At 68.0% G+C, this 57,671-nt stretch carries 44 protein-coding genes (2 of these 44 cut by a window edge); 33 read left to right on the plus strand and 11 right to left on the minus strand.

What is annotated here, in order from left to right; translation table 11 throughout:
• A protein-coding gene (locus EV647_RS34565; protein ID WP_134010628.1) for a BTAD domain-containing putative transcriptional regulator crosses the window boundary here: on the minus strand, positions 1–50 show its 5' portion. It extends 2,758 nt beyond the left edge of the window; 50 of the gene's 2,808 nt are visible here — the first part of the coding sequence; the start codon lies at positions 48–50; the stop codon falls past the left edge of the window.
• A 17-nt stretch (positions 51–67) separates the two neighbouring features.
• Complete coding sequence (locus EV647_RS34570; RefSeq protein ID WP_134010630.1) at positions 68–1,090, minus strand: adenosine deaminase; 1,023 nt, start codon at positions 1,088–1,090, stop codon at positions 68–70.
• Positions 1,091–1,199: 109 nt separating this feature from the next.
• Here EV647_RS34570 and EV647_RS34575 point away from each other — a divergent pair, with 109 nt between their 5' ends.
• The 15 genes from EV647_RS34575 to EV647_RS34645 all read left to right on the plus strand — a co-directional run bounded on the left by EV647_RS34575 (position 1,200) and on the right by EV647_RS34645 (position 13,786).
• On the plus strand, positions 1,200–2,141 hold the full coding sequence (locus EV647_RS34575; protein ID WP_238177552.1) for an L-threonylcarbamoyladenylate synthase: 942 nt from the start codon (positions 1,200–1,202) through the stop codon (positions 2,139–2,141).
• Complete coding sequence (locus EV647_RS34580; RefSeq protein WP_133788037.1) at positions 2,141–3,259, plus strand: glycosyltransferase family 4 protein; 1,119 nt, start codon at positions 2,141–2,143, stop codon at positions 3,257–3,259. The genes EV647_RS34575 and EV647_RS34580 overlap by 1 nt, the downstream gene beginning before the upstream one ends.
• A 204-nt stretch (positions 3,260–3,463) precedes the next feature.
• Entirely contained in the window at positions 3,464–3,928 is a 465-nt protein-coding gene (locus EV647_RS34585; protein ID WP_134010632.1) for a hypothetical protein, read from the plus strand.
• Positions 3,929–4,018: 90 nt separating this feature from the next.
• Positions 4,019–4,234 carry a hypothetical protein gene (locus EV647_RS34590; protein ID WP_134010634.1) on the plus strand — a complete coding sequence of 72 codons (216 nt, stop codon included), beginning with the start codon at positions 4,019–4,021 and terminating at the stop codon, positions 4,232–4,234.
• Between the two features lie 130 nt (positions 4,235–4,364).
• Positions 4,365–5,147, plus strand: coding sequence for a F0F1 ATP synthase subunit A (gene atpB / locus EV647_RS34595; RefSeq protein ID WP_134010636.1), 783 nt, complete (start codon positions 4,365–4,367; stop codon positions 5,145–5,147).
• A 71-nt stretch (positions 5,148–5,218) separates the two neighbouring features.
• Complete coding sequence (gene atpE / locus EV647_RS34600) at positions 5,219–5,443, plus strand: ATP synthase F0 subunit C (protein WP_134010638.1); 225 nt, start codon at positions 5,219–5,221, stop codon at positions 5,441–5,443.
• 30 nt (positions 5,444–5,473) lie between these two features.
• A complete protein-coding gene (locus tag EV647_RS34605; protein WP_134010641.1) occupies positions 5,474–6,046 on the plus strand; it encodes a F0F1 ATP synthase subunit B in 573 nt (190 codons plus the stop codon).
• Entirely contained in the window at positions 6,046–6,843 is a 798-nt protein-coding gene (locus tag EV647_RS34610) for a F0F1 ATP synthase subunit delta (RefSeq protein WP_134010643.1), read from the plus strand. Before EV647_RS34605 ends, EV647_RS34610 begins: the two co-directional genes overlap by 1 nt.
• Positions 6,844–6,934: 91 nt before the next feature.
• Positions 6,935–8,572, plus strand: coding sequence for a F0F1 ATP synthase subunit alpha (atpA, locus tag EV647_RS34615; protein WP_134010645.1), 1,638 nt, complete (start codon positions 6,935–6,937; stop codon positions 8,570–8,572).
• A gap of 6 nt (positions 8,573–8,578) precedes the next feature.
• The gene (locus EV647_RS34620) at positions 8,579–9,490 is read left to right on the plus strand and encodes a F0F1 ATP synthase subunit gamma (protein WP_134010647.1); all 912 of its coding nucleotides are present in this window, start codon (positions 8,579–8,581) and stop codon (positions 9,488–9,490) included.
• Between the two features lie 5 nt (positions 9,491–9,495).
• Positions 9,496–10,950 (plus strand): F0F1 ATP synthase subunit beta, encoded by a 1,455-nt coding sequence (gene atpD, locus EV647_RS34625; protein ID WP_134010649.1) that lies wholly within the window; start codon positions 9,496–9,498, stop codon positions 10,948–10,950.
• 1 nt (position 10,951) lies between these two features.
• Positions 10,952–11,353, plus strand: coding sequence for a F0F1 ATP synthase subunit epsilon (locus EV647_RS34630; protein ID WP_133788046.1), 402 nt, complete (start codon positions 10,952–10,954; stop codon positions 11,351–11,353).
• Positions 11,354–11,454: 101 nt separating this feature from the next.
• A complete protein-coding gene (locus tag EV647_RS34635) occupies positions 11,455–11,886 on the plus strand; it encodes a DUF2550 domain-containing protein (protein ID WP_134010651.1) in 432 nt (143 codons plus the stop codon).
• Between the two features lie 62 nt (positions 11,887–11,948).
• Positions 11,949–12,794, plus strand: coding sequence for a helix-turn-helix transcriptional regulator (locus EV647_RS34640; RefSeq protein WP_134010653.1), 846 nt, complete (start codon positions 11,949–11,951; stop codon positions 12,792–12,794).
• A gap of 77 nt (positions 12,795–12,871) precedes the next feature.
• A complete protein-coding gene (locus EV647_RS34645) occupies positions 12,872–13,786 on the plus strand; it encodes an SDR family NAD(P)-dependent oxidoreductase (RefSeq protein WP_134010655.1) in 915 nt (304 codons plus the stop codon).
• A 20-nt stretch (positions 13,787–13,806) separates the two neighbouring features.
• Here EV647_RS34645 and EV647_RS34650 read toward each other — a convergent pair whose 3' ends face one another.
• The gene (locus tag EV647_RS34650; RefSeq protein ID WP_134010657.1) at positions 13,807–14,814 is read right to left on the minus strand and encodes an alpha/beta hydrolase family protein; all 1,008 of its coding nucleotides are present in this window, start codon (positions 14,812–14,814) and stop codon (positions 13,807–13,809) included.
• A 470-nt stretch (positions 14,815–15,284) separates the two neighbouring features.
• On the opposite strand from EV647_RS34650, the gene EV647_RS34655 reads away from it, so the two are divergent.
• Entirely contained in the window at positions 15,285–16,283 is a 999-nt protein-coding gene (locus EV647_RS34655) for a methyltransferase domain-containing protein (RefSeq protein ID WP_134010659.1), read from the plus strand.
• 99 nt (positions 16,284–16,382) lie between these two features.
• The gene (locus tag EV647_RS34660) at positions 16,383–18,482 is read left to right on the plus strand and encodes a DUF6351 family protein (protein ID WP_202876417.1); all 2,100 of its coding nucleotides are present in this window, start codon (positions 16,383–16,385) and stop codon (positions 18,480–18,482) included.
• On the opposite strand, the gene EV647_RS34665 is transcribed toward EV647_RS34660, so the two are convergent.
• Both EV647_RS34665 and EV647_RS34670 read right to left on the minus strand, forming a co-directional pair.
• On the minus strand, positions 18,466–21,324 hold the full coding sequence (locus EV647_RS34665; protein ID WP_134010661.1) for a glycoside hydrolase family 2 TIM barrel-domain containing protein: 2,859 nt from the start codon (positions 21,322–21,324) through the stop codon (positions 18,466–18,468). The two genes, EV647_RS34660 and EV647_RS34665, sit on opposite strands and share 17 nt — an antisense overlap.
• Positions 21,321–23,078: a glycoside hydrolase family 127 protein gene (locus EV647_RS34670; RefSeq protein WP_134010663.1), complete on the minus strand. Its 1,758-nt coding sequence runs from the start codon at positions 23,076–23,078 to the stop codon at positions 21,321–21,323. Before EV647_RS34670 ends, EV647_RS34665 begins: the two co-directional genes overlap by 4 nt.
• 228 nt (positions 23,079–23,306) lie before the next feature.
• Here EV647_RS34670 and EV647_RS34675 point away from each other — a divergent pair, with 228 nt between their 5' ends.
• From EV647_RS34675 to EV647_RS34725, 12 genes are read left to right on the plus strand one after another with little or no spacing between them, the layout of a single operon-like run.
• Positions 23,307–25,682, plus strand: coding sequence for an Ig-like domain-containing protein (locus EV647_RS34675; RefSeq protein ID WP_134010665.1), 2,376 nt, complete (start codon positions 23,307–23,309; stop codon positions 25,680–25,682).
• Positions 25,683–25,692: 10 nt separating this feature from the next.
• Positions 25,693–27,675 carry an ABC transporter substrate-binding protein gene (locus tag EV647_RS34680; RefSeq protein WP_134010667.1) on the plus strand — a complete coding sequence of 661 codons (1,983 nt, stop codon included), beginning with the start codon at positions 25,693–25,695 and terminating at the stop codon, positions 27,673–27,675.
• Positions 27,675–28,673: an ABC transporter permease gene (locus EV647_RS34685; RefSeq protein ID WP_134010668.1), complete on the plus strand. Its 999-nt coding sequence runs from the start codon at positions 27,675–27,677 to the stop codon at positions 28,671–28,673. The genes EV647_RS34680 and EV647_RS34685 overlap by 1 nt, the downstream gene beginning before the upstream one ends.
• A 6-nt stretch (positions 28,674–28,679) precedes the next feature.
• Entirely contained in the window at positions 28,680–29,822 is a 1,143-nt protein-coding gene (locus EV647_RS34690) for an ABC transporter permease (protein WP_134010670.1), read from the plus strand.
• A 13-nt stretch (positions 29,823–29,835) separates the two neighbouring features.
• Positions 29,836–30,834 (plus strand): ABC transporter ATP-binding protein, encoded by a 999-nt coding sequence (locus EV647_RS42260; protein ID WP_166680493.1) that lies wholly within the window; start codon positions 29,836–29,838, stop codon positions 30,832–30,834.
• Positions 30,831–31,847, plus strand: a complete 1,017-nt coding sequence (locus EV647_RS42265; protein WP_134133163.1) for an ABC transporter ATP-binding protein — start codon at positions 30,831–30,833, stop codon at positions 31,845–31,847. The genes EV647_RS42260 and EV647_RS42265 overlap by 4 nt, the downstream gene beginning before the upstream one ends.
• Positions 31,848–31,859: 12 nt before the next feature.
• Positions 31,860–33,419 carry an ABC transporter substrate-binding protein gene (locus EV647_RS34700; protein ID WP_134010672.1) on the plus strand — a complete coding sequence of 520 codons (1,560 nt, stop codon included), beginning with the start codon at positions 31,860–31,862 and terminating at the stop codon, positions 33,417–33,419.
• Entirely contained in the window at positions 33,416–34,480 is a 1,065-nt protein-coding gene (locus EV647_RS34705; RefSeq protein WP_238177553.1) for an exo-alpha-sialidase, read from the plus strand. Before EV647_RS34700 ends, EV647_RS34705 begins: the two co-directional genes overlap by 4 nt.
• Complete coding sequence (locus EV647_RS34710) at positions 34,477–35,874, plus strand: DUF5060 domain-containing protein (RefSeq protein WP_134010676.1); 1,398 nt, start codon at positions 34,477–34,479, stop codon at positions 35,872–35,874. Before EV647_RS34705 ends, EV647_RS34710 begins: the two co-directional genes overlap by 4 nt.
• Positions 35,871–37,046: a DUF5605 domain-containing protein gene (locus EV647_RS34715; RefSeq protein ID WP_134010678.1), complete on the plus strand. Its 1,176-nt coding sequence runs from the start codon at positions 35,871–35,873 to the stop codon at positions 37,044–37,046. Before EV647_RS34710 ends, EV647_RS34715 begins: the two co-directional genes overlap by 4 nt.
• Entirely contained in the window at positions 37,046–39,106 is a 2,061-nt protein-coding gene (locus EV647_RS34720) for a hypothetical protein (protein ID WP_134010680.1), read from the plus strand. Before EV647_RS34715 ends, EV647_RS34720 begins: the two co-directional genes overlap by 1 nt.
• Positions 39,103–40,284, plus strand: coding sequence for a glycoside hydrolase family 28 protein (locus EV647_RS34725; protein ID WP_134010682.1), 1,182 nt, complete (start codon positions 39,103–39,105; stop codon positions 40,282–40,284). Before EV647_RS34720 ends, EV647_RS34725 begins: the two co-directional genes overlap by 4 nt.
• 548 nt (positions 40,285–40,832) lie before the next feature.
• Here the strand turns inward: EV647_RS34725 and EV647_RS34730 are convergent.
• The 4 genes from EV647_RS34730 to EV647_RS34745 all read right to left on the minus strand — a co-directional run bounded on the left by EV647_RS34730 (position 40,833) and on the right by EV647_RS34745 (position 46,038).
• Positions 40,833–41,981, minus strand: a complete 1,149-nt coding sequence (locus EV647_RS34730) for a lipase family protein (RefSeq protein WP_134010684.1) — start codon at positions 41,979–41,981, stop codon at positions 40,833–40,835.
• 149 nt (positions 41,982–42,130) lie between these two features.
• A complete protein-coding gene (locus EV647_RS34735; protein ID WP_134010686.1) occupies positions 42,131–43,474 on the minus strand; it encodes a four-carbon acid sugar kinase family protein in 1,344 nt (447 codons plus the stop codon).
• A 180-nt stretch (positions 43,475–43,654) separates the two neighbouring features.
• The gene (locus tag EV647_RS34740; RefSeq protein ID WP_134010688.1) at positions 43,655–45,034 is read right to left on the minus strand and encodes a RuBisCO large subunit C-terminal-like domain-containing protein; all 1,380 of its coding nucleotides are present in this window, start codon (positions 45,032–45,034) and stop codon (positions 43,655–43,657) included.
• The gene (locus EV647_RS34745) at positions 45,031–46,038 is read right to left on the minus strand and encodes a zinc-binding dehydrogenase (RefSeq protein WP_134010690.1); all 1,008 of its coding nucleotides are present in this window, start codon (positions 46,036–46,038) and stop codon (positions 45,031–45,033) included. Before EV647_RS34745 ends, EV647_RS34740 begins: the two co-directional genes overlap by 4 nt.
• 123 nt (positions 46,039–46,161) lie before the next feature.
• On the opposite strand from EV647_RS34745, the gene EV647_RS34750 reads away from it, so the two are divergent.
• A complete protein-coding gene (locus tag EV647_RS34750; RefSeq protein WP_134010692.1) occupies positions 46,162–47,874 on the plus strand; it encodes a beta-L-arabinofuranosidase domain-containing protein in 1,713 nt (570 codons plus the stop codon).
• Positions 47,871–50,594, plus strand: coding sequence for an alpha-L-rhamnosidase (locus tag EV647_RS34755; protein WP_166680494.1), 2,724 nt, complete (start codon positions 47,871–47,873; stop codon positions 50,592–50,594). The genes EV647_RS34750 and EV647_RS34755 overlap by 4 nt, the downstream gene beginning before the upstream one ends.
• Positions 50,595–51,608: 1,014 nt before the next feature.
• Here EV647_RS34755 and EV647_RS34760 read toward each other — a convergent pair.
• Positions 51,609–52,604, minus strand: a complete 996-nt coding sequence (locus EV647_RS34760; protein ID WP_134010696.1) for a LacI family DNA-binding transcriptional regulator — start codon at positions 52,602–52,604, stop codon at positions 51,609–51,611.
• A gap of 209 nt (positions 52,605–52,813) precedes the next feature.
• Between EV647_RS34760 and EV647_RS34765 the strand changes: the two genes are divergently transcribed.
• Positions 52,814–55,264, plus strand: coding sequence for a pectinesterase family protein (locus EV647_RS34765; protein ID WP_134010698.1), 2,451 nt, complete (start codon positions 52,814–52,816; stop codon positions 55,262–55,264).
• Between the two features lie 6 nt (positions 55,265–55,270).
• Positions 55,271–56,512 carry a hypothetical protein gene (locus tag EV647_RS34770; RefSeq protein WP_134010700.1) on the plus strand — a complete coding sequence of 414 codons (1,242 nt, stop codon included), beginning with the start codon at positions 55,271–55,273 and terminating at the stop codon, positions 56,510–56,512.
• A gap of 38 nt (positions 56,513–56,550) precedes the next feature.
• Here EV647_RS34770 and EV647_RS34775 read toward each other — a convergent pair whose 3' ends face one another.
• A protein-coding gene (locus tag EV647_RS34775; RefSeq protein WP_134010702.1) for a glycoside hydrolase family 28 protein crosses the window boundary here: on the minus strand, positions 56,551–57,671 show its 3' portion. It continues 154 nt past the right edge of the window; the window shows 1,121 of its 1,275 coding nt (coding positions 155–1,275); its start codon lies off the right edge, out of view; it ends in the stop codon at positions 56,551–56,553.

Genomic DNA, 57,671 nt, shown 5'->3' on the forward strand with positions numbered 1-57,671 from the left:
GACCAGCCGCGCAGAGGACCCAGCAGGTCGAGCCTCAGGTCCTCTGTCACGGACAACAGTCTGTCAGCTACACCGCGTTCGCACCTAGATAGGTGTCGATCTCGGACAGCAGGGCCGACTTCACCGAGTCCTCGGCGAAGGACACCCGGACAGCGGTCTTGGCCAGCTCGCCGACCCCGGCCTCGTCCAGGTCGAGCAGCCGCGCCGCGACGGCGTACTCGTTCGTGAGGTCGGTGCTGAACATCGGCGGGTCGTCGGAGTTGATCGTGACGACCAGTCCGGCGTCGACCATCGCGCGCAGTGGGTGCACGTCGTACGACGCGACCGCGCGGGTGGCGATGTTGGACGTCGGGCTGACCTCCAGCGGGATCCGGTGCTCGCCGAGGTGGTCGACCAGCGCCGGGTCCTGCATCGTCGACGTACCGTGGCCGATCCGCTCGGCCTTCAGCAGCCGCACCGCGTCCCAGATCGTCTCCGGACCGGTCGTCTCACCCGCGTGCGGGACGCTGCGCAGCCCGGCTGCGACCGCCGCCTCGAAATGCGGCTGGAACTGCGGCCGCGGTACGCCGATCTCCGGCCCGCCGAGCCCGAACCCGACTAGCCCCTCCGGCCGGATCTTGGTCGCGATCCGCAACGTCTCGTCGGCAGCCGGGATCCCTGCCTCACCGGAGATGTCGAAGATCCACCGCAGCACCAGGCCGAACTCCTTCTCGGCCGCGACCCGCGCGTCCTCGATCGCCTCGCAGAAGGCCTCGGCGGCGATCCCGCGGATCACCGAGGTGTACGGCGTGACGGTCAGCTCGGCGTACCGCAGGTTCTGCCCGGCCATCTCGCGGGCGATCTCGTAGGTCAGCAGCCGGACGTCCTCGGGCGTCTTGATCAGCTCGACGACCGACAGGTAGATGTCGATGAAATGGGCGAAGTCGCTGAACTTGAAGTACTCCGCCAGCAACGCCGGATCGGCCGGCACCGGCGACTCGGGGTGCCGGGCGGCGAGCTCGGCGACGATCCGCGGCGACGCGGACCCGACGTGGTGGACATGCAGCTCGGCCTTCGGCAACCCGGCAAGGAACTCGTGCGACACAGTCATGGTCGGGATCCTAAGGATTGCGGCGGGCGATCGGCGCGGAAGCTGACAATCGTTTGTCAGTAACGACCCGGTTAGGGCCGGGGCGTGCGTGAGTGGCACGATTCACTCCGTGAGTGAGCGCTTCGACTTCACCGGGGACGAACTGGCACCGGCGTACCGCGCAGCGGTGGACGCCATCGAGGCCGGGGACCTGGTCGTGCTGCCGACCGACACCGTGTACGGAATTGCCGCCGACGCCTTCAAGGCCGACGCGGTCCAGCGGCTGCTGGACGCCAAGGGACGCGGCCGGGACATGCCGCCGCCGGTGCTGATCTCGGTGGTGGAGTCGCTCGACGCGCTCGCCACCGATGTGCCGGACAACGGCCGCAAGCTCTGCGAGGAGTTCTGGCCGGGGCCGCTGACCGTGATCTGCCACGCGCAGACGTCGCTGATGTGGGACCTGGGGGAGACCCAGGGCACGGTCGCGCTCCGCGTACCGGACCACGAGAACACCCGCGAGCTGCTGTCGCGGACCGGGCCGCTCGCGGTCAGCTCCGCGAACAAGTCCGGACAGCCGGCGGCGCTGGACGTGTACGACGCCGAGGAGCAACTGGGTGAGTCGGTCGCCGTGTACCTCGACGGCGGCGAGGCGACCGGCGGACAGCCGTCAACCATCGTCGACCTCACCGGCGACACCCCCCGCGTGGTCCGCGTAGGCGCCCTCACCGTCGAACAACTCCGCGCCGTAGTCCCCGAGGTAACCGGCGAATCCGCCGACCCTTCCGCCGAACCGGACGAGAAGCCGGACGAAACGCCCACCGAAACGCTCGACGAGAAGTCGGACGAGACGCTCGAGGAGAAGTCGGACGAGCAGCTCGACGAGAAGTCGGACGAGACGCTCGACGAGAAGGCGGACGAGACGCTCGACGAGAAGGCGGACGAGAAGGCCGAGGACAAGGTTGACAAGGTCGAGGACAAGGTCGAGGAGACAGCGGGGCCAACTGAGGAGTCGGTTGTGGCGTCCAAGGAGGACGAGGTCAAGACCGATCCCGATGTGAGGCCTGCCGACTAGTGCGCGAGTACCTGCTGGTCCTGTTCGTGGCGATGGCCACGACCTTCCTGCTGACCGGCGTCGCCCGGCAGATCGCGTTGCGGTACGGCGCGGTCGCCAAGGTCCGGGCCCGGGACGTGCACAAGGTCCCGATCCCGTACTTCGGCGGCCTGTCCATCCTCGGCGGCCTGATCGCCGGCTTCGCGGTCGCCTCGAGCCTGCCGTTCCTCGGCAACAGCCTGCAGGTCGCGCACGACGCCCGGGCGATCCTGGTCGGCGGCGTGGTGATCTGCGCGGTCGGCGTGGTCGACGACCTGTACGAGCTGGACGCGATCACCAAGCTGGCCGGCGAGGTGCTCGCGGTCGGCGTACTCGTTGTCCAAGGCATCCAGTTGTACTGGCTCCCGCTGCCCGGCGGCGTGATCTCGCCGTCGCCCGCGCAGCTCGCCGTCCTGACCGCGGGCATCCTGCTGGTGTCCTGCAACGCGGTGAACTTCGTCGACGGCCTGGACGGTCTCGCGGCCGGCGTCACCGCGATCGGCGCGACCGCGTTCTTCGTCTACTCGTACCTGCTGAACGTCCACGAGAACCTCGACCGCGCCACCACGTCGACCCTCATCACGGTCGCGCTGGCCGGCGCCTGCCTTGGCTTCCTGCCGCACAACTTCTTCCCCGCAAGGGTTTTCATGGGCGACTCCGGCGCCCTGCTGATCGGCCTGATGCTGGCCGCCTCGACGATCAGCCTGACCGGCCAGATGGACCCGAACGCGGTCCCGTACGAGGTCGGCGGCTCCAGTCTGCTGCCCGCGCTGCTGCCGCTGGTGCTGCCGATCGCCATCCTCGCGATCCCCGCGCTGGACCTGACGATGGCCTATGTACGCCGTACCAAGGCCGGCCGCTCGCCGTTCGCCGCGGACAAGCAGCACCTGCACCACCGCCTGATGCAACGCGGCCACTCGCACCGCCGGGCCGTCCTGCTGATGTACCTGTGGACCGCCTTGATCGCGTACGGCGTGGTGGTTCTGGGCCTCGTCCTCACCTGGTGGACGGCCCTCCTCGTCCTGGCTGTCGCGGTCACGGCGGTCCTGCTCACGACCGGTCTGCCGAGACGATCCGGGAAACCGCTCGCCAAAGTCTGAGTCCCCGCTGAGAGGGACCAGACCACTCGTCGGTGTGGCCTACCGATAGGGTGTGGCTGTACAGCGGCAGGGACCTCGTTTTGCTGACCATGCAGACTTTGTGCTAGTTTTCACAAGCACCAGCAAAGAACAGCGACACCCCTGACCCCGCCCACCCGACGAGCTGGCCGCGAGACCAGCACGCCAGCAGGACGGAACCACCAGATGGCTCCTACGGCCCACAGCCCGAAAATCGCCGGACAAGCGACCAAGCACCCGGCGTTGGCGATGCTGCGTGGCGCTCTGGTCGCCGCGTTGGTGGTCGGTGTGAACGCCGCCGCCGTGTCCACCGTCGCCGCCGGAGTTCCCGGCCTCCTGGGTGCGGTGCTGGGACTGCTGACGGTCGTCGTGTTCTCCGGCGCCGGCCTGGTCGCGCTGCACCTTTCCCGCAAGACGTCTCCGACCATGCAGCTCGCCGTCGCGATGGCGTCGTACACCGGCCGGATCGCGATCTTCGGCGGTCTGCTCGCGCTCGCGCTGAACTCGGACGGCCTGGCCAGGCACGTGAATCTGACCGTGCTCGGCCTGGTTGCCATGGTCGTCGTGATGGGCTGGATGGCCGGCGAGATCTGGGCCTGGTCCCGGCTCCGCGTGCCGATCTACGACCTCGACAAGGAGGTGACGGCGTGAGCACGTTGGGTAGCGCTATCCCTGCTGTGGTGGAGATTACCGGGGCCGATGTGACCGTCGATGTCACCAACTGGTACGTTTCGGGTGCCAATGAGCGAGCATCAGGATCCGAAGCCATCACCCCCGAATTCGGGCGACGGCTGGCGGGTCCTGTCCTACTTGATCGGCGGTGTCCTGGTCTACGGGGGCATCGGCTTCGGGCTGGATCGCCTCTTCGGCACCGAATTCTTGCTTCCGGTGGGCATCGTCCTCGGTGCCGGGCTCACCATCTTGTTGTTGCACTTCCGGTACGGGTCGCGGTCCTGACCTCGGATGTGATCCCTATGATCTCGACCGGGTCTGACGTTGTTGACCGCCCCCTGAGCTGCACTGCCCTGAGCCGCCCTGCCCCTGAATTCCAGGCGTCCGACTTGAGCACGACGCGAGAGGAGACCCGGTGACCGCCGGCGTTCCGACCGAGTTCATCCCACCCGGTCCACAGAACTTCGAGACCCCCCCGATCATCCACGGTGTCGACTGGTTCACCAAGCCCGTGCTGGTGGCCGCGCTGTCCGTCGTGGTGATCCTCTGGTTCTTCTGGGGTGCGTCCCGCAAGGCCGCCATCGTGCCGAGCAAGCTGCAGTTCGCCGGCGAGCTCGGCTACAACTTCGTCCGGAACTCGATCGCCCGGGACGCGATCGGCAGCGCGGACTACATGAAGTTCGTGCCGTACCTGACCGGCCTGTTCTTCTTCATCCTGCTGAACAACGTCGCCGCGACGATCCCGCTGATCCAGTTCCCGACGTTCAGCCACATCGGCTGGGCGTACGTGGCCGCGATCATGAGCTGGGTCATCTACAACGCGGTCGGGATCAAGAAGAAGGGCCTGTGGGGCTACTTCAAGCACCAGACCATGCCGGCCGGTGTGCCCGTGTGGCTGATGCCGCTGATGATCCCGATCGAGTTCATCTCGAACATCCTGGTCCGGCCGATCTCGCTGAGCCTGCGGTTGTTCGCGAACATGTTCGCCGGTCACATCCTGCTGCTGGTGTTCGTGCTCGGCGGCGAGTACATGGTCTTCGAGTCCGGCAGCATCGCGATCGGCGGTGTCGGCATCATCACCTTCCTGATGGCGCTGGCGATCGCCGGGCTGGAGCTGTTCGTCCAGGCCATCCAGGCCTACATCTTCGTCGTCCTCACCGCGCAGTACATCGGCAGCGCGATCGCCGACGAGCACTGACCCGCACCACCCAGACCCGTAGTAACGGAAACCCGGATAGTCCTTATCCGTACCGAAAGGAACACACTGCAATGACTGCTCTCGAGATCTCCGGCGACATCGCAGTCCTGGGCTACGGCCTCGCCGCGATCGGCCCGGGCGTGGGCGTCGGTCTGATCTTCGCTGCCGTCATCAACGGCACCGCGCGTCAGCCCGAGGCTCAGAGCAAGCTGCAGTCGATCGCGTGGATCGGCTTCGGCGTCACCGAGGTGCTCGCGATCATCGGTATCGCCCTCGCCTTCGTGTTCAAGGGCTGACCCCTTCCCCCTGACTGACAGGACCCAGACATGCTGACGTTACTTCTGCCGCTGACAGAGGCCGCGGACGAGGCGCCGAGCCCGCTGCTGCCGCACACGGCTGAGATCATCTTCGGTTTCGTCTTCCTGGTCCTCTTGGCCATCGCCTTCGCCAAGGTCGTGGTACCGAAGTTCGAGAAGGCGTACGCCGATCGGACCGCGGCGATCGAAGGCGGGATGAACGAGGCCAAGGCGGCCCAGGCCGAGGCGAAGGCGGCTTTGGACAAGTACAACGCGCAGCTGGCCGAGGCCCGGCAGGAAGCTGCGAAGATCCGCGAGGACGCCCGCGAGCAGGGCGCCCAGATCATCGCGGAGATGCGCGAGCAGGCGAACGCCGAGGCCGAGCGGATCGTCACCCACGCCCGCGCGCAGATCGACGCCGAGCGGACGCAGGCGGTGGCCTCGCTGCGCGGTGAGGTCGGCACGATGGCGACCACGCTGGCCGGCCGGATCGTCGGCGAGTCGCTCGAGGACGAGGCCCGGCAGCGCCGGACCGTCGAGCGGTTCCTGGCCGAGCTGGAATCCTCGGAGTCCGCCCGTCAGGCTGTCGGAACGGACGGCTGATGCGCGGCGCGTCGAACGATTCACTCGCCCGGGCCGAGCAGGCCCTGGCGAGTGCGACCCCGGCCGAAGGCCTGGGTGGCGAGCTGTTCTCGATCGCCAAGCTGCTGGACGGCAGCGGCGCGCTCCGGCGCGCCCTGACCGACCCGGCGCGGCCGGCCCGGACCAAGTCCGCACTGGCCGAGCAGTTGTTCGGCGGCAAGATCTCCCCCCAGGCGTTGGAGATCCTGTCCGTCGCGGTGTCCGGTCGCTGGGTCAGCGGCCGGGACCTGGGTAACGCCCTGGACCAGCTGAGTGTCGAGGCCGAGGTGGCCTACGCCGACACCCGGCGGAAGCTGGACGAGGTCGAGGACGAGCTGTTCCGGCTCGACCGGGTGGTCTCCGCCGAGCGTGCCCTGGCCGAGAAGCTGGGCGACCGGGGCATCCCGGCCGAGCACCGGCAGGAGCTGATCCGCGGACTGCTGCAGGGCAAGGCCGACGCCACCACGATGCGGCTCGCCGAGCGGGCCGTGGACGGCCGCGGCCGCTCCTTCGCGGCGTCGATGCGGTCCTACCAGGTCGCCGCGGCGGCCCGGCGGAACGCCAGCATCGCGACCGTGCGGGTGGCCACCGACCTGACCGAGGCGGAGCGCACCCGGCTCGCGGCGGCGCTCGGCCGGCAGTACGGCCGGGACATCCAGCTGAACGTGATCGTCGACAGAGGTGTGGTCGGCGGCGTCCGGGTGGACATCGGCGACGAAGTGATCGACGGAACCATCGCGGCCAAGCTCGACGACGCGCAACGGCGCATCGCGGGCTGAACCCCCTTAACGACATACAGCGGCGCTAAGGGTCGGGAAAGCCTCTTAGAGCCACAACAGGCCAGCAAGGGTCAAGGAAGCAGGAAACACAATGGCTGAGCTCACGATCAGGCCGGAGGAGATCCGGGACGCCCTGGATCGGTTCGTCACCGAGTACCAACCGGCCGACACCGCCGCCGAAGAGGTCGGCACCGTGGTCGACGCGGGTGACGGTATCGCGCACGTCGAGGGCCTGCCCTCGGTGATGACCAACGAGCTGCTCGAGTTCGAGGACGGCACCCGGGGTATCGCGCTGAACCTCGACGTCCGCGACATCGGTGTCGTCGTCCTCGGTGAGTTCGACGGGATCGAGGAGGGCCAGCAGGTCCGCCGTACCGGTCAGGTGCTGTCGGTGCCGGTCGGTGAGGGCTATCTCGGCCGGGTCGTCGACCCGCTGGGCAAGCCGATCGACGGCCTCGGCGAGATCCAGGGCATCGAGGGCGACCGCGCGCTCGAGCTCCAGGCCGCCGGCGTGATGCAGCGCCAGGAGGTCCGCGAGCCGCTGCAGACCGGTATCAAGGCGATCGACGGCATGATCCCGATCGGCCGTGGCCAGCGCGAGCTGATCATCGGCGACCGCAAGACCGGTAAGACGGCGATCGCGGTCGACACGATCATCAACCAGAAGGCGAACTGGGAGTCCGGCGACCCGAAGAAGCAGGTCCGCTGCATCTACGTCGCCATCGGCCAGAAGGGCTCGACGATCGCGTCGGTCCGCGGTGCGCTCGAAGAGGCCGGCGCGATGGAGTACACCACCATCATCGCCTCCCCGGCGTCCGACCCGGCCGGCTTCAAGTACGTCGCGCCGTACACCGGCTCGGCGATCGGCCAGCACTGGATGTACCAGGGCAAGCACGTGCTGATCGTCTTCGACGACCTGACCAAGCAGGCCGAGGCCTACCGCTCGATGTCGCTGCTGCTGCGCCGCCCGCCGGGCCGCGAGGCGTACCCCGGTGACGTGTTCTACCTGCACAGCCGCCTGCTCGAGCGCTGCGCGAAGCTGTCCGACGAGCTCGGCGCCGGCTCGATGACCGGTCTGCCGATCATCGAGACCAAGGCCAACGACGTGTCGGCGTTCATCCCGACCAACGTCATCTCGATCACCGACGGCCAGATCTTCCTGCAGTCCGACCTGTTCAACGCCAACATCCGGCCGGCCATCGACGTCGGTATCTCGGTCTCCCGGGTCGGCGGCGCCGCGCAGGTCAAGGGCATGAAGAACGTGTCCGGCTCGCTGAAGATCGACCTGGCGCAGTTCCGCGCGATGGAGGCCTTCGCGATGTTCGCGTCCGACCTGGACGCCACTTCGCGGCGCCAGCTCGACCGCGGTCAGCGCCTGGTGCAGCTGCTCCGTCAGCCGCAGTACTCGCCGTACCCGGTCGAGGACCAGATCGTCTCCATCTGGGCCGGCACCAAGGGCCACTTCGACGAGGTACCGGTGGACGACGTGCTCCGCTTCGAGCGGGACTTCCTGGACTACCTGCGCCGCGAGAGCAAGGTGCTCGACGCGATCCGTGAGTCCGGGCTGTTCGGCGACGACGAGGCACAGGCCGTCACCGAGGCGCTGGCGGCGTTCAAGCCGACGTTCCAGACCTCCGAGGGCACGCTGCTCGGCACCGAGGCGGAAGCCGAGGCGATGGACGAGGGCGACGTGGAGCAGGAGCAGATCGTCAAGCAGAAGCGGGGCTGATCGACCGTGCCAGCCAATCTGCGGGAGCTTCGCGATCGCAAGGCCTCGGTCTCGACGATCAAGAAGCTCACCCGGGCGATGGAGCTCATCGCGGCGTCCCGGATCGTCAAGGCGCAGCAACGCGCCCAGGCGGCCGGTCCGTACGCGCGTGAGCTCACCCGCGCCGTGTCGGCGGTGGCGACGTTCTCGAACGTCGACCACCCGCTGACCACCGAGAAGGAGAACCCGCGCCGTGCCGCGGTGCTGCTGATCACCTCCGACCGCGGTCAGGCCGGTGCGTACTCGGCCAACGTGATCCGCGAAGGGGAGCGGCTGAACCAGCTGCTCCGCGAGGAAGAGAAGCAGATCGTCCCGTACGTCAGCGGCCGCAAGGGCATCGCGTACTACACGTTCCGGCAGCGCGAGATCGCGCAGTCGTGGTCCGGTGACTCCGACAACCCGAGCTTCGCCCGGGCCAGGGAGATCGCCGACGCGCTGATCGAGGCCTTCCTGACCCCGACCGAGGAGGGCGGCGTGGACGAGATCCACATCGTCTTCACCCGGTTCGTGTCGATGCTCACCCAGCGCGCGGACGTGATCCGCCTGCTGCCGCTGGAGGTCGTCGAGGGCGAGGAAGCACCGGCGGCCGACGACGTACTGCCGCTGTACGAGTTCGAGCCGTCGGCCGAAGAGGTGCTCGACGGACTGCTGCCGAAGTACGTCGCCAGCCGCATCCACTACTGCATGCTGCAGGCGGCGGCGTCCGAGCTGGCCAACCGCCAGCGGGCGATGAAGTCGGCGACGGACAACGCGCAGGACCTGATCGAGCAGCTCACGCGGGACCTGAACCAGGCCCGCCAGGCCCAAATTACCCAGGAAATCAGCGAGATCGTCGGCGGCGCGAGCGCGCTGGCCGACGCGAACGCCGGGAGCGAGTGAGAGAGATGACTGCCACGGTTACCGAGAAGAACAACGAGGCGGGTGCCACCGGCATCGGTCGCGTCGCCCGGGTGATCGGCCCGGTCGTCGACGTCGAGTTCCCAGCGGACGCGATGCCGGACATGTACAACGCGCTCGAGGTGGACATCACCCTGGGCGACCTCACCCAGACGATCACCCTCGAGGTGGCGCTGCACGTCGGCGACAACATCGTCCGGGCGATCTCCATGAAGCCGACCGACGGCCTGGTCCGCGGCACCGAGGTGCGTGACACCGGCGCGGCGATCTCCGTGCCGGTCGGTGACGTCACCAAGGGCCGCGTGTGGTCCGTGACCGGCAAGTGCCTGAACCAGGACGAGTCCGAGTTCGAGATCGCCGAGCGCTGGCCGATCCACCGCAAGGCGCCGGCCTTCGACCAGCTCGAGTCCAAGACCGAGATGCTCGAGACCGGTATCAAGGTGCTCGACCTGCTCACGCCGTACGTGCAGGGTGGAAAGATCGGTCTGTTCGGCGGTGCGGGTGTCGGCAAGACCGTTCTGATCCAGGAGATGATCTACCGGATCGCCCACAACTTCGGTGGTACGTCGGTGTTCGCCGGCGTCGGTGAGCGGACCCGTGAGGGCAACGACCTCATCACCGAGATGGAAGAGGCCGGCGTCTTCAAGGACACCGCGCTGGTCTTCGGTCAGATGGACGAGCCGCCGGGCACCCGGCTGCGCGTCGCCCTGTCGGCCCTCACGATGGCGGAGTACTTCCGCGACGTGAAGGAGCAGGACGTGCTGCTCTTCATCGACAACATCTTCCGGTTCACCCAGGCCGGTTCCGAGGTCTCCACGCTGCTCGGCCGGATGCCGAGCGCGGTCGGTTACCAGCCGAACCTGGCCGACGAGATGGGCGTGCTGCAGGAGCGGATCACGTCGACCCGGGGTCACTCGATCACCTCGATGCAGGCGATCTACGTGCCCGCGGACGACTACACCGACCCGGCGCCGGCGACCACGTTCGCGCACCTCGACGCGACCACCGAGCTCTCCCGTGACATCGCGTCGCGTGGTCTGTACCCGGCCGTCGACCCGCTGACCTCGACGTCGCGGATCCTCGACCCGCAGTACATCGGCCAGGAGCACTACGACGTGGCCGTCCGGGTGAAGCAGATCCTGCAGAAGAACAAGGAACTGCAGGACATCATCGCCATCCTCGGTGTCGACGAGCTCTCCGAAGAGGACAAGATCACCGTCGCGCGGGCGCGCCGGATCGAGCAGTTCCTCTCCCAGAACACCTACATGGCGGAGAAGTTCACCAACATCCCGGGCTCCACGGTGCCGCTGAAGGACACCATCGAGTCCTTCAAGAAGATCACCGAAGGCGAGTGCGACCACATCGCCGAGCAGGCGTTCTTCAACGTCGGTTCGCTCGACGACGTCGAGCGCAAGTGGGCCGAGCTGCAGAAGGAAAACTGAGATGGCCGACGATTCCGCGAAGCACCTCGAGGTAGCCCTCGTCGCGGCGGAGCGGACGGTCTGGCAGGGGCAGGCGAAGATCGTCATCGCCCGCACCACCGACGGTGACGTCGGTATCCTGCCCGGCCACGCGCCGTTGCTGGGCCTGCTGCAGGGCGGCACCGTCCAGGTGCGGACCGTCGACGACGAGTACTTCGTCGCGGCCGCGCCGGACGGGTTCATCTCGGTGGCGAACGACCGGGTCTCGATCCTGGCCGAGAACGCCGAGATGGGTCACGACATCGACCTCGAAGAGGCGCGTCGCGAGCTCGATCAGGCGCTGGCAGCCGGCCTGGCCGACGCCGACGCCGACGAGGTGCGACTCGCCGAGGCCAGGGTCCGGGCCGCCGAGCAGACGTCGTAACCCGACCTGCCATAATCGAATATCGTCATTGACAGCACGGTTTCTCCGGGGTGCCCGGGGCAAGTACCGAACACGGGCACCGGAAATGGGGTCGGCAAGGTATGAGGACAGTCCTCGACGTCATCGGGGTCTGTCTGCTTGCCGCCGTACTGTTCATCGTTCTTGTCGCGTTCCGCCGTCGCTGGTTGTCCAGGGACGGCGGAACTTTTGATTGCAGCCTGCAACTCGCGGAGAAGGAACACGGCCGCGGCTGGGCGCTCGGGCTGGCCCGCTACGTCGGCGACGACCTGCAGTGGTTTCGCGTCTTCAGCCTCGCCTGGTGGCCGAAACTCGTCGTCAACCGCCGCCAGCTCGAAGGCGTCACCACCCGCCGCCCGATGGGCAACGAGCCTCTGGTCACGTACGCCGGCCACGTCATCGTAGACGCCGACCTCCGCGACCGCACCGTCCATTTCGCCATGACCGAAGAAGCCCTCACCGGCGTCCTGGCCTGGATGGAATCCGCCCCACCGAGCACCCAGACCTACCTGTAACCCGCTCGTCGTAGGAGTGTCAGGGCCACGATAACGAGCTCGTGGACGAGCACACTGGAGTGGTGGAAGCGTGGGAGTTCGGTCGTGCGGTACGTCGGTGGCGCGACCGGGTCACGCCCGGCGCGGTGGGTCTGCCGCCGGGCAGCCGTCGCCGCGCGACCGGGCTGCGGCGAGAAGAGCTCGCCGGGTTGGCGGGTATTTCGACCGACTACCTGACCCGGTTGGAGCAAGGCCGGGCGACGTCTCCGTCGCCGCAAGTGGTCGAGGCGCTGGCTCGGGCGCTGCGGGTCTCCGATCCGGAGCGTGACCTGCTCTTCGAGCTGGCCGGGCTCTCCGCGCCGGGCCCGGACGTCGTGCCATCGCGGATCAGTGCCAGCGTCCAGCGACTGCTCGATCGGGTGGCGGACACACCGGTGGCCGTGTACGACGCGACGTGGACGCTCCTCGCCGCGAATTCGCCGTACGACGCGTTGATGGGCGAGACGACCGCGTGGCACGGACTCGAGCGGAACGCGCTGTGGCGAAACTTCGTCGGTGCTGGTACTCGGGTCGCCCATTCGCCGGAGGAGAAGGCGGAGCTGCTGGCCGGGCAGGTGGCCGACCTGCGCCGGACCGCGGCGCGCTACCCGGCGGACCGCCAGTTGCGCACGCTGGTCCGCGAGCTCGCCGCGAACAGTCCACATTTCGCCGACCTCTGGGCGCGGGACGAGCCGGAGCCACACTCCGAGCCGTCGAAGCGGAAAGTGGTCGACCATCCGGCCGTGGGGGCGATCGCTCTCGACTGCGACGTGCTGTTCGTCGCCACCGACGATGTGCGGCTCATGATGTACACCGCCGAGCCGGGTACCGAGGACGCGGAGCGCCTGGCCCTTGCCGTCGTCCTCGGCACCCAGCAGTTGGTGGAGTGAGCGCCGGTCCTGGCCCTGGCAGTCCTACGAAAACCGGACGACTGTTCGAGCGCTGACCACCGACCGAGACTCGTCGTATGACAGCGCAGAACGCATCGTGGATCATCACCGGGCCGACGTCCGGGATCGGCCGACGTACCGCCCTCGAGCTCGCCGCGCACGGCACCGTCGTCCTCGTCGGACGCGATCCTGCGAAGCTCACCGTGGTCGAGCAACAGATCGAGGCGAGCGGCGGCCAGGCGGTTCAGGTGGTCGCCGACTTCTCCGACATCGAGAGCGTACGGCGTGCCGCCGGGGAGATCGTTGCCCTCGACCTGCCGATCGCCGGCGTGCTCAACAACGCCGGTGTCTTTCCACTCGAGAGCCGCACGTCGCCGCAGGGCTGGGACCTCGCCTACGCGACCAATCACCTCGGTCCGTTCGCCTTCACCGAGGCGCTGGCGCCGCACCTGCCGGATGGCGCCAACGTCGTGTTCGTCTGCTCCGGCGTCGAGGACCCTGAGCGCCGTCCTGCCGTCATGGCCGGCTTTCGTGGCGCACGTTATCTCTCGGCGGAGGCGAGTGCCCGAGGCGAGTGGAAACCGGGCGGCGCCTCGCGACCGGGTCTTGACGCCTACGCGACCTCCAAGCAGGGCAACCTCGCCACGGTGCTGGCATTCGCACGGGAGATGCCGCGACTGCGCTTCAACGCGGTCGAGCCCGGCTTCAGCCCCGGCAGCGGCCTCGGTCGCGACGCCGGTCGTGTGCTGGTGTTCGTGTCGAGGTACGTCCTCTCACCGCTTGCGCCGATGATCAAGTACTGGAGCACGCCCAAGCGTGCTGCTCGAGTGATCACCGACGTACTGACCGCGGACTCCGACGCGTCGGGCGTCTACTACGACGAGCGCGGCAAGCCCATGCTCGGCTCAACGCAGGTCCGCGATCCCGCGTTCAGCGATCGCGTCGTAGCCGAGACCCGCGCACTACTCGCCACCATCCCGTCCACTCGGTAGTTGCGGTCGAGGTGTTCCTGCTAGCTGACGTCGAGGGCTTTCAGGAGCATCGGCAGGGAGGCGTGCAGTTCGCGTTGCCAATAGGCCCACGCGTGCGTGCCCGGTCCGTAGAAGTTGGTCGTCAGGTGTTTCGCGCCGAGCTGCTCCAGTTGGGCAGCCAGGGCGTGGTTCTGGCGGTTGAAGTCGGCCTCCAGTGCGTCCGTCTTCCCGGGCGGGTCGAACGGTCCGGCGGTGCCGTCGCCGCAGGAGAGGTAGACCGGCAGCGACTTGAGCCGGTGCGCCAGGTAGTACGGGTCGTGCGCTTCCCAGATCCGGCGCTGCGCGACCGGGTCTCCCCAGACCCGGAGCGGGTCGTTGCCCTGCCCGGCGAAGAATCCCATGATCCGGTTGATCGACTCGTCGTTCAGCAGCGGATGGGCCGAGCCGGAGTACGCCGCGGCCGCGCGGAACATGCCAGGGTGGCGCGCGGCGTACAGCAGGGCTCCCTGGCCGCCCATCGAGAGGCCGGCCACGACGCGGTTCGAGCTTGCGCCCCAGTCGTGTTCCAGCAGGTGCGCCAGCTCGACGGTGTGGAACGTCTCCCACGCCGGGTCTCCGCCGGCGCCGTAGTTCCACCAGTTGCTGTACCAGCCGTTCCAGCCGGCCTCAGGCATGACGACGAGGACCTTGCGCAGGCTCGGGATCTTCGCGATGTCCGTGCCGGACCACGACGTGTAGTCCCCGCAGCAGCCGTGCAGCAGCCAGAACGTCGGCCAGTGCTGACGGCGGTCGGCCGGATTCCAGCCGTCCGGCGTGAGCAGGCGGACGTTGACGGTGCGGTTGCCGAGAGCCTGGGACCGCACGGTCAGGTCGGTCATCCGGTCGGCGACCTGCCGGACCGCGACGACCTCGGCGCCGTGTGGCGCGCTTTGGACAGTCGCTGTGATCTGTTGGGGTGTGGCCTGCGCGGGTGCGAGGGGAGAGACGCCGAGGAACACGGCTGCGACGAGTAGCGCGCGCCGACCGATCCAGGACAGCTTGGTGTGCACGAGAAACCTCCGGGGCGGGGACGGATTTCTGCTCACAGCAGGCCGCCGAGCGACCACCTGAAGTTGAAACCATTCACGGGTGCTTACTCAAGACTGCGTCCGGTCCCATCGATCGGTGGTCCGTGATCTGCGGCGAACGGTAATTCGGTGGGCCGTGGCGTCCGCTGCGTGCCATCATCTCCGCCCATGGAGACATACTTCTTCCGCGTGGGCGTAGGTCCTGTCTGGTAATCCAGGGCCTACTGCGGGGCACTCGGCACGGCACCTCGCCGCACGGGTGCAAAGGCCACGATGCTCCGCATCGAGACCTTCGCCCCCGCACGCCGATGCACCGCACCGAGCACCTCCTCGCTACGGCGCTGGATCACCAGACAGGACCTAGCTTCCGCTGGCCTGTTCGAGGTTTCCCGCGGTCAGCGATGCGGGAGTGACCGGTTGGTTGTTCCCGGGTGCTATCCGGGAGATTCTCCATGCAGTTGGTGCTGGTGCGGACCGTCACGGGGTTGGAGCGGTTGGCGGCCGAGGAACTGGCCGTCGCCGGGCATCGGGTGATCGAGGTCGGCAGGCGACAGGTTGTCGTCGAGCCGGCCCCCAAATCGATCACGGGGTCGATCACCGGGTCGCCGCCACGGTTGGCGGACGACTTGTTCGTCGTGTACGCCGCGATTGCGGATCCTGGACACACGAAGACCGCGCTTGCTGGGGCGGCCGACACCCTTCGCCGGGCAGTGGAGCCGCCGCGTGATCGCAGCAACTTCGCGGTGTCGGCGTCGTTCCAGGGTGTGCGGAACTTCAATCGCTACGACGTCGAAGACCTGGTAGGGGAGCAGCTGTCGCACCTGACAGGCGGCCGTTACCACTCGCGACGACACGGCATGGCCCTACCGGACGAGCGCACCGAGTGGCGCGTCGTACTGGACGGGAAGACGATGTGGGTCGGTCTGCGCCCGTACGCCGTACCGCTCCATCGGCGGCCGTGGCGGGGACGGACCGTGCGGGGGAGCCTGCATCCGCCGGTGGCCGCCGCGATGGCCCGGCTTGCGCAGCTCGAACCCGGGCAGAACGTACTCGATCCGTTCTGTGGAGCCGGGACGTTGCTGCTTGAGGCGCAGCTGCTCGAGCCGCAGGCGGAGTACGTCGGCCTGGACCATGACCCGGCCGCGATCGCCGCAGCCAGGGCGAACGCTGCCGGCAGGCGGATGGAGTGGAGGTGCGCAGACAGCCGCAGGCTCACGACCGGTGCGGACCGCATCATCACGAACCCGCCGTGGAACAGGCGGGTCCGGATCGGCGACCTCGCGCCGTACCTCCGCGCGTGGCGACACGTGCTCGACGGACGGCTGGTCGCGATCCTCACCCCGGAGCAGGCAGCGCGACTGGGCCGTGGCTGGCGCGTTCAGGCGTGGTACGACGTCACAGTTGCGGGCCGGCACCCTGTCATCGTCGTCGCGGAGGTGTCGGGTGGTTGATATCGGGTTGTATGAAACACATTCACCGAATGTGGGTATAAACAAGCACATGCTTGCCGGTGTCTGCGAGGTTGTTGCCGCCTGAGCCTTGGAGGACCTGTGATTCGTTCGCGGTCGGTTCGTCTGGTTGTCGGTCTGCTTGTCGGTGCACTGGTGCTTCCCGCGGTTCCGGCGCTGGCGTCGCGGGAGGTGACGCTGGAGATCCTGTCGAGCCGGCCGGACAAGGTGACCGGTGGGGATGCGCTCGTCCATGTCGATGCGCCGGATGACCGCGTTCGAGTGACTCTCAACGGCGTCGATGTGTCGTCGGTGTTCACCGCGGACGGGGACGGGCTGACCGGACTGGTCGGGAACCTGCGGCTCGGCTCGAACCTCCTCCGCGCCGAGTCGGACGGACGCAGTACGACGCTGGAGGTGCGGAACTACCCGCGGCAGGGGCCGGTGTTCTCGGGGCCGCACGAGCAGCCGTTCGTGTGTGAGACGGCGAAGTTCACGATTCCGGTGATCGGCGGCACGCTCGGCGCTCCGCTGGACGCGGACTGCTCGGTCGCGCCGCGGGTCGACTACTTCTACCGGACCACCGCGGGCCGGTTCGTGAAGTTGCCGGCAGGCGCCACGTCGTACCCGGCGGATCTCGCGAAGACGGACTCTGGTGATCCGTTCATCGTGCGCATGGAGACCGGGAGCGCGAACCGGGCGGTCGTCCAGACGAGCATGCTGCACGACCCGTTGCGTTCGGCCGCGCCGACCCCGACGCGGCGATCGCAGAGCTGGAACGGCCGGGCGATCTTCACGCTCGGCGGTGGATGCGCCGGCGGCTGGTACCGGTCGGGTACGACGACCGGCGGGGTGACGGACGCGTTCCTGCTCGGTCGCGGGTACGCGCTGATGTCGTCGTCCCTGAACGTGTTCGGGCAGAACTGCAACGACCTGACCGCGGCCGAGTCCGCGATGACGACGAAGGAACTGTTCGTCGAGCACTACGGACGGCCGGACTTCACGGTCGGCTTCGGGTGCTCCGGCGGCTCGTACCAGGCGCATCAGATCACCGACAACTACCCGGGCATCTTCGACGGCATCATCGTCGGCTGCTCGTTCCCGGAGGTCGGGTTCGGCACGGTCTCGTTCATCAGCGACTCGTGGCTGCTGGACTCGTACTTCACCAAGTCCAACCTCCAGTGGACGCAGGAGCAGAAGCGTCAGGTGGCCGGTTTCCAGACGTACGCGACGCTGCCGAGTATGGCGGTGAGCGCGAACCGGATCGATCCGCGGCTCAATTGCTCCCATCTCCCGCCTGCGCAACGCTACGACCCCGCGACGAACCCACGCGGCGCCCGCTGCGACGTCTTCGACCACACGATCAACGCGTACGGCGCGGATCCGTCGACCGGGTTCGCCCGCCGGCCGCTCGACAACGTCGGCGTCCAGTACGGGCTGAAGGTGCTGAGGTCCGGGGTGATCACACCGGCCCAGTTCCTCGACCTGAACGAGCGGGTCGGTGGGTTCGACGCGGACGCGAACCTGGTGCCGTCCCGGACCGTGGCGGATCCGCAGGCTGTGCGTGCGGCGTACCGGACCGGGCGGCTGACGTACGGCGGGGGCGGGCTGAAGGACGTGCCGATCATCGACTACCGGGCGTACTCCGACACCCAGTCGTACGGCGACATCCACGTCCGGTACCACACGTTCTCGATGCGCGCCCGGCTGCAGAAGGCGAACGGTACGGCGGCCAACCAGGTGAGTCTGCTCGAGGACGCGACGTACGGACTGTTCAGCACGTCGAGCCCGCTGCTGCAGCACGCGATCGACGAGATGGATCGTTGGCTGACGCAACTGACCGCGGACACCACGTCCCGTCCCCGGATCGACAAGATCGTGGCGGCGCGGCCGTCCGGTCTGGTCGAAGGGTGCCGTGCTCCCGAGGGCTTCGTCGCGCAACCGTTGAACCGGGACCCGGAGTCGCGCTGCGAGAAGCTGTTCCCGTCCGCCTCCTTCCCGCGCGAGGTGGCCGGAGCAGGTGTAGCGGCAGACGTGATCAAGTGCAAGCTCCGCACACCGGCACGAGCGGACTACCCGGGCTTCACCGACGCACAGTGGCACAAACTGCTGGCGATCTTCCCGAGCGGGGTCTGCGACTGGTCGAAGCCGGGGATCGGGCAGCAGCCGTTGGCCGGGACGTGGATCAGCTTCCCAAACTGAACCTGAAGGTGTGCTTCTGCGGTTGCAGGTCGTGCGGCGGCAGGATCGGTGCGCCGCTGGTGGGGCTGCCGAGGCCGTGGTGGAGGGCGTCGAGGGTGATCCAGACGCGGTCGCCTGGGTGCAGGTCGGCTGGGTGGTCGGCGGCGGCCAGCTCGGCGATCGTCCAGCGGCGTACGGTCAGGCTGAAGTGTGGGTCGCCGGTCAGGCGGAGTTTGCCGGCTGGGCCGGAGAGCTCGGCCCAGCGGACGTCGCCGCGGGCGCCGTTCTCCTGCGGGTACAGGTACGGCACCTGGAAGTCGTCGATCGTGCTTGTGTAGCGGCCGATCCGCGCTGCCGAGCGGGAGTCCGGGTAGGCCTGTCCCGGCCCCAGCCCGAACCACGTCAGGCCGTGAAAGCCCGCCGGCACACCGAACGTCACTCCGAGACGAGCCCAAGGCACCATCCATTCACCCAACGGCTCCACGTCGACCTCCGCCGTCAACCGCCCGCCGTCGGTCCTCCACGTGTACGTCGTCAGCACTCGAGCATCCGTCGCCGCAGCCCCCACCATCGTTGCCACGACCAACTCATCACCTGAGGCCTCGACGGATACGGTCCGGTACCGCAAACGATCCAGCCCGGCATTCGCCCACCGGGTCTTGCGGTCGAGTGTCGTCGCATCCCAGGTCCGAGCATCATGCTGCGTAGGCGCCCGCCACAGCTCCAGCGGAACATGCTCGACCGCCCACCCGCCAAGCCCCACCAACCGCCCGGTCCGCCCGTCGAACCGCCCCGGGCCAAGGGCGACCTCCCCACCCCTGAGAATGGGCGTGAGAGTCGGGTGTCCCGCGGCGGCGGTGGGCAAGGTGGTGAGGTCGGGCGGTGCGAGGCGGGTCTGTGTGAAGGCGACCTCGTGGCCGGCGGGTGCCCAGGGGCTGTCGTTCGTGAGTACGGCGCGGATTGTCAGCCAGCGTTCGCGGTTCTGGAGGGCCGGGAGCTCCGGAAGTTGTGCGGTCGCGGACCGGCCGGCCGGGATCACCGGGAAGGGGAGGGGGCCGCGGGCAACTACCTCGCCCTCGTCGGCAGCCTCCCAGTGGAGTGAGAGGTGGGAAGTGTCCAGTACGTCGTACCGGTTGGTGATCGTGAGGACGTCGCCGGCGACGGACAAGCGCACCGGCTCGTAGACCTTGTGGACCTCCGCGAGCACCGGCTGCGGGGTCAGATCGGGGAAGACCAGCCCGTCGAGGACGTACGTACCGTCGTGCAGTTCCTCGCCGAAGTCACCGCCGTACCCGTAGGAACCGTCCGCTCGCAGGATGCCGTGTTCCATCCACTCCCACAGGAACCCGCCCTGGCAGCGTTCGTAGGTGTCGAAGAGCGCTTCGTACTCGGGCAACCCGCCAGGACCGTTGCCTCCGGCATGCGAGTACTCACACAGCACGAAGGGCATCGAACGCCGCCGCGCATCCAGCACCGGATCGTCCAGGGGCTTCTCGGCGCGCTTCCCGATCGCCTCGACCTCGGCGTGCGACGCGTACATCCGGCTGTACACATCCACATCGGCACACGACAGATCGCCTTCGTAGTGCAACGGCCGCGACGGATCCCGATCCCGCGTCCACGCTGCCATCGCGGTCAGGTTCGACCCGACGCCCGCCTCGTTGCCCAGCGACCACATCACCACGCACGGGTGGTTCTTGTCCCGCTCGACGGTCCGCCGCATCCGGTCCAGGGACGCGTCGAGGAACCGCGGATCGTCGGCCGGGTTCCCCTGCCAGTCGAGCAGCATGAACCCGTGCGACTCGTAGTCGCACTCGTCCATCACCCAGAACCCGAGCTCGTCGCACAACTCCAGCAGCCGTGTGTCCGGCGGGTAGTGACTGGTCCGGATCGCGTTGATGTTGTGCCGCTTCATCACCAGCAGCTCCGCACGCAACCGTTCCTCGGGTACGGCGCGACCGAACACGGGATCGTGCTCGTGCCGGTTCACCCCGTGGAACAGGATCCGCCGCCCGTTGACCCGCAGTACGCCGTCGACGATCTCCACCGTCCGGAACCCGATCCGCAGCGCGACCCGCTCACCCGGCAACTCCACGACCGCGTCGTACAACCGCGGTACCTCGGCCGACCACGGCTCGACGCCCGGGATCGTCACCGTCTCGCCGCAGGGCACCACGACGTCCAGCGATGGGATCCGCACCACCGCACCCGGCGCCGACTCGACCATCAACACCCCGGCGCCGTCCCGATAGTCCGCGTGCACGAACACGTCCGCGTCCATGCTGTCGATGGGCCGGGCGATCAGTGTGACGTCCCGGAAGATCCCCGGCAGCCACCACATGTCCTGGTCCTCGAGGTACGAACCGGACGACCACTGATGCACTCGCACCGCCAGGACGTTCCGCCCCGGCCGCAGTACGCCGCCGACCGCGAACTCGGCCGGCAGGCGCGAACCTCGCGTCACCCCGAGCTCGACCCCGTTCAGCCAGACCCGCGCGCACGAGTCCACGCCGTCGAACCGCAGGACCGTCGAACCACTCCACGACTCCGGCAGCTCGAAGACCAGCCGATGATCGCCGGTCGGGTTCTCGTCCGGCACGTACGGCGGATCGACCGGAAACGGATACTTCTGATTCGTGTACGCCGGACTCCCGTGCCCGTGCATCGGCCACGACGAAGGCACCGGCAGCACGTCCCAGTCCGAGTCGTCGAAGTCCACCTCCTCGAAGCCGGCGTCGCCCACGGAGGGAGACAGGCGGAACCGCCACTGCCCGTTCAGACTCAACCGAGGCGCATCCGACCGCACAGCCGCTCGCGGAGGAAGCACGCCGTAGCCAGGACCCGGGTCTTCCCAGTAGTTCACGCGTCCTCCCGGATCCATACGGTCATCGGGCCGACTTCCCGGTTCCCCCAGGCGTAGTAGGGGATCGCGGTCAGCGTGCCGTCCCGTGTCGGTACGTCGACCGTGGTCACGCCGCCGAGCAGGTCCGGCCGCTCGTGCTCGATCAGCTCGCCCGCGACCACGGCCGCCGAGTCGAGTACGACGTCTGCGTCCTGCTGCTCGAAGCAGTACACCAACGGGCCGCGCTCGATCGCGATGCAGCCGCGCACCGAGTCGATCCGCTCGTCAGGCGTCGTACGGCGGGCCGCCACCGGCAACTCCAGCACGACCTCGTCGCCCACCGCCCACACCCGCCGCAGCGGTCCCTCGAACCCGTTGACCGTCAGCCGATGAGTCTCCGCCCACGCCGGGATCCGCAGACCGAGAGTCCAAGGCGTGTCCGGCGTCGACGTGATCCGCACCCGGACCGTCCCGTGCCACGGATACTCGGTCTCAACCTCGAAGCCGATCGGACCGACCCTCACCGACGCCGGCGCGTAGAGCTGTACCTGCACTCCGTCGTCGTCCGAGGTCGCGATCAGCTGATCCAGCGACGACAGCGTGCGCATCACGTTCGGCGGGCAGCACGCCGTACCGAACCACGGCTGCCGCCCACCCACCGCGGACCGCTGATCGTCGGCGAAGGCGTTGTTCCGCACCTTCAACGTGTTCACGTAGAAGAACCGGTCACCGTCGAGCGACACCCCGGAGATCACCGCGTTGTACAGCGTCCGCTCGATCAGGTCGGCGTACTTGCCCTCACCTGTCGCGAGCAGCAGCCGCCAACTCCACTGCACGCTCGCGATCGCGGCACAGGTCTCGCAGTACGCCGCATCCGGCGGCAGCTCGAACGGGTCGCCGAACGCCTCGCCGTACCACCTCGCCCCGACGCCACCGGTCAGGTACGTCTGGCTCTCGACCATCGTCGACCACGTCGCCTGCAACGCGTCGAGCAGTTCGGCGTCGCCGGTCTCCCCCGCGACGTCGGTCGCACCGGACGCGAGATAGAGCGCCCGGACCGCGTGCCCCGCGATCGTGCGAACGTCCCGCACCGGCAGGTGATCCTGGAAGTACGCCGGACCGTGGTGACCCGGGGGAGTGAGCAGCCCGCGCCCACGCGCCTCGACGAAGTACGACGCCAGCTCGAGGTACGCCGCCGTACCGGTCTCGCGGTAGAGGTCGACGAGCGCCATCTCGATCAGCGGATGCCCGTCGACTCCTTCCAGCCGCCCGGGGCCGAACGTCTTGCACAGGTGATCGGCGAACCGGCACGCCACGTCGAGCAAGGTGCGATCCCCGGTCGCCCGGACCTGTGCCACGGCCGCCTGCAGCAGGTGTCCCGCGCAGTACAGCTCGTGCCCCTTCTCCAGGTCGCCGTACCGCTGCCCGTCGAGTGCGAGCCGCGTGTAGGTGTTGAGGTACCCGTCAGGGTCTTGCGCTGCGGCGACCAGCGCGCTCGTTGTGGACTGCCGGTCAGCGAGGTCAGTGGACGGCTCCCGGGCCTGCTCCCAGGCGACCGCCTCAAGCCACTTGTAGACATCGGTGTCGGCGAACAACTTCCCGGCGAAGCCACCAGTCTGCTCGTCCGCGGCCCGGCGGAAGTTGCGGAGCGTGCCGACCTCCTCGAGGCGCTGAGCCGCGGCCGGGATGGTCGTCTCCCGGTTGATTCGCTGCCGGTTCAACCAGAACCCGCCGGTGAGTTTCGTGCTGCCGAGGGGGAGGGGGCGCAAAGGCATGGTGGCAAGGTAACCATCGTCGCGGACGTCCAGGCAAGAGTTCGTGCAAACGATTGCGGCCACGAGAATCACCGAGTGCAAACGATTGCGGTTTTTGCGCGTCATGCTCTTGACACGGCTTCGTGACCTCCGTGACCATGAGGGCCGTCGTTCCATTCGGACTTGATTAGATATTCAGACTGCGCATGTCAGCAGCCGCCGCCCCCTGCCGAAAGCGAGGCATGGACGATGACCGAAACTCCCCCTCTCACTCCACCGGGCTGGTCCCGGCGCGGATTCGTCGGGACGACCGCAGCCGCCATCGGTGTGGCGTCGCTGGGCATCACGCCGACGGCCACCGCCGCGAAGGCCGCCGCGACGAGCGTGAACGATGACCGGCTGCCGGCCTTCCCCGGCGCCGAGGGCGCCGGCATGTGGGCCAAGGGCGGCCGCGGCGGCTCGGTGTACGAGGTCACCACGCTGGCCGATTCCGGACCCGGCTCGCTCCGTGAAGGTGTCTCCGGCTCCGACCGGACCATCGTGTTCCGGGTCTCCGGCACCATCAAGCTGGAGACCCAGCTGCTGATCTCCGGCAACAACCTGACCATCGCCGGACAGACCGCGCCTGGTGGCGGCATCTGCCTGTCGGGTCACAGCACCGGGATCAAGGGCGGTGCCCACGACATCGTGATCCGCTACCTGCGGTTCCGGCTCGGCGACCTGTACGCGGTCGCGGACGACTCGTTCAACACCAACGTGCCCGGTTCGGTCAGCCCGGAGATCCGCAACCTGATCATCGACCACTGCTCGTTCAGCTGGGCGGTCGACGAGTGCCTGTCGCCGTACGGGAACTACGACGTCACCGTCCAGTGGTGCATCGTCTCCGAGGGCCTGGCGCTGTCCGCGCACCCGAAGAACCGGCACGGGTACGGCGGTATCTGGGGTGGCGAGCGGAACACGTACCACCACAATCTGGTCGCCCACCAGGGTGGACGGCAGCCGCGCTTCGGCTACACCGAGGGCATCAACCTCGAGGTCGACCACTACAACAATGTGATCTACGACCACGGGTACACGTCGGTGTACGGCGGTGAGTGGGCCAACGGCATCAACATCATGAACAACTTCTACAAGCCGGGCCCGACCACGCTGGACGAGGTCGCACCGGTCGTGGTGAGCGCGAACCGCGGGGGCCAGTGGTACGTCGCCGGCAACGAGGTCGAGGGCCACCCGGACGTCACCACGCACAACCGCCGCGGTATCCGCTACCCGATCGGCGGGATCGTCGAACTGGCCGAGCCGCAGCCGATCCCGGGCCGCGGCGACCTGCAGGCGGCAAGCAAGGCGTACGACGCGGTGCTCGCCGGGGCCGGCGCGATCCTGCCGAAGCGCGACGCCGCCGACGCCCGCGTCGTCGAGGAGGTCCGCAACGGCACCGGCCGGCTGATCAACTCGCAGAAACAGGTCGGCGGCTACCCGGAGCTCGTCCAGACCGAGGCGCCGGTGGACTCCGACCACGACGGCATCCCGGACTGGTGGGAGAAGGCCAACGGCCTCGACCCGAACGACCCGTCGGACGCGCAGAAGATCGCCCCGAACGGCTACACCTACCTGGAGAACTACCTCAACTCGCTGGTCCCGGACCCGACGGGCAACCCGGTCGTGCAGATCACCAGCCCGGCGCAGAACACGACGGTCGCCGGTCGCACCGCGCCGACCGTGACGATCAAGGCCGACGCATCCCCCGCGAAGGGCGGGCAGCTCGCCAAGGTCGAGTTCTTCGTCGGCGACCAGATGGTCGGCGCTGCGACGAGTGCGCCGTACCAGGTCGAATGGAAGAACGTCGCCGACGGCTCCTACTGGATCACGGCGCGGGCCACGGACAAGAACGGTACGGCGACCCAGTCGACCGCTGTCCAGGTGCACGTCAACAAGCAGCTGGGTACGCCGGGCTGGACGTCGGCGTCGATCGGGAAGCCGCCGGTGCCGGGCTCCGGCAGCCTGGACGGCGGAGTGCTGACCATCAAGGGCTCCGGCCGGATCTACGGGCGGACCAGCAACTTCCACTATGTGTACCGCAAGCTCCAGGTCGGCGGTGCGGGTGCGGTCACGCGGATCACCGCGCGGCTGGACCAGCTCGGCAAGATCGCCAACGGACTCACCGCGGGCCTGATGATCCGCGACTCGCTGGACCCGGCCGCGCCGTACATGTACGGCGGTATCGGCTTCGGTGTCGCGGGCGGGTACGGCACCGTCAACGACAACGCGAGCGCCGCGCCGACCGCCACCGACGACGGCGGCATGAAGGCGCAGGCGATCCGGATCCAGACCGACGGCTCGGTGCCGAGTGTCGGCCCGTGGCCGTGGGACGGGAGCTACCTGGACCCCACGAAGGTGTACTGGCTGCGGCTGCTCCGGCGCGAGCGCCCGCAGGCCAGAGAGGTCGAGTTCGAGGCCTTCATCTCCACTGATCAGGTCAAGTGGGACCGCTTCGGCTACGAAAAGATCATGATGCCGAGCCGCTCCTTCTACATCGGGTTCGCGATCGACGGCGGCAGGGTCGACAACGCCCTCGTCGACTACGGGACCGCGCAGTTCAGCAACATCACGCTCGAGCAGCAGTGAGGTAAATGACATGTCAGAACGCATGATCGACCGGCGTCGGCTGCTGCAGGGCGGTCTCGGCCTCCTGGCCGTGGCGACCATCCCTGGGTGCGGCTTCTTCGACACCAAGCCGGCAGGCTCCGGCGCACAGGCCGCAGTGGCCGGCGAGAAGGAATCGCCGATGCTCAAAGCCCTGGTGGACAAGGGCTCCCTGCCCCCGCTGGCGGACCGGTTGCCGAAGAACCCGCCGGTGATCAAGCCCCTCGAGGGCAAGGCGCAGTACGGCGGAACCTGGCGGTCGGCGATGCTGACCCAGGAGGACACCCAGTGGCTGTGGTACGCGATGCGCTACGAACCGCTGCTGCGCTGGAAGCCCGACAAGGTCGGCAAGCCCGGGTACGACGAGATCGAGGCGAACGTCGCCGAGTACACGGTCGATGCCGAGAGCAAGGTGTACACGTTCAAGTTGCGCGAGGGCCTGAAGTGGTCCGACGGCAAGCCGTGTACGGCGGACGACCTGATGTTCACGATCCTCGAGGTGCAGTGCGACGAGGGGCTGCACCCGGACGGTCTGTACGACGCCTTCACGTCGCCGGACACCGGCAAGATCGCGAAGGTCGAAAAGGTCGACGAGCGCACGATCAAGATGACGTACAGCTCGCCGCAGCCGTCGCTGCTCGTGCAGATCGCCGACGCGATCTTCGAGCGTGAAGGCGCCTACGGGATGCTGCTGCCGAAGCACTACTTCCAGCAGTTCCACCTGAAGTACAACAAGTTCGCGAACGCACTGGCGAAGAAGGCCGGCGTCGGCAGCTGGACCGACCTGTTCGCGCAGAAGCAGAACCCGTGGACGAACCCGGAGCAGCCGACGCTGGCACCTTGGAAGGTGACCACCCCGCTCGGCAAGGGCTCCGCGGTCACCCTGACCCGGAACCCGTACTACTGGAAGGTCGACGACCAGGGCCGCCAGTTGCCGTACATCGACAACTGCCGCGTCGAGGTCGTCCAGGACGCCCAGGTCGAGCTGCTCAAGGTGATGAACGGCGAGTTCGGCATGCAGTACCGGAACTTCGGGACGCCGCAGAACAAGCCGGTCGTCGCGCAGAACCGGGAGAAGGGCGGCTACAAGATCTTCGAGGTGCCGACCCAGCTGACCAACACGATGGTCATAGGCATCAACCTGACGCACAAGGACCCGGTCAAGCGGGCACTGTTCTCGAACAAGGAGTTCCGGGCCGGCCTCTCGCACGCGATCAACCGCAAGGAGGTCATCGACGCGGTCTACGCCGGTCAGGGCGAGCCTTGGCAGGGCGCTCCGCCGAAGGACTCGCCGTACTACAACGAGCAGCTCGCCACGCAGTTCCTGGAGTTCGACGCCGCCAAGGCGAACCAGCACCTGGACGCGGCCGGGCTGACGAAGAAGTCGCCGGACGGCAAGCGGCTCGGCGCCGACGGGAAGCCGGTTTCGGTCACGGTACTGGTGAGCGAATCGTTCCCGGACCACGTCGAGGCGATCGAGTTCGTCAAGAAGCGCTGGGCCGCGGTCGGGATCGAGCTGCGCACCCAGGCGGTCAGCGAGGACCTCTACAAGGAACGGGTCAAGGCCAACGACCACGACGCCGGGACCTGGACCTGCGGCACGTTCGTACTGCCGACCGGTACCGGTGGTGACCACTACTGGGTGCCGACCAACGACGGCAGCGCGCGGTACGGCATCGGCTGGGCGCAGTGGTACCAGTCGAAGGGCGAGGAGGGCGTGAAGCCGCCGGCGGAGATCCAGAAGCAGATGGAGCTGTTCACCCAGGCTCGGCAGGAGCCGGACCCGGCGAAGACGCTCGAACTCGGCAAGCAGATCCTGCAGATCGCGGCCGACCAGTTCTACTACATCGGTGTCAGCTCGGTGCCGAACACGTACGGCGTCGTGAAGAACGACTTCCACAACGTGCCGGAGAAGATGAGCGAGTCGGTTGCCCCGGGCATCGTCCACCCCGAGCAGTTCGCGATCGGGCAGTAATGCTGCGGTTCGTGGCCCGGCGGCTGGTCTGGATGGTCATCACGCTGGCGGCGATCTCGTTCGTCACCTTCGTGGTCATCAAACTGCCGCCGGGCGACTACACCACCACGGTGATCGCGAACGCGGAGGCCCGCGGCCAGGACATCCCGGACTCGCAGATCGCCGAGCTGAAGCGGCACTACGGGCTCGACAAGCCGTTCATCGTGCAGTACCTCACCTGGATCAAGGGAGTGGTGCTGCACGGTGACCTCGGGCAGTCGTTCGCCTGGAACCAGTCGGTCGCCAGCCTGATCGGCAACCGGGTACTGCTCTCGATGGTGCTGTCGATCGCGAGTCTGCTGTTCGTCTGGGCGATCGCGTTCCCGATCGGCATCTACAGCGCGCTGCGGCAGTACTCGGGCGGCGACTACCTGGCGTCCTTCCTCGGCTTCATCGGGATGGCCGTCCCGGAGTTCATGCTCGCGCTGGTGATGATGTACATCGGCTTCCGGTACTTCGGCCAGAGCGTCGGCGGACTGTTCTCACCCGAGTACGCGGACGCGGCCTGGAACCTGGGCAAGCTGCTCGACCTGATCTCCCATCTATGGGTCCCGATCGTGGTGGTCGGGGTCGCCGGTACGGCGGGACTGATCAGGATCACCCGGGCCAACCTGCTCGACGAGCTGCACAAGCCGTACGTCGCGACCGCCCGTGCGAAGGGCCTGCCGGAGTGGAAGCTGCTGCTCAAGTACCCGGTCCGGATGTCGCTCAGCCCGTTCTTCAGCACGGTCGGCTGGCTGCTGCCCGGCCTGATCAGCGGCGAGACCATCGTGTCGGTCGTGATGAGCCTGCCGACCAGCGGCCCGCTGCTGCTCGGCGCGGTGAAGAGCCAGGACATGTACCTGGTCGGCAGTTTCGTGCTGATTCTCAGCACGCTGACGGTGATCGGCACGATGCTCAGCGACCTCGCACTGGCCTGGTGGGATCCGCGGATCCGCACCCGGTTCCAGAAGGGATAGATCTGAATGGTCCAGCAGACCGAGGCGATCGCCCCCGACACTCAGCACGAGACCCCGCAGGAGGTCGTGAAGAGCCTGCGCGACCACGGCGCGCTGCCGCAGTGGCGGCTGATGTGGCGGCAGTTCCGCCGGCACCGGCTGGCGCTGATCGGGTTGATCGTGCTGATCCCGATCTACTTCATGGCGATCTTCGCCGGCTTCTTCGCGCCGTCCAGTGCCGACACCGCGCACACCGCGCTGCCGTACGCCCCGCCGCAGCGTGTGCATGTCTCGGCCGAGCACGGGATGTTCGTGTACGGGTACTCGTCGACGCGCAACCAGGAGACGTTCGAGCAGACCTTCACCGTCGACAAGTCGAAGATCGTCGACGTCGGGTGGTTCGTGCGCGGCGACGAGTACTCGATCCTGGGCCCGATCAAGTCGAACATCCACCTGATCGGCCCGACGAAGGCCGGTGAGGCGTTCTTCCTGGTCGGCTCCGACCAGTCCGGCCGGGACCTGCTGTCCCGGCTGATCCACGGCGCCCGGGTGTCGCTGTCGATCGGTCTCGTCGGCGTGTTCGCGAGTTTCCTGCTCGGCATGCTGATCGGCGGGATCTCCGGCTACGTGGGCGGCCGGGTCGACAACATCATCCAGCGGATCATCGAGTTCATCATGTCGGTCCCGACATTGCCGCTGTGGATGGCGCTGTCGGCGGCACTGCCCGGCAGCTGGGGTCCGTTGACGAGGTACTTCGCGATCACCGTGATCCTGTCGCTGATCGGCTGGACCGGACTGGCGCGGGACGTCCGCGGCCGGTTCCTCAGCCTGCGCGAGGAGGACTTCGTGATGGCGGCCCGGCTCGACGGCGTCGGGCGGACCGGGATCATCTTCGGCCACATGGTGCCGTCGTTCGCCAGCCACATCATCGCGTCGATCTCGATGGCGGTGCCACGGATGATCCTCGCCGAGACCAGCCTGTCGTTCCTCGGCCTCGGTCTGCAGCCGCCCGCGGTCAGTTGGGGTGTGCTGCTCGAGGGCGCGCAGAACATCCGCGCGGTCGCCACCGCCCCGTGGCTGCTCACCCCGGGCCTCGCGGTCGTGGTCGTCGTACTCGCCATGAACTTCGTCGGCGACGGTCTCCGCGACGCCGCGGATCCCTACAAGTAGGAGGCGCCTTCCCATGCAGCCGTTGTTGGAAGTTCGCGAGCTCAGGACCCATTTCGAGCTCGGTGACGGTGTCGTGAGGGCCGTCGACGGTGTCAGCCTGTCCGTACCTCGTGGCCGCACGCTGGCTGTGGTCGGTGAGTCCGGCTGCGGCAAGAGCGTCACCGCGCGGTCGATCCTGCGGCTGGTGGAGAAGCCGGCCCGGATCGTCGGCGGCGAGATCCTGCTGTACGACGACGCGCCGGACACGAAGCCGCTCGACCTGCTGGCCGCGAAGGACAAGCGGCTGCGGCAGGTCCGGTGGGCCGATATCGCGATGGTGTTCCAGGAGCCGATGGCGTCGCTGAGTCTGGTGCACACGATCGGCGACCAGATCATCGAAGCTGTCCGGTTGCACGAGAACGTCGGCAAACAGGAAGCCCGCGACCGCGCGATCGAGATGCTCGACCGGGTCGGTATCCCGGACCCGAAGCGCCGTGTCGACTCGTACCCGTTCCAGCTCAGTGGTGGCATGCGGCAACGCGCCATGATCGCGATGGCGTTGTCCTGCCGCCCGCGGCTGCTGATCGCGGACGAGCCGACGACCGCGCTCGACGTCACCACGCAGGCGCAGATCCTCGACCTGCTGCAGGATCTCCAGCAGGAGTTCGGGATGGCGATCATGCTGATCACCCACGACCTCGGGGTCGCCGCGCAGGTCGCCGACGAGGTCGCGGTGATGTACCTCGGCGAGGTGGTCGAGCAGGGGCCGGCATCCGCCGTACTGAGTCATCCCAAGCACCCGTACACGCAGGCGCTGGTGCGCTCGGTGCCGCGGCTGGGTCAGCGCGGTCAGGACCGGTTGGTCGCCGTACGGGGAACCGTGCCGCCGCCGTACGAGCGTCCGACCGGATGCCGCTTTCACCCGCGGTGCGACTCGTTCATGGCGGGAAAGTGCGACGTGACTGTGCCGACCAGGGTGCGCAGCGACGAGATCGACGTGGCGTGCCTGCTGTACGGCGAGGAGGATCGATGAGTCTGTTGGAGACCAAGGGTCTGACCATGCACTTTCCGTTGCATGGTGGGTTTCTCGGGCGGAACCGCGGCTTCGTGAAGGCGGTAGACGGTGTCGACCTGTCGATCAAGGCCGGCCGGACGCTCGGACTGGTGGGGGAGTCGGGCTGCGGCAAGACGACGCTCGGCCGCTGCATCGTCCGCGCATACGAGCCGACCTCGGGCAGCATCATGTTCGACGGTGTCGACCTGGCGCCGCTGAGCGAGAAGCAGCTGAAGCCGTACCGTGCGCAGGTCCGGCTGATCTTCCAGGACCCGCACTCCTCGCTCGACCCGCGCAAGACGCTGCGCGACATCATCGCCGAGCCGCTGCGGGTCCAGGACGCGGGTTCACGCGACGAGATCGACGACAAGGTCGCCTCGCTGCTGCGCCGCGTCGGACTGCGGGCGGAGTACGCGCACCGCTACCCGCACGCGTTCAGCGGCGGCGAGCGGCAGCGGGTCGTGATCGCACGGGCCCTCGCCACCAACCCCCGGCTGGTGGTCGCCGACGAGGCGGTCAGCGCACTCGACGTCTCCGTCCGGGCACAGATCCTCAACCTGCTGCGCGATCTGCAGGAGGAGTCCGGCCTCACCTATCTGTTCGTCTCCCACGACCTCGGCATCGTCGAGCATGTCGCCGACGACGTCGCGGTGATGTACGTCGGCAAGCTCGTCGAGAGCGCGTCGACCGAGGAGCTCTACTCCAAGCCCCTGCACCCGTACACCGAGGCGCTGCTCAGCGCCGTACCGGATCCCGATCCCGCCTCCCGCGGGCAACGCGAGCGGATCAAGCTGCTCGGCGAGATCGCGGATCCCTCCAAGGTGCCGGCCGGCTGCCCGTTCCATCCCCGGTGCGGGTACGCCGAAGCCCGGTGTGCCTCCGAAGTCCCGCAGCTGCGCGAGATCGGGGGAGCAAATGGCCGCAAGGTCGCGTGCCACTTCGCCGAGCAGCTCGACCTGAAGGGTGTCCTCACGGCCACCACCGCCCCATAGGAAAGGTCAACCATGTCTGAAGCACACGACGCAGCCGCCAATCGCCCGCAGAACGAAGCTTCGGCTCCCGGCCTGTCGCGCCGCGGACTGCTGCGCGGCAGCGCCGCGATCGGCGGTCTGGCCGCCTTCGGTGCGGCGCTGTCCGCCGGCCCGGCTGCCGCGACCAGTTCCACCTCCGCGGTCCCCCGGGCCGGCGCGCAGGCCGGGGCGTCGGCGGCCGGCACCGTCGACATCCCGAACAAGTACAACGTGCCGTTCTCGGTCGCCGACGACGAACTGTTCGTGTTCGCCGCCAACTTCAAGCCTTTCGAGCTCGGCGGCAACGACGACGGCCGGGAGGCGCACCGGTACTTCGACGCCGTGTTCGGCGACGCGATCCGGGCGAAGTTCCCGAACATCAAGCTGAAGTACGCGACCTGGGACTACCCGATCCGGTACGAGGACATCGCGAAGGCCGGCCGGGTGCCGGACCTGATCCTGGAGGACCCGCGGCTGCGGATCGACCGGGACCTCGAGCCGCTCGGCTGGACCCAGGACATCACGTCGCTGGTGCAGGGCGCCGGCATCGACCTGACCAAGCTGAACGTCGGCTCGGTCGAGCAGATCAAGTCCCGCTCCGACGGCGGCCTGTACGGCGTCCCGCTGTGGATCGACGAGAGCCTGCTGTTCTACAACAAGCTGATCTTCGACAAGTTCGGCGTGAAGTACCCGACGGTCGGCTCGACGTACGACGACGTCTACAAGCTGGCCGGCAAGCTCACCCGGCAGGACGGGATCCACCACTACAAGGGCTACATGCAGCACCCGGACAACTACCTCGCGATGAACCAGCTCGGGCTCTACCCGTTCGTGCCCGGTTCGAGCGAGCAGCCGGCGCCGCAGGACGTCAAGGTCAACCTGACGAGCGCGGAGTGGAAGTCGGTGGCGAACAACCTGCACCGGTTCCTGATGATCCCGCGGAACAACTTCACCACGGTGGACGACTTCTTCAAGGGCGACATGAGCTTCCCCGGCCACCTCGCGATGGCGGTGAACAACCTGTCGAAGCTGAACGCCTACGCGCTCAGCTCGTACTACATCGAGGAGGACGACGCGGCCCAGTTCGCCGAGTGGGCGAAGAGCGTGAAGATCGGCGTCACCTCGATGCCGGTGCTGTCCCGCGGCTCGAACACGATCTACCAGCCGGACACCCGCGCGGCCTTCATCCCGCCGCAGTCGCAGCACCAGGCCCAGGCGCTCGACGTGGTCAAGTACCTGGTGTCGGAGGAGATGCAGACCCGCATCTCGTCGTACGGCATGAAGGGAGTGCTGAAGACCGACGCTGTCGTGAACGCGTTCGGTACGGCGATCCCGGAACTGGCGGCCATCGACACGTCGGCCGTCTACTGGGGCGAGAACGCGGTGGTTAAGAACTACCAGAACACCGAGTACTGGGACATCCCGCTGTACAAGGTGTTCCGGCAGCATGTGCTCAAGGACGGTATGGACGTCGACTCGTCGCTGCTGGTCACCGAGACGCAGGACATCCCCGACTACATCAAGGCGCAGGTCGCCCGCGGGCTCACATGGTGAACGACGCGAGGTTCGACGGCCGCATCCGTGAGGGTGCGGCCCTCCTGCCCACCATCCATCCCGGCGACAGCCACGCCGCGACGTTGGTCGAGACGGCGAACGGCGACCTGCTGTGCGCCTGGTTCAACGGCCCGGGGGAGGGCGAGCCGGACACCAACATCGTCCTGTCCCGCCTCCCCGCCGGAACGGACACCTGGCTGCCGCCTGAGCAGCTCTCGTCGGATCCGCGCCGCTCCGAACAGAACCCACTGTTGTTCGTGACTCCGGACGATGACGTCTGGTTGCTGCACACCTCCAACGAGCCGCATGACCAGTCGACCTCGCGCGTGATCCGGCGGGTGTCACACGACGGCGGGCTCACCTGGGAGCGGAGCGAGGTGCTGTTCGATCACCTCGGTTCGTTCATCCGGAACCCGATTGTTGTGTTGAGCAACGGTGACTGGTTGCTGCCGGCGTACGACTGCGACAAGACCGCCGAGCGAACCGTTCTTCAACTCGGCACCGACCAGGGCGAGACCTGGTCGGCGGTGGACTTGCCGGACGCGATCGGGCAGGTGCAGATGAGCGTCGTCGAGCTGTCGCCCGGCGAGCTCGTCGGGTACTTCCGCAGCCGTGCCGCCGACCGCATCCACCGGTCGGTCTCGAAGGACAACGGCCGGACCTGGACCTCGCCGGAGCGCACCACCCTGCCGAACAACAACTCGGCGGTCCAGGTACTGCGGCTGTCCGACGGCCGGCTCGTCATGGTGTTCAACGACTCGTCGGCCGAGCGTGACCAGTTCCGCTGGGTCGACGACGGCAAGGGCGGCGTACGCCGGAAGACCCTGCGGACCCCGCTCACGCTGGCACTGTCCGAGGACGACGGCGCTACCTGGCCGTACTGGCGGAACCTGCAGGTGCAGGACGAGGAGTACCGGGAGAACGAGTTCGGCTACTCGTACCCGACGCTGCTGCAGACCCGCGACGGGCAGTTGCACGTCGCGTACTCGTACCTGCGCAAGACCATCAAGCACGTGATCCTGGCGCCCGAGTGGATCCAGGCAGGAGACCGACTGCCATGAGTATCGAGAAGTGGGGCCTGCACGAGCTCACGTTGACCGGCCCGTCAGGCGGCAATCCGTTCGCCGAGGTGGAGTTCCAGGTCACGTACCAGTTCCGGAACCGGATGGTGACCGTCGACGGCTTCTACGACGGCGACGGGACGTACCGGGCGCGGTTCTCGCCGGACCGGGAGGGGGAGTGGTCGTACATCACGTCGAGCTCCGCACCCGAGCTCGACGGTCGGCGTGGGAGCTTCGTGTGCTCCCCGCCGGGGCCCGGGAACCACGGGCCGGTCGACGTCCTCGGTAGGCACCACTTCTCGTACGCCGACGGCACGCGGTACGACTGCATCGGGACGACGTGTTACCACTGGACGTACGAGTCGAAAGAGCTCCAGGAACTGACGCTGGAGTCGTTGCGCTCAGCACCTTTCGACAAGGTCCGGATGTGTCTGCTGCCCACGGACGGAATGCGACCCGAGCGCACGCCGTTCGCCGGGGCGACACCAGGTTCGGTCGACGTGGACCGGTACGACCCGGTGTTCTTCCGGGAGTTCGAGGCGCGGGTCGCGGACCTGCTGGCGCTGGGTGTCCAGGCGGACCTGATCCTGTTCCACCCGTACGACCGCGGCGTGTGGGGTTTCGACCGGATGACCCCGGCGCAGGACGCGGCCTATCTGCGGTACGTCGTCGCGCGGCTGGCGGCGTACCGGAACGTCTGGTGGTCGCTGTCGAACGAGTACGACTTCAACCACGAGAAGACGATCGCGGACTGGGACCGGCTGCTGCAGCTGGTGCAGCGGTACGACCCGTACCAGCGACTGCGGTCGATCCACAACGGGACCAAGATGTACGAGGTCTTCACGCCCTACGACTTCAGCAAGCCGTGGATCACCCACCAGAGCGTGCAGCACTGGGACGGCGCCGAGGTCGCTGCCTGGCGGGACTGCCGGAAGCCGGTCGTGATCGACGAGATCGGTTACGAGGGCAATGCCGGCCGGCGCTGGGGGAACCTGACCGCGGACGAGATGGTGCACCGGTTCTGGCAGGGCATGTCGCTCGGCGGATACGTCGGGCACGGCGAGTCGTTCGTCGACCGGGAGACCCGCGCGTGGATCTCGATCGGCGGCCGGCTGTACGGCGAGAGCCCGGAGCGGATCGACTTCCTCCGGGCCGTGTTCGCGGGGCTGCCGCGGCAGTCGGACGGTGAGGTCGACGCGGACCGCTGTGTCCTGCACTACCTCGGCGACCGTCAGCCGTCCGCTGTCGAGCTGGACCTGCCGGACGGTTCGCCCTTCTACTTCGACCTGATCGACACGCGGGCGATGACCATCACCCCGCTGGCCGAGTACTCCGGCCCGAGCCGCATCCCACTGCCCGCCACCCCGTACCTCGCCCTGAGAGGGACCCGATGACGTCAGTAGCACGCTGGGACGTGCTCGAACTACCTGTGCCCGGGCCGGCCGGCGTGCTGTTCCGCCACACGTCCGGCGCCACCGCATACGCCGAACCGTTCCAGTCGGACGACGGGTGGGTGGTTCGCTACAGCCCTGACCTGGAAGGCGTTTGGTCGTACGACGGCGGGACTGTGGAGTGCACGCCCGCGACCTCGCATGGTCCTGTCCGTCGTGCCGGCACCACATTGCGCTGGGCGGACGGTACGCCGTACCACCCGCTCACGACCACGTGGTTCGGTGATCCGGCGCAGTGGGCTGCCGCACGCCCGGCGCTCGCGGCCTCGCCGTTCAACCGCGTCCGGCTGCGGGTGTCCGACGGCATCGAGGACCAGGTCCGTGACCTGCTGGCGGCCGACATCGTGGCTGACATCGTCCTGCCGACGGACTCGTCTGTTGTTCGCGCTGCGGTGAATCGGCTGGCCGCTTATCGGAACGTCACCTGGTGCCTGGAGTCCGCTGACAGGTCGCGAGAGTTGGCCGAGCTGATCGCGGAACTCGACTCCAGTCGCCACCTGATCTCGATGCACGAGGCAACCGACCCGGGACCGCCCTGGCTGACTCACCTGAGCGTCCGGCTGGAGAACCTCCGTGGAGTGTCCGCATTGCGTGTGGCCCACGCCAAGCCCGTCTTCGTTGACGCATGTGGCCACGAAGGCAACGGCACTACCCCCGACACCAGCCTCCGGCCTGAGGAGATGCTGACCCGCATCTGGGAGGGGACAGTTCGCGGGGCCTACGTGACGCACGGCGAGTGGTACGTCGACCCGTCGTCCGTGAGCGTCGTGCCGTGGTCGGACGGCGGCAGTCGGCCCACTGGTGTTGTCGCGCAACGGCTGCGGCTGTTGCGGGAGGTGCTGGACGAACTGCCCGACGGTGTGGAGCCGATCGACGACTACCGCGACGCCCCGACGCTCGCGGTGCCTGGCTCGTACTACCTCCAGTACCTCGGCGAGCACCAGTTCCCGGACCGGACGTTCTCACTGCCCGAGGGCGAGTACGACGTCGACGTACTGGACGTGTGGAACCACTCGGTACGCCGTACTCGCGAGAGCGTCGCTGATGCCGGCACGTTGACGGTCCGGCTGCCCGGCACGCAGTACCAGGCCATTCAGATCCGCCGGGCGTCCTGATGCCCGCGCTGACGTCTGGTCCGCGCCAGGCTTCGTTGCGTCGCACACCGGACGGTGTGGTGCTCGAGTTCGGCCAGGTCGACGGGCCGGTCTACTTGGAGCGCCCGCTGGGCGACCTCCTCACCTGCTCGGCCGGTCGCCCCTGGCAGCCCAGCCCGCTGACGTGTCCCGACGGGTGGTGGATCTCGCGGCGGCCGGGCGAACACCGGGCGGGCTGCCGGACCGGACCGCTCGCGGTCGAGGTGCGGCTGGCGTTCGACGACGGCGACCGGTTGAACCTCGAGCTCTGCTGGCGCAACACGAGCAAGCGCCGCGTCGCCGACCTCGCCGTCGGGCTGTTGCTCGACCTCGGCAGGGTGAAGGACAGCCAGCTCACCATCCCGGGCATGATCTACAACGACAACCCGTCCGCCGACCCGGCCCGCGCCGTGCCGCGGATCGGCCCGACCCCCGGCGGAGGCTTCGTCGCCGAGGAGGACCGGCTTCCGATCCCCGGCGCCAACCTCGAATGGCGCGAGGGGCGCGAACGCCGTTGGCTGTCCGTCATCTCGCGCCCGCAGGCACGCCGCTCGGGCGACGGCCAGGTCCGGTACGGCTCGCTCGGCGCGATCCGGCAGGACGGTCCGGTGATCGCGGCGCTCAGCGGCGTACTGATGTTCGACGGCAAGCAGGACGTCCGGTACGTCAGCAAGGCGGAGACCGAGGCGACCGACGACGGCTACCTCACGCTGCGTCCCGGTGAGGTATACACCCAGCACCTGGTCCTCGACTGGGGACGGCAGGAGCTCCGCGGTCACGCGTTCCGGCACCTTGTCGAGAGTGCGCGCACCCTCTTCACGGCCGCTGGTTCACCCGGATTGGCTCTCGTCGAGCTCATCACGTTGAAGACTGTTGCCCTGGACAACCGGTGGTACCAGTCCGGGACCGTCGCCGGGTACACCAAGTTCAGCGACATCCCCGGCAACGGGCCGCGTAAGTCTCGGCACTTCATGTACGGCTGGACCGGCCAGGCGCTGAAGCTCGCCTGGTGCGACGCCCAGGTCGGCTTCAACACCCGGGACCGGCTGCGCATCGACCGCTGCCGTGCGGCCGTCGAGTTCTACCTGGCCGGCAGCCCGACACCGACTCCCGGCCTGCGCCACAACGCGTACCAGGTCAGCACCCGCCGCTGGACCAGCTTCCGTGCCGGTAACCGCCCCATGGTCTCCAGCCGAGCGTACGGCGAGACAATCAGCGACCTGACCGACATCATCACCCTCTTCCGCGACCACGACGAACCCGTCCCGCCGTCGTGGCTCAACGCCCTCGAAGAAGCCATGACCTTCCTCCGCGGTACCGCTCAGTTGGCCGACGGGACCTTTCCGGTCGGATGGCGACTCGACGGCCTGCCAGCTGCGACGACGGTCTCCTCGGCGGGCATCCCGTGCGTACTGGCCGCTCTGAAGGCCTCGTCGGTCCTCGACTCTCACGAACTGTTGTCCGAAGCAACCGTCTGGCTGTCCCGGTACCACGACCAGCACGCGCGCACCTTCGACCGCCCGTTCTCCCGCTCCACCCTGGACGCGGCCTGCGAGGACAAAGAAGCCGGCATGTACTACTTCATGGCCGCCTACGAACTCTTCCGCCGCACCGGCGACCCGCTGTACGCCACCTGGTGCGAAGTCGCCGCCGACTGGCTCCTCACCTGGGTGTACGTCTGGTCCCCGGAACAGGACGAAAACTCGCCTCTTCACGCCGCCGGCTTCAACGCGATCGGCTGGCCGACCGTCAGCGTGCAGAACCACCACCTCGACGCCTTCTTCCCGACGTACGAACTCCTCTCCTTCGGCCTGACCACCGACCGCCCCGCGTACGTCGCCGCCGCGCGAACCACCCTGCACGCGTTGAGTCAAACCGTCGCCGCTGCCCCGAATGACTGGAACTTCCCCCTTCCCGGCGAACAAGGCGAAGCCGTCTTCCAAACCCACTGGCAACGCCGAGGCCACACCAACACCTGGAACCCCAGCTGGGTCATAGCCGTCCCCCTGGCAAACGCCCTCCGCATCCGAGCTCTCCCATGACCGACTACCTGGTCACCAACTTCGGAGCTCGCGCCGGGTCGGACTGCACTGGGGCGATTGCGGAGGCGATCGACGCGTGTGCGCTCACCGGCGGGCGTGTCGTCGTACCCGACGGTGAATTCGTCACCGGGCCGATCCGGCTTCGCAGCAACGTCGAACTGCATCTGTCGGCCGGCGCGACGCTCCGGTTCCACACCGACGCGACCGCATACCCGATCGTCCGCACCCGCTGGCAAGGAATCGAGTGCCTCAGCCACTCACCTCTCATCTACGCGTACGACGAAACCGACATCGCGATCACCGGCACCGGCACCCTCGACGGCGGTGCGAGCACAGTCAACTGGTGGAGCAACACCCGCCCGCGCACCGACTGGGAACGCCTGCTCCGCATGGTCGAAGCCGACGTACCCGTCGAGGACCGCATCTTCGAACCCGGTCACGGCTTCCGCCCGAGCTTCATCCAGCCGCACACCTCCCGTCGCGTGCGCATCGAAGACGTACGCATCGTGAACGCCCCGATGTGGGTGGTCCACCCGGTCTTCTGCACCGACGTACTCGTCCGCGGGATCACCGTCGACTCCCTCGGCCCGAACAACGACGGCTGCAACCCCGACTCCTGCGAGAACGTCGTCATCACCGGCTGCTCGTTCACCACCGGCGACGACTGCATCGCCGTCAAGTCCGGCCGCGACGCCGACGGCCGCCGCGCAGGCCGCCCGTCCCGCAATATCCTCATCGAATCCTGCCGCTTCACCGCCGGCCACGGAGCCCTGACCATCGGCAGCGAAGCCTCCGCCGGAGCATCGAACATCCAAGCCCGAGACCTCCACATCACCACTCCCGCGGGTGGGCCGGTTGCCGGTGCGGGCGTGGACCACGCGCTGCGCATCAAGACGAACTCCTTGCGCGGCGGCGTGATCGAGCACGTCACGGTCGAGAACCTGATCGTCGACGCGGTCACCACCTCCGCGATCCTCATCACCACCCGGCACGCGGAACCGGAACAGTTCGGCGGCCACGCCCCCGTCGTACGCGACATCACCGTCACCAACCTCGCCGTACGCTCAGCCCCCCGAACCGTCGAGATTCTCGACACCCCACACTCCCCGGTCGAGAACCTCAGGCTGACCTCCGCAGCGACGGACCGGCAACCCACCGAGAACTGCGAATACTTCTGAACCCGCACCTTCGCAGGGTTGGCGGCGCTGCTGTTCGGTTAAGGGAGTGGGTCGGCTGTCGATCCCGTCAGTGACCAGGCCGGGCAACCCCAAGCACGCCTCAATCCGAAGGTTGCCCCCTCAACTGCAGGGTTGCCCACCGAAAATCCGAGGGGGCAACCCACCACATCAGGGGGCAACCCGCCACTGCAGGAATCAGTTGCCCGCTGTCGACCTCGTCGAGTCGTGAGGCGGAGTGTGTGGCGGCTTGTTGGGAAACAAATGTGCATATGCCGACGATTTCTTTCCCACCAAGGGATCGACGGCCGGCCATTCGGTCAGGGCGACCTGGTTGTTCTCGATTGTGTAGGCCTGGAAGCACAGCGAATTCGGGTGGTTCGCCGTTTCGCTCGTGGAGGCTGTCCACCACGTGTGCGATATGGCGCGGATGTGAGTCTGCGCGATCATCTCAGTGCGCAACTGCTCGGCCGTCCGGGCAACATACTCGCTCCGAAACCCTAGGGACGCTTGGTCAGCGACGAATCACCGGCATGCCCAGGTCGGAAGTGTCAGCAGGTGGTTTGCAGGGGCCGCTCTGCGAAGCGGTCGGCCAGCCAGGAGACCGCGCCGGGCAGGCCGGTGGTTTCGCCGGTGATGTGGTCTCCGGGGACGACGGAGAAGACCATGGGCGTGCCTTTGGCGCACCAGGCTTGGTTGAGCGCGCGTGCCTGGCCGATGGGAACGATTTCGTCCAGGGCTGCGTGGTACTGAAAGACCGGCACGCTGGGAGCGGGCCGGGTGCTCAGGTTGTTCTCCGCGTACACGGAGGCGACGTCGGGCCGGGCGTTGAACTGCTGGATTGTCTGGCCGGTGGAGTGGTCGCTGAACCTCTTCAACGGGAAGCTGGCCAGCGTCTGCACGACGCACTGGGCCTTCACCGCCGCCACGGTGGCCCTGCCTTCAACGCTGAGAGCCTCGTCCAGTGGGAACCGGCCGGGATAGGCCTGCTGCAGGCCGATCAGCGCGTACAGCTGAAGGCCTTCGCCGATGAGGCTGCCGTCCAGAGACTCGGCGACGTTTCGGACGTCGGCCGGCACGCCACCCGATACGTCGGTGACGAGGTTGAGCTCGGGCGCGTAGGAAGGGGCCAGCGACGCCGCCCAGCTCGACGCGCCGCCGCCTTGCGAGTAGCCCATCGTGGCCCAGCGTGTCGCCGTCGAGATGCCCGTTCCCGGGACGGAGGCAGCCGCACGGGCCATGTCGAGCACCGTGTGTGCCTCGGAGACTCCTGCGACATAGGTGGGAGTGGAGCCGGCGGTGTAGCCCTCGTAGTCGCTGACCACGACACCCCAACCGTTCGCCAGCAGGAGCTCGACCGGTTCGAGTTCCTGCTCGGTCGTGGCGACGAACTGCTTCGACGGCGCGCACTGCTGACCCAGGCCCTGGGTACCGACCGCGAGGTTCACCCAGGGCCGCGAGCCACGTCCCAGCCACGGCAGCGTTGGTGTGAAGACCGTGCCGGTCACCGCGATATCCGCGTTCTGCGCGTCGCGCGAGTGGTACATGATCGTCGTGGCCTTCGCCGTGAGCGCGGTCGCGAGGACTGTCGCGGGCCGAGTACGGATCAGCGTGCCGGGGCGACCAGCGGGTAGCGGCGACGGCGCCTGGTAGAAATCACCAGGGGCTGAAGTCGCTGCGGGCGCGGCCGACGCCGTCATCGGCCCGGCCACCGCCAAGAGGGCCAGGCCGAGCAGGCTGGCGAAAACAGGACGACGCACCACAGGACCTCATCTCATCTGGCGTGCCGATGATTCGGCGCCGCCCCCGTGCAGACCCGGTCGAGTCAACACGCAGCATTATGCACTCGTCACCGACCGCTACCGCCGGGCGGGACAAGCCCGCCGCTGAGCTGGAAGTCCGTGAACAGGGTGACGGGCCCGAGCTGGCCGGGTTTCAGGAGGACTTCGTCGAGGTACGGCGAGGTTGCGCGGCAGAGGTGTACGCCGGGGCAGAGGGATCGCGCCAACTCCAGCGCGGTGACGTCGAGCTGGCGCAGTACCTGGCCTGACGTGTCGCCGCCGGCTACTACGACGCGGCGTACGGCGGCCTTCCGGACCACCTCGGCAAGGCCAGCTGGTACTTGGGAGAGGTTGTCCGGTGACAGCTCGTTCGTATGTACGACGACGCCATCGGCTCCTGCTGCGATGGCGGCGACTGCCTTCCGCGGTACGTCGTCGGCGAACGGCAGCACGATCCACCCAGCCGATCGTGCGTGCTCGATCTGCTCGGCGGTACGCCGCGACTGACTGCCCGACACCACCAACACCGGCCCACCCGCACCAGACGTACCCGAGCCAACAGCCCCGCCGCCGGGCCGAAGCGCCAACCCCAACGCCCGAGACATCCCACCCGACCCGATCACAAACCTGACCTCACCCGCGGTCCCGTCCCGCAGAATCACCCTCCCGAGCACCTGCAGATCCTCATCAGTCAACGCATCCAGCACCACCGCGCCAACTCCACCGGGCACAACAGGAGACTGGGCGGTGGGTTGGAGAGCGGGGCCGGGGGAGGACTCGGTGGTGGGTCGGGTGGGTCCGCTGGGCTGTCTCGGGCGTTGGGGGTTCGTGAGGTTTGTGTAGGTGGTGGGGAGGTTGGTGTAGGTGGTCAGGTGGAGGGCGGTTAGGGGGAGGGTGGTTTGGTGGGACAGGTGGTGGCGGAGGTCGGATTCGTGCATGGGGGTGGCGGGATGGGTGGACATGGTGGGTTGGCGGTCGAGGCGGTAGATGGTGCCGGCTTCGGCGGCGAAGTGGTGGCTGAAGACGGTGTAGCGACCCAGCTCCGGTTGAGCGATGAGGATGGGGACGACAGCAGGACCGCAGACCTCGCGCCCGATCTCCAGCGCGCGTCCGATACTGCCGCGGGTGGGGGAGGAGTCCGCGGTCGAGCAGACCTTGTACTGCAGCACGCGCGGCCCAAGATCCCGCAACGCCTCCAGCACCGGCCGCAGCTCGGCCTCCTGCTCATCGGGCGGCAGTGATCGCGCGATCCCGGCAACGCCGATCACGTCGTACCGCTCAGCCAGCTCCCGCAACTCAGATGCCGACGGCAACGTCACGAGCAGCGCCGCCCGCAACCCGACCCGCGCGAACTGCACCATCGCATCCGTCGACCCAGTGAAGTCGTCCCCGAAGAACGCCGCCTCAACCATGCCTACTCCCGCTCATGCCTACTCCCGCTCATGCCTACTCTCACTCGCCTAGTCCCACTCATGCCTACTCCCGTTCATGCCTACTCCCGTTCATGCCTACTCCCGTTCATGCCTACTCCCGCTCATGCGTACTCCCGTTCATGCCGACGCCCCACCCCCGTGATCTGCGGCTGGCCATGTCTAGGCCGGCCCATGACCGCTGCCGGTGTACGGCGAGCCGAACTTGTTTAGTGCTTCTTGTAGTTCGGGGACCTGTTTGGCGGCTGTGGTCAGGTCGGTGCCGGAGGTTGCTGCGGACCAGGCGGCGCGCATTGCGGTGACGCCTGCGCGTGGGCCGCTCGGGTGGCCGTGGATGCCGCCGCCGGCCAGTACCAGGAGATCAGTTGTGTTGGTGCGACGGTACGTCTCCGAAGCCAGCCCAGGCGTCTGACCGGAGGAGAGGACGGGCAGGGTTTCATACCCTCCCAGGAGTGGTTCGCGGACGGCGGTGATGGAGCGCAGGACCTCCTCGTCGGTTTCGTAGAACTTGTTGGACAGGCCGTTGGTGTGCAGGTGATCCGCGCCCGCCAGGCGAGCGAGTTTGGACCAGGCGACGTAGTCGATGCCGAGCTGCGGCGCTCGGGTGTAGACACCGGTCATCGCGCGATGTCCGTGGATGGGCAGGGCGCAACGTTCGCGCAGCCAGGCGAGCGCGCTGAAGCCGACGAGGTTCACGCACACCATCACGCAGGTGCCGCCGGCCGCGTGAACCAGGTCGTGGTTGGCGGCCATGCGGTCGAGGTCGTCGGTGATGTTGAACGCGTACATGGGCCGCCGTCCGGTACGGGCGGCGACCTTGTCGAGCTCCTCGGTGACGACCGCGACCCGGTCGGCGAGTGGCGAATGGGGCGGGTTGCCCATGAGTTCGTCGTCCTTGATGAAGTCGATGCCCGCCTCGGCGAGCTCGCGGACGACGAGCCGCAGTTCTTCGGGTGACAGCCCGATGCTCGGTTTCACGATCGTGCCCAGCATGACGCCGTCCGGCCGGTCGAGCAGTTCGCGAGTCCCGCGGACGCCGTACCGCGGGCCGGGATAGCGCTCGGCGAACGGCGCCGGGAGATCGAGGTCGAGCAGCCGAATGCCGGCGAGCTGCCTGAGCTCGAACAGGTTGCCGGCCACTGCGGCGAGCAGATTGGGCAACGACGGCCCGAAGTTGTCCAGCCCGAACGCGATCCGCACCCGAGCGCTCCGCTTCCCGGCATCCCGCGAGGTGTCGTGGGTGTTGGTGCCCGGCATGTCCGGGCTGCCGGTGGGCACCCGCGAGCGGGTGGTGCCCGGCAGGTCCGGGTTGCCGGTGGGCACCCGCGAGCGGGTGGTACCTGGCAGGTCCGGGTTGCCGGTGGGCGGGAGCTCTTCTACAGAGAGGACGCGGGCGGCGAAACGTGCGCGGAGCTCGGGTGTCTCCCTGGCGACGGCCGTGAACGTGCCCGTCGACTGTTCGCCGGCGATGGCTTCGGCGGCCTGTTCCAGCGGTAGGTAGGTCTCGACCAGATACGTGGCAACGACCTCTGCGGTGCTCATCGGGTCGGATCGATCTGTGTCTTGAGGTGCGCTGCCCCACCGTCGATCGCCAACAGGGTCTGCGGGGTTCGGTCGAGTGGAACCACGTCGGAGATGTACGGACGTACGTCGAGACTCCGCGTGTTGACGAGCCGCGCCGCCGCCGCGAAATCGGAAGGTGTGTAGATCGTCGACCCCTGCACTGTGACCTCCTTGAGAACCACCGGATTCAGATCGACCGTCAACGCGCCGCCGAACATCGGCAGCAGCACCACCTGCCCGCGCGGTCTGCACAACGCCAGAGCCTCCGCGAGGCAGCTCGGATGCCCGGACGCCACCACGACCACATCGAACCCGTCCCCGCCGCTCACCTCGATCCCGAGCGGCACAAGGTCCGACGAGCGCGGATCAACCACGGTCTCAACGTCTTGTGACACGAGGAACTCACGGTTGTGCTGTTGGATGTCGCTCACCAGCATCGTTCGCGCGCCACGGTGCCGACTCAGCGCCGCCGCGAGGCTTCCGATCGCCCCACCACCGAGGACGGCGACGGCATCTCCGGCCCGCACCGCCGACGTGGAACGCCAGGCCACCGCGAGCGGCTCGATCATCGCGCCCTCGCCGTACCCGATCTCGTCGTTCAACGGCACGAGCACCCGCCCGGGCGCGACGAAGTACTCGCTCAGCATCCCCGGCCAGCCCAGCCCGGGGACCCGTTTGTGTTTGCAGAGATGCGGATGACCTGCCTCGCACCGCGTGCACTTCCAGCAGGACAACGCCGGCAGCACGGCGACTCGATCGCCTGCGCGGAAGCGTGGATCGCCCGACGACACGACCTCGCCGGCGCCCTCGTGCCCCAGCACCACAGGCGGTTTGCGGAACGGATGGTGTCCGCTCCAGGTATGCAGATCGGAGCCGCACAGCCCGACCGCCCGCATCCTGAGCAGCACGTCGTCACCCATCTCCGGATCCGGGACGTCGGTCACCGAAACCTGCCGTGGCGCCTCCAGAACGGCTGCTCGCATCAGGCCTCTCCTTTGCTCGGGTCCGACCAGTCTCCGCCAGTAAACCTCAAGAAAACAAGGCGGATCGGCCAGCCTGTGGATAGCCGGTTGACTTCGTGGGCGGAGGAGGCAAAGGTTTACCTCATGGCGACGATCCCTGCGACTCTGCTGCTCGAGGACCGGGCCGCGCTGGCGATGAACGCGGTGACCGGCCTGGCCGACGACGACCTGGACGGCATCCCGTTCTTCAGCGCGAACCTGCTGGCCCGTCCTGCCCGCATGGACCACGGCGACTGGGACTACGGCTCCAGTCACGGACGGCTCACCGACGCGATCCTGCTGACCCGCCAGATGACCGGCGGCAAGGGCTGGGACCCGCGCTGGGGCACGATCGCCGACCGCTACCGGCAGCGGCTGTTCGCACTGCTCGCCGACGACGGTCTCACCTACCGCCAGGCGCACCCCAAAGGCCATTGGCTGCCGAATGCGAACCTGATCGACCAGCGCGCCACTCTGCTCGCCATGACGACCGCAGTGGTCGCTGCCGACGATCCACAGGCGCAGCGGGCCGCGGACCGCCAGGTGGCGGCGCTGAAGCGGATCGCGATCAAGGAGCGCGATGTCTGGTTCTACCCGGCGTCGGAGTACACGAAAGACGGCTGGCCGTCGTCGAACGCGATCGACCTGCATCTCGCGCCCGACCCGGCCTCGTTCTCCGGCCGCCTGATCATGCCGCTGCTGCGCTACCACCAGGCGACCGGCAACACCGACGCGCTGGAGCTGTGCGAGTGGTTCGCCCGGCTGATCGTCGAGAAGAGCGGTGTCTTCAACGCGGACGGGAGCTTCAACCCGGCCCGTGCGTACCGCAGTGGCCACTTCCACACGCGGGTCGGGACACTGGAAGGCCTTGCCCGACTGGCCAGGCACACCGGTGACCACGGGCTGACCGAGTTCGTGCGCCGCAGCTACGACTGGGTGCTGGGCGAGGCGACCCGGTTCGGCTGGACACCAGGTGACCTTGCCGACCAGCAGTACGAGCATGAGACCTGTTCACTCGTCGACCTCATCGGTCTGGGTACGACGCTGGCCGGCAACGGCCTCACGGAGTACTGGGCGGTCGTCGAGCGCTTCGTCCGCAACCACCTGGCCGCGTCGCAGCTGCAGGACGTCAGCTGGGTGGAGTCCGCGCCGGACCGCTCGCAGGACGAGACCGGCTGGCGGACGTACGTCGACGTGGGCGAGCGCGTCCTCGGCGCCTTCTGTGGGTACGGCGCTCCGAACGACTACGTGTCCGACGTACCGCTGGGGCGCGGCCACACCAATGACGTCCAGGCATGCTGTGTCGGCTCAGGCGTCCGAGGACTGTTCTGGGCGTGGAACAGCATCGTCACCGGTGACCACCGGCTGACCCGAGTCAACCTGCTGCTCACGCGCGGCCATCATGCGGTCGACGTGATCAGCCACCTGCCGGTCGAGGGCAAGGTCGAGCTGCACGTCAACGAGCCCATGGACGAGCTCCGGGTGCGCATCCCCGACTGGGCCGGGTACGCGCGGCTGAGGCTGCAGCGCGGAGACGAAGAGCGGACCGGCGCCGAGCGGATCTGGGCGCCCGACGGATACCTGTCGATTCCGAAGCCGCAGCCGGGGGAGCGCATCACCGTGACGTTCCCGATGGTCGAGCAGACCACCACAGAGCTTGCGGCCGGCAACGAGTTCCGGACCACCTGGCGCGGCGACGACGTGATCGCGATCGACCCGCCGGGCATGTCCCGACCGATGTACGGCGCCCGCCCGGAACACGCCGGCGGCCTCCGTGAGTACGAGCTTCACCGACCCGAGACGGAGTGGTCCTGGTGACAACGAACTGGGTGCTGTCCGAGGTGCCGAGTGCGACCGGCCTGACTGGGCTGACGGCGTACGACCTGCGCTGTGAGCACCGTGTCGATCCGCTCGGGATCGGTACGGCGCGGCCGCGGCTGAGCTGGCGGTTGGCGTCGCCGACCCGTGGCGATCGGCAGGACGCGTTCCGCGTGCAGGTGCTGCGCGACGGCGTACAGGTGTGGGACAGCGGGTGGCGGAGCGATCGGGACACGTACGTCGACCACGGTGGTGCTCCGTTGACATCGCAGACCGACTACGTCTGGCAGCTCTCGGTGCGGGATGCGGCCGGACAGGTTTCGTCTGCGGAGTCGACCTTTGCGACGGGTCTCTTCCACGAGGACGAGTGGGAAGCACACTGGATCGAGCACGACTACGAGACCGATCCGTACTTCGAGCCGCCCGTCGACCGCGCGGAGCCGCGGACGGTGCGGCAGGCAACCATCGCGCCGCCGCGTTACTACCGGCGCTCGTTCGAGCTGACCCAACCAGTCACCAGAGCACGGGTCTATGCGACTGCCCACGGTCTCTACCAGTTCAGCGCCAACGGTCAGCGGGTCGGTAACGACGAGCTGACACCGGGCTGGACCGACTACCGCAAGCGCGTGGCCTACCAGACGTACGACGTGACCGAGCTGCTGCACGAGGGCGAGAACGTCATCGGCGCCGTCCTCGGCGAGGGCTGGTGGTCCGGGTACGTCGGGTGGGACACGCGAAGTCACGCGCACCACTACGGCAAGAAGCCGCAGCTACTCGCGCAACTCGTCGTCGACCACCCGGACGGTTCGCGGACCGTGGTCGCGACCGACGGCCGCTGGGTCGAACGCGTCGGGCCGATCAGGTTCGCAGATCTGCTGATGGGCGAGTCGTACGACGCCAGGCTCGAGCTCGGTGACTGGAGCAGCCCGGGGTACGACGCGAGCGAGTGGGCGCCGGCGGGCGATCTCGGCGGTGACGTGTCGACGGTCATCGCGGCGACGACCGACCCGGTGCGGGTGACAGAGGACGTCGCGGCGACCGCGGTGACCGCGCTCGAACCCGGACGCTTCGTGGTCGACCTCGGGCAGAACCTCGCCGGTCGCGTCCGGTTGCGGGTGCGTGGCGCCCAGGCCGGGGACCGGATTCGGCTGCGGCACGGCGAGATGCTGCAGGCGGACGGCGAGTTGTACACCGCCAACCTGCGCACGGCCGACGCCACGGACTACTTCGTCAGCGCCGGCGGGGACGAGGAGTTCTTCGAGCCGATCTTCACCGTGCACGGCTTCCGGTACGTCGAGGTCGACGGCTATCCGGGTGAGCTGACCGCGGAGGACGTGACCGGGCGGGTGCTGCATTCGGACACGCCGGTCGCGGGACGGTTCGAGTGTTCGGATCCGGGCGTCAACCAGTTGCTCAGCAACATCCGGTGGGGGCAGCGGGGCAACTTCGTCAGCGTTCCGACGGACTGCCCGCAGCGCGACGAACGGCTCGGGTGGACGGCGGACGCACAGATCTTCCTGCCCACAGCGGCGTACCAGGCCGACGTACTGACGTTCTTCGAGAACTGGTTCGCGGATCTCGCGGTCGCACAGACCGATGAGGGCGCGATCCCGGACGTGATCCCACACGTGATCACCGGTCGGCACGGTACGCCGGCGTGGGCCGACGCGGCGACGATCGTGCCGTGGACGCTGTACCGGATCTACGGCGACGAGCGCGTACTGCGGACCGCGTGGCCGGTGATGCGGCGCTGGGTCGACTACGTGCACCGCGCCAACCCCGACCTGATCTGGCGGAACCGGACGAGCGGCCACTACGGCGACTGGCTTCAGGTCGGCGTACAGACCGATCGAGATGTCCTCGCGACCGCGTACTTCGCGCGGAGCGTGGAGTTCACGGCCGCGACCGCTCGGGTGCTTGGATTGGCGGACGAGGCAGCGGCGTACGGCGAATTGCGGGACAAGATCGCGGCGGCGTTCGTGGCGGAGTTCGTCGATGCCGAGGGCAAGGTTCGTGGGGAGACCCAGACCGGGTACCTGTTGCCGTTGGCGTTCGGGTTGCTGCCCGAGCAGGCGGAGCAGGCGGTGGTGAAGCATCTGATCGCGGATCTCGAGTCGCGCGGGCGATCGCTGACGACCGGGTTCGCCGGGGTCGCGTTGCTGTGCCCGATCCTGACGAAATACGGGTACGCCGAGTTGGCGTACGACCTGCTGCACGACGACCGGTATCCGTCCTGGGGGTACTCGATCAAGCACGGCGCGACGACGATCTGGGAGCGCTGGGACGGGTGGACGGAGGAGAACGGGTTCGGACCAGTCGCGATGAACTCGTTCAACCACTACTCGCTCGGCTCGGTCGGTGAATGGCTGTACGGCGATGTCGCCGGTATCAGCCAGTCGCCCGAGTCCATCGGCTTCCGCGACCTCGTCATCAAACCCCGCCCCGGCGGCCGCCTGAACTGGGCCGAAGCGTCGTACGACACCCCCACCGGCCGAGTCACCACCCGCTGGCAACAGTCCGACGGCACCCTCACCCTCGACGTAACCATCCCACCCGGCGCCGACGCCACCATCCACATCCCCACCACAAACCCCGAAGCCACCAAGGAGTCCGGCCACCCCCTGACCCAGGCGAAGGACGTCACCGTCCTCGACTCCACCCCCGACACCACCATCTGCCGCACAGGATCAGGCACCTACCACTTCACCACCCCCGCCTAACCCCGCCCACCCCCCAACACTCACCACCTCCACCGGCCGCCGCACGTCCCGCGCCCGGTCGCAGGATGGTGCCGTCGACTGCGCCGCCACACCCCACCCGCCCCCACCCGCGCACCCGCCCCACCCGCGCATCCGCCCCCACTCGGGCCGGCGCCCGCGTCAGCGGCTGCCGTTGCCGCTAGCCCTGTTGCGCCGGTTCGTGCGGATAGCGGGTTGTTTCACCGATGGCGCCATACAACCCGCCAGCGGTGAAACAACCTGGCACCCGGCAGCACAACGCGCCTGACAACTCCCGCGGGGATATCCCGGGTGTTGGGGGTTCTCCCCTCGCATACCAACGGGAGAAGGCACAACACCGACGGATATCCACCCATATGCGGGTCTCAAGCCGTGCTCGAGCGGGGCGTGCGGTGGTGCGTGCGTGCGGTGGGGTTGGGCGTGTGGTGGTGTGTGTGGTGGTGGTGCGTGCGTCCGGTGGGGCGTGCGGAGGTGGTGCGTGCGGTGGTGCATGCATGCGGTGGGTGGGCGTCCTGTGGTGCGTGCGATGGGGTGGGCGTGCGGAGGTGGTACGTGCGGTGGTGCGTGCGTGCGTCCGGTGGGGTGGGGCGGTGCTGGTTCGTGCATGCGATGGGTGGGGCGTCCTGTGGTGCGTGCGATGGGGTGGGGCGTGCGGAGGTGGTACGTGCGGTGGTGCGTGCATGCGGTGGGGCGTGCTGTGGTGCATGCGATGGGGTGGGCGTGCGGGAGGTGGTCCGTGTGGTGTTGCGTGCGTGCGTGCGATGGGATGGGGCGTGCGGAGGTGGTACGTGCGGTGGTGCGTGCATGCGGTGGGTGGCGTGCGGAGGTGCGTGCGATGGGGTGGGGCGTGCGGAGGTGGTACGTGCGGTGTGCGTGCGTGCGTGCGGAGGTGGTACGTGCGGTGTGCGTGCGTGCGGTGGGTGGGACGGGTGGTGGTGCGTGGGGTGGGGTGGGTGGGTTGTATGTGCGGTGGGGTTGGGGCGGGGTGGGGTGTGGTTAGCGGTGGGGGCGGTGGGGTGGGGGTGCGGTGGAGGAGCGGATTACCAGTTCGCCTTGGAGGTGGGTGGTGGCGGTGGTTACTCGGGGGGTGAAGCGTTCCCAGGCTTGGCGGCCCAGTTCGATGGTGGAGACGGCGTACGTCGTCAGGCCGGGGTCGGTGTGGGCACTCATGGGGGCGTTGTCGATACCGGCGACGGAGATGTCGCCGGGGACGGAGAGACCGAGGTCGCGCAGGCGGCTGAGGACGCCGACGGCGACGTGGTCGTTGAAGCAGATCATCGCGGTCGGCTTGTACGTGAGCGCCTCGTCCACCGCGTCCTGTCCGTCGACGGGCGTCGAGCCGCACGGCACCCGGAAGATCGTGAGACCGGACGCCTCCGGTGAGCGGAAACCGCGTTGGCGTTGCTGATCGGACCACGCGGCAGTCGGGCCCTGCAGGTACGCGATCCGCTTGTGCCCGAGTGACGCCAGATGTTCGCAGAGCGCGCGGACGCCGAGGTGGTAGTCGACGACGACCGATCCGACCGCTGAATGCCGCAGTACCCGGTTGATCAGGACGAGCCGGCGTGCAGCCTCGGCGACCTCGCGCAGGCGGGGCGTACTCATCCGGGGCGCGCACAGCAGCAGCCCGTCGACCCAGCGGGCGAGCTCGATCGCGGAGCGGTACTCCTGCTCAGGGTCCTCGTCGGTGCCGGCGACCAGCGTGTGGTGTTCGGTGGCGGCCGCCTCGGAGGCGACACCCTTGAGGATCTCGGCGAAGTACGGATTTCCGAGGTCCGGTACGACGACGCCGACCGTCCGGCTGCTGCCGCGCAACAGCGTCTGGGCCGCCGGGTTCGGCCGGTAGCCGACGTCCTGGGCGGCGACTCGAACGCGGTCGGCGACCTCCGGCGACACCGGCTTGCCGCCGCTCAGCACCCGCGACACGGTCGCCGTCGAGACCTCGGCCAGCCGCGCCACGTCATGGATCGTGGGGCGGGCAGCGCGGTCCACAGCGGGCTCCGAAGATCGATACCGTCTCACCGGCCCATTGGACCATGATCCCAGCCCGGATCGCTGCCGGTAGCTTGATGTAAACCTTTTCCCGATTTCCCCGGACAAGCCCTTGACGTCAATGCGCAACACTGCGACGGTAGCCAGGAAAAGGATTACCCGCCCACCGCCCCGGGCTCTGTTGTGGCGGTCCGCGCGAGGAGAACGCCGTGCGAAATCGCCTGTTGAGTCTGTGTCTGGTGATCCTGGCCGGAGCGGGCCTCCTGACAGCGTCAGCCAGTACGGCGGCAAGTACAGCAACAGCCGCGAACCCGGCGACGTACGGACCGTTCGATCCGCGGATCGAGCTCGACGGGCACTGGGGCCGGGACGACGACGTCGCGATCACCGTGAACTCCGGATCCTCGGTCCGCTTCCGGTTCACCGGCTCGCACCTCGGCGCACTGCTCGACACCGCGTCGATCACCGTCCCGGCCCAGTTGTACGTCGCGATCGACGGCCAGGCGCCCGTACTGCACAAGGCCGACGCGGACCACAAGGTGTTCGCCGACAACCTCGACCCGACGGTCGCGCACACCGCGGAGATCGTGGTCAAGGACGTCGACGAGTACGAGAACCGCTGGAACGTCCCTCTGCAGACTGGGGTCGTACTGGAGAAGATCGAGCTTGCCCCGGACGCCAAGCTGATCCCGCTGCAGACGACCGCCGAGCACCGCATGGAGTTCTACGGCGACTCGATCACCCAAGGCGTGATGGCGCTCTGCGCCGAGCTCGGGACGGACTGCGCGGACGGCACCAAGGCGTACCCGCACCTGGTCGGCCAGGCGTTCGGCGCGGACACCAACCAGGTCGGCTTCGGCAAGCAGGGCATCATCCAGCAAGGTCACGGCAACGTCGGTACGGCGTCCGAATCGTTCGGCTGGAACCTCGCCGGCTTCCCGGCCGCACCCTTCGACCCCGGCGCGGTCGTCGTCAACTTCGGCACGAACGACGCGGCGTCGACGAGCGCCGAGTTCACCCCGGCGTACCTGGCCTACCTGCGGAAGATCCGCGCGGCCGACCCGCAGGCGCTGATCGTTGCCCTGCGCCCCTTCAACGGCACGCACGCCGACGACATCAAGGCGGCGGTCGCGGCGACGAACGACAGTCGCATCGTGTACGTCGACACGACGGGCTGGCTCGGGCCGGACGACTTCAACGGCAGCACGCACCCGAACGTCCAAGGCCACCAGGTCGCCGCGACCAAACTCACCGCGGTGCTCAAACGTCTGACCGGCTGGTCCACCGGCCCCAGCGGTACGCCGAAACTCGCGCCGCAGGGTCTCGAGGACGCGACGTGCTCGGACACCCCGCTCAGCCTGACGTACCAGGGACCGGTCCGCCTCGGTGTGACCGGCAAGCTGAACATCCACACGGCGGACGGCGAGGTCGTCGACACGATCAGCCTCGCGGACCTCACGTCGTACCACCGGACGGTCGGGAACGCTCGCACGGACTACGGCGAGCTGCACACGTGGACGTACCAGGCGGTCGTGGTCGACGGGCGGACTGTAAAGGTCTACCCGCACCAGCGGCTCAAAGCCGGCCAGGTGTACTACGTGACAGTCGATCCCGGATTCGTGCAAGGCGACCCAGGGATCACGAAGGCGGACGGCTGGCGGATCCGCACCCGCCTGGATCCGAAATCAGACACCCAGCTGACCGTGGGACCGGGCAAGGACTTCTGCACGGTGCAGGCAGCGATCGACTTCGTCGGCGAGGGGCACCAGGCGAGGATCGACGTCGCGCCCGGTCGCTACCGTGAGCTCGTCTGGGTGCCGCCGACCAAACCCGGTCTCGCGATCCGCGGTGCGGGCGCCGGCAAGACCGTGATCGGGTACCCGAACAACAACCTGCTCAACGGCGACTCCGCGATGGGGAACGTCCCGGTCGAGCAATCGTACTGCCAGCGCCGCGTCATCCCGCAGTCGGATCGCTTCAACTGCTGGCGGTCCGCGATGGGCGTGTTCGCCGACGACTTCACGATGACGGACGTGACCGTGCAGAACCTCACGCCGTACCGCGGGTCGCAGGCCGAGGCGTTCTTCGGGAACGGGAGCCGGATCGTGCTGGCGCGGGTCCGCATCCTCGGGTACCAGGACAGTCTCCGCCTGCAAGGACAGGCGTTCGTGACGAACAGCTACGTCGAGGGTGACGTGGACTTCGTCTGGGGGACCGGCGGCGTGTTCATGCAGGACTCGGAGCTGAGGGCGCTGCACGAGGGTTACTACAACCAGGTCCGCAACACCGACAACGGGCCCGGCAACATCTTCGTGCGGGTGCGGCTGACCCGCGCGCCGGAGGTGGCCGACGACAGCGTGTTCCTGGCGCGGGCCGAGCTCAGCCGGTTCCCGACCAGCCAGGCCGTCTTCATCGACTCCGCGATGGACAGCCACGTGAAGAAGACCGGCTGGCAGATCACCAGCCCCAACGACTGCGCGGCCGCCGGTCAGATCCGGTTCTGGGAGTACCACAGCACCGACCTGACCGGTCAGCCGCTCGACACCAGCACACGACTGGCCTGCTCCCGGCAGCTCGGCGACGAGGAGGCAGCGCAGCTGCGCGACCCGTCGTTCGTGTTGGGCGGATGGCACCCGGTTGTTCCCCGCCTCGAAAGGTGATCCATCATGAAGAACGTCAACCGTCGGGCCATTCTCGGAGGTGCTCTCGCCGTGACAGCCGGCAGTGCGACCGGATGGCCGCTCAACGCTGCCGGCGCGGTCGCGACGGAAGTCCCCGCGGGCGGTGTGCAGCCGCATCCGGCGCCACGGCCGGTCGCGCCGGTGAACGCCGAGATCGCGGCTGCCCACGCGGCGACGTACAAGACGCTGCCGCAGGTCGTCGTCGGGGTGGACGTCGAGGAGCTGATGAAGATCCACACCGCCGCCGACGCGGACGCGCTGCGGCCCCAGCTGGTCGCGCAGGTGTGGAAGGACACCGGCGCGTTGCCGACCGGGTTGCCGACGGTACGGCGGGATGTCGGAGTGCCACCGGAGCTGCCCGAGTTCACCGGCGTACGGCGCTACGACAAGCTCGACGTGGCAATGCCGTTCGGGTACGTCGCCACGGTCTTCGTACTCGAGCCGACGCAGAGCACGCACCGGCGGGTCGCGTTCTACCACAACGGGCACGGTGAGGGCCTGGACACCATGCACCGCGTCGCACAGGGCCTGCTCGACCATGGGTACACCGTGCTCCTGTTCGCCATGCCGTTCTACCACTGGAACCCGAAGACGCTGCAGGACCCGGCCGACCCCACCAAGCAGCTGCAGCCGTCGCACAACGACCTGCCGCTGTGGGAGTCGGAGACGTACTCGCCGCTCGCGCTGTTCATGGAGCCGCTGGCCGTCGCGATGAACTACGTCCAGGCGACGTACCGCCCGTCCTCCGTGCAGATGATCGGACTGTCCGGCGGCGGCTGGGCGACGAGCGTGTACCCGGCGCTCGACACCCGGATCACGCGGTCGTACCCGACGGCCGGCTCGCTGCCGTTCTTCGTCCGGCCGGGGTCGCCGAAGCCGAGCCCGACGCGCGGCGACTGGGAGCAGCGGCTGGACAAGCAACCCGGGTTCTACGGGCTGGCCGACTTCCCGGACTTCTACGCGCTCGCCTCGGTCGGGCCGAACCGGCGGCAGATCCAGATCCTCAACCGCTTCGACGAGTGCTGCTTCAACGGCGTCGGGCACCGGTCGTACGAGGCCGCGGTGCGGCAGCGGATCGCCGTGATCGGGACCGATGCGGTGAGCAACGAATCGAACGGCCACTGGGAGTTGCTGGAGGACGCGACCCACGGCGACCACACGATCAGCCCGTACGCGCTGTCGGTGATCCTGTGGGACCTGGACGTCCACTGCGCCCACCTGCCCTGACGGCGAGGGCGGCCCGGCCGAGGCGGGCCGCCCTCATTTCACCTGATCTGGTGAACGTCCTTGACCGGGTGCCCGTTGACGGTCACGGTCTCGAACGTGAGCCCGGCATGTTGCACCGTGCTCGGCTGGTCGACGGTGAAGGTGCAGTCGACCAGCCGGAAGTCCTCGATCCGGGAGTTCCGGTAGCCGCGGAGCAGCAGCGCATTACGCGCGCGCTCGACCTTCACCCCGCGCAGTTCGACGTTCCGGACGTACGGCGTGAGTGGGCCGGCTTCACCTTCACCGCGGTGGAAGTTGCACTGGACAACTTCCTTCAGGACCTCGGAGACGGTGATGTCGCGCAGGTAGACGTTCTCCACGAAGCCGCCGCGGACCGCATTCGTCTTGATGTACAAGGCGAAGTACGGCCCGCCGATCCGGCAGTTGCGGACGTACACGTTGCGGATGCCGCCGGTGAGGTCCGAGCCGAGCGTGATCGCGCCGTACTTGACCCGCAGCTCGCAGTTCTCGATCAGCACGTCCTCGGTCGGTACGTCGACCCGTAGTCCGTCCGCCTCGCGACCGGACTTGAGCGCGATGCAGTCGTCGCCGGCGTCGATGACACAGCCGGAGACGACGACCGAGCGGCACGACTCCAGGTCGATGCCGTCGTTGTTCGGCCCCTGCGAGTCGATGACCAGGTCGCGGATCGTCACGTTGCGGCAGAGCACCGGGTGGATCTGCCAGAACGGTGAACGAACGACGGTCACGCCCTCGATGAGCACGTTGGTGCAGTTGTACGGCTGCACGAAGGACGACCGCAGCCGGTCGCCGGCGTCACGGTCCGCGAGCGGTACGCCGTACCAGCTCTGCTCGCGTAGCCGCTTGAAGTCCTCGTCGCACTCGTGGAACCACTGCCACCACGTGTCCCACGATCCCTGCCCGTCGAGCGTCCCGGTGCCGGTGATCGCGATGTCTGTGCAGCCGTTCGCGTAGATCATCGGGGAGTGGTTGAGCACCTCGAGTCCCTCGTACCGGGTCTCCACGACCGGCAGGTAGTCGGCCGGATCGGTGCTGAACAGCAGCGTGGCACCCTCGCTGACGTGCAGTTCGACGTACGACAGCAGGTGGATCTTTTTGGTATGCCATTCGCCGGGCGGTACGACGACGCGCCCGCCAC

The sequence above is a fragment of the Kribbella sp. VKM Ac-2566 genome, assembly GCF_004366005.1.
Taxonomy (GTDB): domain Bacteria; phylum Actinomycetota; class Actinomycetes; order Propionibacteriales; family Kribbellaceae; genus Kribbella; species Kribbella pratensis.

Bases quoted from the DNA above. Each gene is read 5' to 3' on its own strand.
- EV647_RS34570 (WP_134010630.1), bottom strand. From the start codon at position 1,090: ATGACTGTGTCGCACGAGTTCCTTGCCGGGTTGCCGAAGGCCGAGCTG.
- EV647_RS34585 (WP_134010632.1), top strand. From the start codon at position 3,464: ATGGCTCCTACGGCCCACAGCCCGAAAATCGCCGGACAAGCGACCAAG.
- EV647_RS34590 (WP_134010634.1), top strand. From the start codon at position 4,019: ATGAGCGAGCATCAGGATCCGAAGCCATCACCCCCGAATTCGGGCGAC.
- atpE (WP_134010638.1), top strand. From the start codon at position 5,219: ATGACTGCTCTCGAGATCTCCGGCGACATCGCAGTCCTGGGCTACGGC.
- EV647_RS34605 (WP_134010641.1), top strand. From the start codon at position 5,474: ATGCTGACGTTACTTCTGCCGCTGACAGAGGCCGCGGACGAGGCGCCG.
- EV647_RS34610 (WP_134010643.1), top strand. From the start codon at position 6,046: ATGCGCGGCGCGTCGAACGATTCACTCGCCCGGGCCGAGCAGGCCCTG.
- atpA (WP_134010645.1), top strand. From the start codon at position 6,935: ATGGCTGAGCTCACGATCAGGCCGGAGGAGATCCGGGACGCCCTGGAT.
- atpD (WP_134010649.1), top strand. From the start codon at position 9,496: ATGACTGCCACGGTTACCGAGAAGAACAACGAGGCGGGTGCCACCGGC.
- EV647_RS34630 (WP_133788046.1), top strand. From the start codon at position 10,952: ATGGCCGACGATTCCGCGAAGCACCTCGAGGTAGCCCTCGTCGCGGCG.
- EV647_RS34635 (WP_134010651.1), top strand. From the start codon at position 11,455: ATGAGGACAGTCCTCGACGTCATCGGGGTCTGTCTGCTTGCCGCCGTA.
- EV647_RS34645 (WP_134010655.1), top strand. From the start codon at position 12,872: ATGACAGCGCAGAACGCATCGTGGATCATCACCGGGCCGACGTCCGGG.
- EV647_RS34655 (WP_134010659.1), top strand. From the start codon at position 15,285: ATGCAGTTGGTGCTGGTGCGGACCGTCACGGGGTTGGAGCGGTTGGCG.
- EV647_RS34670 (WP_134010663.1), bottom strand. From the start codon at position 23,078: ATGCCTTTGCGCCCCCTCCCCCTCGGCAGCACGAAACTCACCGGCGGG.
- EV647_RS34675 (WP_134010665.1), top strand. From the start codon at position 23,307: ATGACCGAAACTCCCCCTCTCACTCCACCGGGCTGGTCCCGGCGCGGA.
- EV647_RS34680 (WP_134010667.1), top strand. From the start codon at position 25,693: ATGTCAGAACGCATGATCGACCGGCGTCGGCTGCTGCAGGGCGGTCTC.
- EV647_RS34685 (WP_134010668.1), top strand. From the start codon at position 27,675: ATGCTGCGGTTCGTGGCCCGGCGGCTGGTCTGGATGGTCATCACGCTG.
- EV647_RS34690 (WP_134010670.1), top strand. From the start codon at position 28,680: ATGGTCCAGCAGACCGAGGCGATCGCCCCCGACACTCAGCACGAGACC.
- EV647_RS42260 (WP_166680493.1), top strand. From the start codon at position 29,836: ATGCAGCCGTTGTTGGAAGTTCGCGAGCTCAGGACCCATTTCGAGCTC.
- EV647_RS42265 (WP_134133163.1), top strand. From the start codon at position 30,831: ATGAGTCTGTTGGAGACCAAGGGTCTGACCATGCACTTTCCGTTGCAT.
- EV647_RS34700 (WP_134010672.1), top strand. From the start codon at position 31,860: ATGTCTGAAGCACACGACGCAGCCGCCAATCGCCCGCAGAACGAAGCT.
- EV647_RS34710 (WP_134010676.1), top strand. From the start codon at position 34,477: ATGAGTATCGAGAAGTGGGGCCTGCACGAGCTCACGTTGACCGGCCCG.
- EV647_RS34715 (WP_134010678.1), top strand. From the start codon at position 35,871: ATGACGTCAGTAGCACGCTGGGACGTGCTCGAACTACCTGTGCCCGGG.
- EV647_RS34720 (WP_134010680.1), top strand. From the start codon at position 37,046: ATGCCCGCGCTGACGTCTGGTCCGCGCCAGGCTTCGTTGCGTCGCACA.
- EV647_RS34725 (WP_134010682.1), top strand. From the start codon at position 39,103: ATGACCGACTACCTGGTCACCAACTTCGGAGCTCGCGCCGGGTCGGAC.
- EV647_RS34730 (WP_134010684.1), bottom strand. From the start codon at position 41,981: ATGACGGCGTCGGCCGCGCCCGCAGCGACTTCAGCCCCTGGTGATTTC.
- EV647_RS34735 (WP_134010686.1), bottom strand. From the start codon at position 43,474: ATGGTTGAGGCGGCGTTCTTCGGGGACGACTTCACTGGGTCGACGGAT.
- EV647_RS34740 (WP_134010688.1), bottom strand. From the start codon at position 45,034: ATGAGCACCGCAGAGGTCGTTGCCACGTATCTGGTCGAGACCTACCTA.
- EV647_RS34745 (WP_134010690.1), bottom strand. From the start codon at position 46,038: ATGCGAGCAGCCGTTCTGGAGGCGCCACGGCAGGTTTCGGTGACCGAC.
- EV647_RS34750 (WP_134010692.1), top strand. From the start codon at position 46,162: ATGGCGACGATCCCTGCGACTCTGCTGCTCGAGGACCGGGCCGCGCTG.
- EV647_RS34770 (WP_134010700.1), top strand. From the start codon at position 55,271: ATGAAGAACGTCAACCGTCGGGCCATTCTCGGAGGTGCTCTCGCCGTG.